At 60.8% G+C, this 50,179-nt stretch carries 47 protein-coding genes and 1 tRNA gene; 26 read left to right on the top strand and 22 right to left on the bottom strand.

Annotation, left to right across the window (positions count from 1 at the left end; all coding sequences use genetic code 11):
- From A6U87_RS16445 to A6U87_RS16425, 5 genes are all read right to left on the bottom strand, one after another.
- On the bottom strand, window positions 1–495 hold a 495-nt coding region (locus tag A6U87_RS16445), incomplete at its 3' end, for an electron transfer flavoprotein subunit beta/FixA family protein (protein WP_065692369.1).
- Window positions 496–655: 160 nt separating this feature from the next.
- Window positions 656–1,456, bottom strand: coding sequence for a rhomboid family intramembrane serine protease (locus A6U87_RS16440; RefSeq protein ID WP_065692368.1), 801 nt, complete (start codon window positions 1,454–1,456; stop codon window positions 656–658).
- Window positions 1,457–1,489: 33 nt separating this feature from the next.
- Entirely contained in the window at window positions 1,490–2,068 is a 579-nt protein-coding gene (locus A6U87_RS16435; RefSeq protein WP_065692367.1) for a cob(I)yrinic acid a,c-diamide adenosyltransferase, read from the bottom strand.
- Window positions 2,069–2,086: 18 nt separating this feature from the next.
- Complete coding sequence (locus tag A6U87_RS16430) at window positions 2,087–2,290, bottom strand: twin transmembrane helix small protein (RefSeq protein ID WP_065692366.1); 204 nt, start codon at window positions 2,288–2,290, stop codon at window positions 2,087–2,089.
- Window positions 2,291–2,307: 17 nt separating this feature from the next.
- Entirely contained in the window at window positions 2,308–3,141 is an 834-nt protein-coding gene (locus A6U87_RS16425; RefSeq protein ID WP_065692365.1) for an SDR family oxidoreductase, read from the bottom strand.
- A 77-nt stretch (window positions 3,142–3,218) separates the two neighbouring features.
- On the opposite strand from A6U87_RS16425, the gene A6U87_RS16420 reads away from it, so the two are divergent.
- The gene (locus A6U87_RS16420; protein ID WP_065692373.1) at window positions 3,219–4,133 is read left to right on the top strand and encodes a YihY/virulence factor BrkB family protein; all 915 of its coding nucleotides are present in this window, start codon (window positions 3,219–3,221) and stop codon (window positions 4,131–4,133) included.
- Here A6U87_RS16420 and gluQRS read toward each other — a convergent pair.
- Window positions 4,098–4,979, bottom strand: a complete 882-nt coding sequence (gluQRS, locus tag A6U87_RS16415) for a tRNA glutamyl-Q(34) synthetase GluQRS (RefSeq protein WP_065692364.1) — start codon at window positions 4,977–4,979, stop codon at window positions 4,098–4,100. The two genes, A6U87_RS16420 and gluQRS, sit on opposite strands and share 36 nt — an antisense overlap.
- Between gluQRS and A6U87_RS16410 the strand changes: the two genes are divergently transcribed.
- Together A6U87_RS16410 and A6U87_RS16405 are read left to right on the top strand one after the other, a co-directional pair.
- On the top strand, window positions 4,978–5,664 hold the full coding sequence (locus A6U87_RS16410; RefSeq protein WP_065692363.1) for a DNA-3-methyladenine glycosylase: 687 nt from the start codon (window positions 4,978–4,980) through the stop codon (window positions 5,662–5,664). The genes gluQRS and A6U87_RS16410 overlap by 2 nt on opposite strands.
- Before the next feature lie 111 nt (window positions 5,665–5,775).
- Window positions 5,776–6,333 carry an HNH endonuclease gene (locus tag A6U87_RS16405; protein WP_065692362.1) on the top strand — a complete coding sequence of 186 codons (558 nt, stop codon included), beginning with the start codon at window positions 5,776–5,778 and terminating at the stop codon, window positions 6,331–6,333.
- A gap of 23 nt (window positions 6,334–6,356) precedes the next feature.
- Here A6U87_RS16405 and A6U87_RS16400 read toward each other — a convergent pair whose 3' ends face one another.
- From A6U87_RS16400 to A6U87_RS16390, 3 genes are all read right to left on the bottom strand, one after another.
- Window positions 6,357–6,869: a disulfide bond formation protein B gene (locus tag A6U87_RS16400; RefSeq protein ID WP_065692361.1), complete on the bottom strand. Its 513-nt coding sequence runs from the start codon at window positions 6,867–6,869 to the stop codon at window positions 6,357–6,359.
- 24 nt (window positions 6,870–6,893) lie between these two features.
- On the bottom strand, window positions 6,894–7,490 hold the full coding sequence (locus A6U87_RS16395; RefSeq protein ID WP_065692360.1) for a YqaA family protein: 597 nt from the start codon (window positions 7,488–7,490) through the stop codon (window positions 6,894–6,896).
- A gap of 129 nt (window positions 7,491–7,619) precedes the next feature.
- Window positions 7,620–9,368: a cation:proton antiporter gene (locus tag A6U87_RS16390; RefSeq protein ID WP_065692359.1), complete on the bottom strand. Its 1,749-nt coding sequence runs from the start codon at window positions 9,366–9,368 to the stop codon at window positions 7,620–7,622.
- A 222-nt stretch (window positions 9,369–9,590) separates the two neighbouring features.
- Here A6U87_RS16390 and A6U87_RS16385 point away from each other — a divergent pair, with 222 nt between their 5' ends.
- Together A6U87_RS16385 and A6U87_RS16380 are read left to right on the top strand one after the other, a co-directional pair.
- On the top strand, window positions 9,591–10,685 hold the full coding sequence (locus A6U87_RS16385) for an acyltransferase (RefSeq protein ID WP_083199490.1): 1,095 nt from the start codon (window positions 9,591–9,593) through the stop codon (window positions 10,683–10,685).
- Window positions 10,686–10,830: 145 nt separating this feature from the next.
- Entirely contained in the window at window positions 10,831–11,058 is a 228-nt protein-coding gene (locus tag A6U87_RS16380) for a hypothetical protein (RefSeq protein WP_065692358.1), read from the top strand.
- A gap of 74 nt (window positions 11,059–11,132) precedes the next feature.
- On the opposite strand, the gene A6U87_RS16375 is transcribed toward A6U87_RS16380, so the two are convergent.
- Both A6U87_RS16375 and A6U87_RS16370 read right to left on the bottom strand, forming a co-directional pair.
- Window positions 11,133–11,217 (bottom strand) — tRNA-Leu (locus A6U87_RS16375).
- Window positions 11,218–11,340: 123 nt separating this feature from the next.
- Window positions 11,341–12,639 (bottom strand): MFS transporter, encoded by a 1,299-nt coding sequence (locus tag A6U87_RS16370; RefSeq protein WP_065692357.1) that lies wholly within the window; start codon window positions 12,637–12,639, stop codon window positions 11,341–11,343.
- A gap of 120 nt (window positions 12,640–12,759) precedes the next feature.
- Here A6U87_RS16370 and A6U87_RS16365 point away from each other — a divergent pair, with 120 nt between their 5' ends.
- Window positions 12,760–13,341, top strand: coding sequence for a TetR/AcrR family transcriptional regulator (locus A6U87_RS16365; protein ID WP_065692356.1), 582 nt, complete (start codon window positions 12,760–12,762; stop codon window positions 13,339–13,341).
- A gap of 14 nt (window positions 13,342–13,355) precedes the next feature.
- Here A6U87_RS16365 and A6U87_RS16360 read toward each other — a convergent pair whose 3' ends face one another.
- Window positions 13,356–14,336: an aldo/keto reductase gene (locus A6U87_RS16360; RefSeq protein ID WP_065692355.1), complete on the bottom strand. Its 981-nt coding sequence runs from the start codon at window positions 14,334–14,336 to the stop codon at window positions 13,356–13,358.
- A gap of 190 nt (window positions 14,337–14,526) precedes the next feature.
- Between A6U87_RS16360 and A6U87_RS16355 the strand changes: the two genes are divergently transcribed.
- Window positions 14,527–16,182 (top strand): AMP-binding protein, encoded by a 1,656-nt coding sequence (locus tag A6U87_RS16355; RefSeq protein ID WP_065692354.1) that lies wholly within the window; start codon window positions 14,527–14,529, stop codon window positions 16,180–16,182.
- On the opposite strand, the gene A6U87_RS16350 is transcribed toward A6U87_RS16355, so the two are convergent.
- The 5 genes from A6U87_RS16350 to secA all read right to left on the bottom strand — a co-directional run bounded on the left by A6U87_RS16350 (window position 16,157) and on the right by secA (window position 23,610).
- Complete coding sequence (locus A6U87_RS16350) at window positions 16,157–17,434, bottom strand: GNAT family N-acetyltransferase (protein ID WP_065692353.1); 1,278 nt, start codon at window positions 17,432–17,434, stop codon at window positions 16,157–16,159. The two genes, A6U87_RS16355 and A6U87_RS16350, sit on opposite strands and share 26 nt — an antisense overlap.
- Before the next feature lie 4 nt (window positions 17,435–17,438).
- Window positions 17,439–18,851: a lipopolysaccharide biosynthesis protein gene (locus A6U87_RS16345; protein WP_065692371.1), complete on the bottom strand. Its 1,413-nt coding sequence runs from the start codon at window positions 18,849–18,851 to the stop codon at window positions 17,439–17,441.
- A gap of 113 nt (window positions 18,852–18,964) precedes the next feature.
- Complete coding sequence (locus A6U87_RS16340; protein WP_065692352.1) at window positions 18,965–20,077, bottom strand: D-alanine--D-alanine ligase family protein; 1,113 nt, start codon at window positions 20,075–20,077, stop codon at window positions 18,965–18,967.
- Window positions 20,078–20,109: 32 nt separating this feature from the next.
- Window positions 20,110–20,724 carry a C39 family peptidase gene (locus tag A6U87_RS16335; protein WP_275078409.1) on the bottom strand — a complete coding sequence of 205 codons (615 nt, stop codon included), beginning with the start codon at window positions 20,722–20,724 and terminating at the stop codon, window positions 20,110–20,112.
- Between the two features lie 171 nt (window positions 20,725–20,895).
- Complete coding sequence (gene secA, locus A6U87_RS16330) at window positions 20,896–23,610, bottom strand: preprotein translocase subunit SecA (protein WP_065692350.1); 2,715 nt, start codon at window positions 23,608–23,610, stop codon at window positions 20,896–20,898.
- 244 nt (window positions 23,611–23,854) lie between these two features.
- Here secA and A6U87_RS16325 point away from each other — a divergent pair, with 244 nt between their 5' ends.
- From A6U87_RS16325 to A6U87_RS16300, 6 genes are all read left to right on the top strand, one after another.
- Window positions 23,855–24,742 carry a peptidylprolyl isomerase gene (locus tag A6U87_RS16325; RefSeq protein WP_065692349.1) on the top strand — a complete coding sequence of 296 codons (888 nt, stop codon included), beginning with the start codon at window positions 23,855–23,857 and terminating at the stop codon, window positions 24,740–24,742.
- 102 nt (window positions 24,743–24,844) lie between these two features.
- Entirely contained in the window at window positions 24,845–26,086 is a 1,242-nt protein-coding gene (argJ, locus tag A6U87_RS16320) for a bifunctional glutamate N-acetyltransferase/amino-acid acetyltransferase ArgJ (protein ID WP_065692348.1), read from the top strand.
- A gap of 7 nt (window positions 26,087–26,093) precedes the next feature.
- Window positions 26,094–26,876 carry an N-acetyltransferase gene (locus A6U87_RS16315; RefSeq protein WP_113521257.1) on the top strand — a complete coding sequence of 261 codons (783 nt, stop codon included), beginning with the start codon at window positions 26,094–26,096 and terminating at the stop codon, window positions 26,874–26,876.
- Window positions 26,873–27,286 (top strand): 8-oxo-dGTP diphosphatase MutT, encoded by a 414-nt coding sequence (mutT, locus tag A6U87_RS16310; protein ID WP_065692346.1) that lies wholly within the window; start codon window positions 26,873–26,875, stop codon window positions 27,284–27,286. Before A6U87_RS16315 ends, mutT begins: the two co-directional genes overlap by 4 nt.
- A gap of 123 nt (window positions 27,287–27,409) precedes the next feature.
- The gene (locus A6U87_RS16305; protein WP_065692345.1) at window positions 27,410–27,727 is read left to right on the top strand and encodes a hypothetical protein; all 318 of its coding nucleotides are present in this window, start codon (window positions 27,410–27,412) and stop codon (window positions 27,725–27,727) included.
- 62 nt (window positions 27,728–27,789) lie between these two features.
- The gene (locus A6U87_RS16300; RefSeq protein WP_065692344.1) at window positions 27,790–27,960 is read left to right on the top strand and encodes a Flp family type IVb pilin; all 171 of its coding nucleotides are present in this window, start codon (window positions 27,790–27,792) and stop codon (window positions 27,958–27,960) included.
- Window positions 27,961–27,975: 15 nt separating this feature from the next.
- Here A6U87_RS16300 and A6U87_RS16295 read toward each other — a convergent pair whose 3' ends face one another.
- On the bottom strand, window positions 27,976–28,860 hold the full coding sequence (locus A6U87_RS16295; RefSeq protein WP_065692343.1) for a methyltransferase domain-containing protein: 885 nt from the start codon (window positions 28,858–28,860) through the stop codon (window positions 27,976–27,978).
- 77 nt (window positions 28,861–28,937) lie between these two features.
- Between A6U87_RS16295 and A6U87_RS16290 the strand changes: the two genes are divergently transcribed.
- Genes A6U87_RS16290 through A6U87_RS16275 form a run of 4 tightly spaced genes read left to right on the top strand, consistent with a single transcriptional unit; the run spans window position 28,938 to window position 31,292 of the window.
- Entirely contained in the window at window positions 28,938–29,711 is a 774-nt protein-coding gene (locus tag A6U87_RS16290) for a ComF family protein (RefSeq protein ID WP_065692342.1), read from the top strand.
- 31 nt (window positions 29,712–29,742) lie between these two features.
- Window positions 29,743–30,000 (top strand): glutaredoxin 3, encoded by a 258-nt coding sequence (gene grxC / locus A6U87_RS16285; protein ID WP_065692341.1) that lies wholly within the window; start codon window positions 29,743–29,745, stop codon window positions 29,998–30,000.
- A gap of 9 nt (window positions 30,001–30,009) precedes the next feature.
- Window positions 30,010–30,867 carry a carbon-nitrogen hydrolase family protein gene (locus A6U87_RS16280; RefSeq protein WP_065692340.1) on the top strand — a complete coding sequence of 286 codons (858 nt, stop codon included), beginning with the start codon at window positions 30,010–30,012 and terminating at the stop codon, window positions 30,865–30,867.
- Window positions 30,864–31,292: a DUF1178 family protein gene (locus tag A6U87_RS16275; protein WP_065692339.1), complete on the top strand. Its 429-nt coding sequence runs from the start codon at window positions 30,864–30,866 to the stop codon at window positions 31,290–31,292. Before A6U87_RS16280 ends, A6U87_RS16275 begins: the two co-directional genes overlap by 4 nt.
- Window positions 31,293–31,322: 30 nt before the next feature.
- Here the strand turns inward: A6U87_RS16275 and ubiG are convergent, their stop codons facing one another.
- Window positions 31,323–32,069 carry a bifunctional 2-polyprenyl-6-hydroxyphenol methylase/3-demethylubiquinol 3-O-methyltransferase UbiG gene (gene ubiG / locus A6U87_RS16270; protein ID WP_065692338.1) on the bottom strand — a complete coding sequence of 249 codons (747 nt, stop codon included), beginning with the start codon at window positions 32,067–32,069 and terminating at the stop codon, window positions 31,323–31,325.
- A 194-nt stretch (window positions 32,070–32,263) separates the two neighbouring features.
- Here ubiG and A6U87_RS16265 point away from each other — a divergent pair, with 194 nt between their 5' ends.
- Complete coding sequence (locus A6U87_RS16265) at window positions 32,264–33,340, top strand: FecR domain-containing protein (RefSeq protein WP_244499516.1); 1,077 nt, start codon at window positions 32,264–32,266, stop codon at window positions 33,338–33,340.
- On the opposite strand, the gene A6U87_RS16260 is transcribed toward A6U87_RS16265, so the two are convergent.
- Both A6U87_RS16260 and A6U87_RS16255 read right to left on the bottom strand, forming a co-directional pair.
- The gene (locus tag A6U87_RS16260) at window positions 33,319–35,523 is read right to left on the bottom strand and encodes a CHASE2 domain-containing protein (protein WP_065692336.1); all 2,205 of its coding nucleotides are present in this window, start codon (window positions 35,521–35,523) and stop codon (window positions 33,319–33,321) included. The genes A6U87_RS16265 and A6U87_RS16260 overlap by 22 nt on opposite strands.
- 141 nt (window positions 35,524–35,664) lie before the next feature.
- A complete protein-coding gene (locus A6U87_RS16255) occupies window positions 35,665–35,904 on the bottom strand; it encodes a hypothetical protein (RefSeq protein ID WP_198928717.1) in 240 nt (79 codons plus the stop codon).
- 322 nt (window positions 35,905–36,226) lie between these two features.
- Here A6U87_RS16255 and A6U87_RS16250 point away from each other — a divergent pair, with 322 nt between their 5' ends.
- The 8 genes from A6U87_RS16250 (at window position 36,227) to clpB (ending at window position 47,858) form a co-directional block, all read left to right on the top strand.
- Complete coding sequence (locus A6U87_RS16250) at window positions 36,227–36,571, top strand: hypothetical protein (RefSeq protein WP_065692334.1); 345 nt, start codon at window positions 36,227–36,229, stop codon at window positions 36,569–36,571.
- A gap of 312 nt (window positions 36,572–36,883) precedes the next feature.
- Window positions 36,884–38,158, top strand: a complete 1,275-nt coding sequence (locus A6U87_RS16245) for an aspartate kinase (protein ID WP_065692333.1) — start codon at window positions 36,884–36,886, stop codon at window positions 38,156–38,158.
- A 91-nt stretch (window positions 38,159–38,249) separates the two neighbouring features.
- Window positions 38,250–40,517: a phosphoenolpyruvate--protein phosphotransferase gene (ptsP, locus tag A6U87_RS16240; RefSeq protein ID WP_065692332.1), complete on the top strand. Its 2,268-nt coding sequence runs from the start codon at window positions 38,250–38,252 to the stop codon at window positions 40,515–40,517.
- A 28-nt stretch (window positions 40,518–40,545) separates the two neighbouring features.
- Window positions 40,546–41,625 carry a peptide chain release factor 1 gene (gene prfA, locus A6U87_RS16235; RefSeq protein WP_065692331.1) on the top strand — a complete coding sequence of 360 codons (1,080 nt, stop codon included), beginning with the start codon at window positions 40,546–40,548 and terminating at the stop codon, window positions 41,623–41,625.
- Window positions 41,622–42,506, top strand: coding sequence for a peptide chain release factor N(5)-glutamine methyltransferase (gene prmC, locus A6U87_RS16230; RefSeq protein WP_065692330.1), 885 nt, complete (start codon window positions 41,622–41,624; stop codon window positions 42,504–42,506). The genes prfA and prmC overlap by 4 nt, the downstream gene beginning before the upstream one ends.
- 337 nt (window positions 42,507–42,843) lie before the next feature.
- Window positions 42,844–43,614: a DUF4167 domain-containing protein gene (locus tag A6U87_RS16225; protein ID WP_065692329.1), complete on the top strand. Its 771-nt coding sequence runs from the start codon at window positions 42,844–42,846 to the stop codon at window positions 43,612–43,614.
- Window positions 43,615–43,814: 200 nt separating this feature from the next.
- Window positions 43,815–45,002: a M23 family metallopeptidase gene (locus A6U87_RS30590; protein WP_083199488.1), complete on the top strand. Its 1,188-nt coding sequence runs from the start codon at window positions 43,815–43,817 to the stop codon at window positions 45,000–45,002.
- 258 nt (window positions 45,003–45,260) lie between these two features.
- Window positions 45,261–47,858 (top strand): ATP-dependent chaperone ClpB, encoded by a 2,598-nt coding sequence (gene clpB / locus A6U87_RS16215; RefSeq protein ID WP_065692328.1) that lies wholly within the window; start codon window positions 45,261–45,263, stop codon window positions 47,856–47,858.
- A 53-nt stretch (window positions 47,859–47,911) separates the two neighbouring features.
- Here clpB and A6U87_RS16210 read toward each other — a convergent pair whose 3' ends face one another.
- Window positions 47,912–49,855, bottom strand: a complete 1,944-nt coding sequence (locus A6U87_RS16210) for a M23 family metallopeptidase (protein ID WP_065692327.1) — start codon at window positions 49,853–49,855, stop codon at window positions 47,912–47,914.
- Between the last annotated feature and the right edge of the window lie 324 nt (window positions 49,856–50,179).

The following is a 50,179-nucleotide window of genomic DNA, read 5'->3' as shown; positions in this document are numbered from 1 at the left end:
CGTCTGCAAGCCGCCATCGACTTCGCGGGTCACCTGAGCCTTGCCATCCCCGATTTCGATCTTCGAGGCGAAGGTCGCCTGGGCGGAGCCGAGAAGGGCTGCTAGCATCTGGCCGGTCTGGTTCGAGTCGTCATCGATCGCCTGCTTGCCGACGATCACAAGACCCGGCTGCTCGGCGTCAGCGACACCCTTGAGGATCTTGGCAACCGCCAGCGGTTCGACGGCATCGTCGGTCTCGACGAGGATCGCACGGTCGGCGCCCATGGCGAGTGCTGTGCGCAGCGTCTCCTCGGCCTTGGCAGGACCGATCGACACCACCACAACTTCCTCGGCCTTGCCGGCTTCCTTCAGCCGCAGCGCCTCTTCCACCGAGATCTCGTCGAACGGGTTCATCGACATCTTGACGTTCGCAAGCTCAACGCCTGTGCCATCGGCCTTCACGCGGATCTTCACGTTGTAATCAACCACCCGCTTCACGGGGACGAGGATTTTCATGGGGGTCCTTCCTTCAACTCTTTCGCCAAGAAAATGCGCGCTTCGGCGCCGCTCCGATTGTCGAATGGCGACATGGATACGCGTTTTTCCTCCAAACACAACGCTTCCATGACGCAGACAGGCAGATTGCATCCGTAAATATATTACGTTTACGTACGCGTCAATTAAGCGGTTGTCGCTTGTCCCATGGCAGCCGCGGCCGAGGTGGCTGGCCGGCTACGGCGACCATAATGGGATTGCCTGTCGGCCGGTCCCTGACTGCCCGTGGCGTCACCACCTCGCGGTCGAACAGCGGGACGCCACTGCGGCGCATGACTAGGATCAGAACGCCGCCGGCAAGGATGCCGCCGACATGCGCACCCCAGGACACGCCGCCATCGGGTTCGAGCACGAGCATGGTGAACTGCTGGCCGATCCACAGCAGCAGCGGCACGAAAGCCGGCAGCGGCAAGGGGATGCGCATGAAAACCAGCACCCAGACCCTCACTCTCGGATGCAGCACCAGATATGCCGTCACCACGCCTGAAATGGCGCCAGAGGCGCCGATCAACGGCGCTTGCGAGCTTGTGCCTGCAAGCCCGTGGCACAAGGCGCCGGCAACCGCGCATAGGAGATAGAAGATGAGGAAACGAACATGCCCCATCGCATCCTCGACATTGTCGCCGAAGACCCAGAGGAAGAGCATGTTCGAGGCGAGATGCCAGAAGCCGGCATGAAAGAAGGCATAGGTGATGTAGGTCAGCGGTTCCGGGACCAGCTCCAGCTGCGGCGGCAGGACAGCATGGTCAAAGGCGACGGCCGGGATGTAGCCGAGGCCGAGGAAGGTCGCCTGCGACACCTGTTCGCTGGCGATGACCCCGGTGAATAGCCAGGCTGCGACATTGACGGCGATCAGTCCCAGGGTCACCCACTGAAGCTTGATGTGCTTCAGCGTATTGGCATCATGCAGCGGTATGAACATGCAGACGGGTTCCCTCTGGTCCGGACGCCGAGCCTATCTGTTTTTTCCTGGCACCCAAAGCACATCCGCAAGGCCGCGGTCATTGGCGTGGCGGGCGGCGACGAACAGGAAATCCGACAGCCGGTTGACGTATTTCAGCGCCGCCTCGCTGACGATCTCGCCCTTGGTGCGACCCAGCGTCACCATCAGCCGTTCCGCCCGGCGCGTAATCGTGCGGGCGAGATGGAGATGAGCGGCAGCCGAATGGCCGCCCGGCAGCACGAAGGACTTCAGCGGCTGAAGATCGGCATTCAACTGGTCGATATCGGTTTCGATGCGCGCCACCTGCGTTTCGACGATGCGGAGCGGTTCATATTCGGGCTTCTCGCCGGTGCCGGGGGTCGCGAGATCGGCGCCGAGATCGAACAGGTCATTCTGGATCGACATCAGCATCGTGTCGAGGATGGGCATCCCCTGCATGTGCAGCCGCGCCACGCCGATGGCCGAATTCGCTTCGTCGATCGTGCCGTAGGCTTCGACGCGCAGGTCATCCTTCTGGCGGCGCGGACCTGAAACGAGGGCAGTCGTGCCGTCGTCGCCTGTTTTGGTGTAGATCTTGTTGAGTTTGACCATACTTCCCCCTTCTTTGTCTCAGGTCGGGCGGCCGCCGCCCGTCAGCCAGAGCGTCAGCATGATGAGGATAACCGCGATTGCCTGTAACAGCACGCGAAGCTGCATCAGCTTGTTCGACGTATTCGCATCCCCGCCTTTCATCATGTTGAAAAGACCACGGACCAGCACGATGGCGACAAGGCCCATGACAATGATCGCGAGAACGTAGGTGACGGTAGACATGTCGTTGGCTTTCCTGATCAGTCCACCCAGCGCATCAGGCGGTAGAAGAGATCGGCAGGCAGCAGCCTCTTCAATACCAGACCCTGCTTTGCCGGCGTGGTTACGGGGTAATGTGGTTTCGGATTGTGTGAGTTCAATGCGTGCTTGAGGACGGCATAGACGGCCTCGGGGCCGAGCTTGTGGCGATTGGGACCAGCCGATCCATCCAGGCGTGCAAGCTGCCGGCGATAGTCCGAGGCATGCACGGAATTTCTGACATCGATATTCTCGTTGATCTTTGCCAACGCGTTGGCCGTGAAGCGCGAGGTAATCGGGCCGGGTTCGATCAGGCTGACGTGGATGCCGCTGCCCTGGAGCTCCATCCGTAGCGTGACGCTCAGGCCCTCGAGGGCAAACTTCGATGCCGTGTAGGCGCCGCGATAACGATAGGGCACGACGCCGAGGATGGACGAGCACTGGACAATGCGACCCAGCCCGCGCTTGCGCATCAAGGGAATGATCTGGCGGGTCAATTCGTGCCAGCCGAAGACGTTTGTTTCGAACTGGGCACGCAGGACGTCGGTCCTCAGATCCTCGACCGCGCCGGGTTGACCGTAGGCGCCGTTGTTGAAGAGCGCGTCGATACGGCCGCCGCTTGCCGCCGTTACATCCCGCACGAAGTCCGAGATCGAATCGGTGTTGCTATAGTCCATCCGGAAGGCCTCGATGCCGTCGGCTTCAAGAGGCGCCAGATCGTCGAACTTGCGCACCGTCGCGAAGACGCGCCAGCCATCTGCCTTCAATGCACGCGCGCAATAGGCACCGATCCCGGAAGAGCATCCGGTAACGATGATAGTGCGCTGATCCGCCATCGAATGATTCCTGTACAAACTGGGACTCGTTTCCCATATTCGCACGGGCGACACAATGAGGAATGCCTGGAGTGGTAATACCGAAAATATTTCGCATCTTCTATGATGTAGCCTACGATGCGATCTGCCACTTCATCGAGGATGACGGGTTCGCCATGGCAAGCCATGTCGCCCTGTCGAGCTTGCTTGCCGTCTTTCCTTTTCTCATCTTCGGTACCGCACTTGCGAGCTTCCTCGGTGCCGATCAATTTTCCTCCACCGCGATCCATCTTGTCTTCGATACGTGGCCTGAAGCGATCGCCAAGCCACTGGCCGATCAGGTGCTGCAGGTCTTGACGATCCCACGCGGCGGACTGCTGACGGTTTCTGTTCTGGCGGCGGCTTACTTCGCATCGAACGGCGTGGAAGCGCTTAGGATATCGCTCAATCGCGCCTATCGCGTCCAGGAGACGCGGCCATGGTACTTCACCCGCTTGGCCAGCCTCGGCTACGTGCTCATTGCCGTGATCATTTTTGCGGCCATCAGTATCCTGCTTGTCGCCGTGCCGCTGGCGCTCGACTATGCCCGCCGGTTGTTCCCGGTTTTTGCTGAAACGCTGGATACGCTGTTCAACTGGCGAATCTATACGACCCTAATTGTGTTGACGGTCGGTCTCTTCGTTGCCCATCTTTGGTTGCCAGCTGGCCGGCGGCGGGTCTTCGATGTAGTGCCTGGCGTGCTGCTGACACTTGTTCTCTGGTTCCTCGGTGCATTGATCTTCGCGTATTATCTGGCGACCTTTGCGAACTATACGGCGACCTATGCGGGCCTGGCGTCGGTGATGATCGTGCTGATCTTTCTCTACATGGTCGGTGTCATCTTCATCATCGGCGCCGAGACGAATGCTGCGCTGATGAAGTTTCGCGTGCGTGCGATCTTCTCTCACAATTTCCTCAGCGGTAACGGACAGAAGGTATCAAAGACCGATGAGGTGGCGAATATCCGCCACTGACTGACCTCTGTTGCGCAGTTCGGCAAGGCCAGTGTCTCCGTCGCTCTTCGAGAGCTTTCGACCTGCGCTGTCGGCCACCAGCCGATGGTGGTGATAGACTGGAGCCGGCAGGTCCATGAGGGTTTGCAGCAGGCGGTGCACTGCCGTTGCCTGGAACAGGTCGAGCCCGCGCACCACATGCGTCACGTCCTGCAGCGCATCGTCGATCACCACAGAGAGGTGATAGCTCGACGGAGCGTCCGATCGCGACAGCACGACATCACCCCATGCCGACGGTTCCGCAACGATCTCGCCGCGGTCGCCATCGCCTGTTTCCGTCCAGGAGAGCGGGGTGTCGACCTGAGAAAGGGCTTTTGCCATATCCAGGCGCCAGGCATGCTTGATGCCGGAGGCAATCATCTCTCGGCGCTCGCCTTCGGAACGATCGCGGTCATCGACAGGGTAGAGCGGAGACCCGTCCGGATCGCGCGGCCAGGGTCCGCTTTCCCTCTCGAAGGCGGCGACACGGGCCTTGACCTCGCCGCGCGTCAGAAAGGACGGGTAGGCAAGTCCCCGATCGATCAATTTTGAAAGAGCAGCCTGATACTCCGCGAAATGCTCCGACTGCCGTCGCGGCGGTTTTTCCCAATCGACACCGAGCCATTCGAGATCGGTGTAGATGCCCGCTTCGAATTCGGGTGTGCAGCGCGCCAGATCTATGTCTTCGATGCGTAACAGGAAGCGCCCCCCGGAGGCGTCGGCCATGTCGCGATTGAGAAAGGCGGAGAGGGCATGGCCAAGATGCAGCGGGCCGTTGGGGCTCGGCGCGAAACGAAACACGGGTTTTTGACGGGGAATCGCGATCATGCTTTCTTCTGCCACGGATTCGGAACGATCGCGAGGAAACGTGCAGATCATTCGCAATGAGGAAGATGTGCGTGCCGGGCTCGAGGAACTCCTTCGGCTTGACCCGCGTCTTGTGCCGATCGCTGCCGAAGCCGGTCCGCTTCCGCTGCGGTTGCGTGAGCCGGGGTTCGAGGGGCTCGCGCATATCATCGTCTCGCAAATGGTGTCGCGCGCCAGCGCCGAGGCGATCTGGCGGCGTATGCGGCCTAGCACCGAGATCTTGACCGCGGAGAGCTACGTTGCGCTTCACCCGGAGGCATGGCGGGAGTTTGGCCTGTCGCGGGCGAAGGCCGAAACATTGTCGCGGATTGCGGCGGCGGCTGCATCAGGCTCCCTCGACCTGCCTGCTTTGTCTGGGATGCCGCCCAGCCAGGCGCTTTCGGAATTGACTGCGCTGAAGGGTGTCGGCCCCTGGACCGCAGAGGTCTATCTGATGTTCTGCGGGGGACACGCCGACGTTTTCCCATCGGGCGATGTCGCTCTGCAGAACGCGGTTGCTGCGGCATTCGGTCTCGCCGAACGGCCGACGGCCAGAGCACTTGCGGAATTGGCGGAGACCTGGACGCCTTGGCGCTCGGTCGCGGCCCGGCTTTTCTGGGCTTATTATGCCGTAAAACTCGGCCGTGGTCTGCTGCCGGTCGCCTGATCGGCAACAGTTTCCGGCTGAGCGCCGGGGGGCGAATTTATTAGACTTCACAATGCCGTCACAAGCGGCCTAATATAAGGGGGCAGATGCCGAATCGATCAGGAGAGTCCCTTGACGATTGCAGTCTCCCCCCAGGCCCTGCCAGCACTCGTTCTGAATGCTGACTATAGGCCGCTGAGTTATTATCCCTTGTCGCTCTGGTCCTGGCAGGACGCGATCAAGGCGGTTTTTCTTGACCGTGTAAACATCATCGCAGAGTACGAACATTCGGTCTCGTCGCCGAGCTTTTCGATGCGCCTTCCAAGCGTCGTATGCCTGAAAACCTATGTTCAGCCTTCGCGCAATCCTGCGTTCACGCGTTTCAACGTGTTCCTGCGGGACAGGTTCGAGTGTCAGTATTGCGGTGAGCATAACGACCTCACCTTCGACCACGTCATCCCGCGCGCTCATGGCGGCGAGACGACCTGGGAGAATGTCGTGGCGGCCTGTTCGCCCTGCAATCTCAGGAAGGGCAGCAAGCTACCGAAGCAGGCAGGCATGTTCCCACACCAGAAGCCGTATCAGCCGACCGTGCAGGACCTGCATAACAATGGCAGGCTCTTCCCGCCCAACTATCTGCACGATAGCTGGCTCGACTATCTCTACTGGGATAGCGAACTGCAGCCCTGATCAATCCCCGATGCTCGTGGTGATCAAGCCGACTTGCGGACGCCGATAAAGGCGAATGCTGCAAGCACGATGCTTGCGATCACGTTCCAGCCGGCAAAGGACAGGCCGAGAACGCGCAGCGCCGCATCCGTGCAGGATGGGCCCTTGATGCTGTTGAGCTCGCCCAGCAGATCGCCCGCGTTCTGGGTCATGCTGCCTGCCGTGGTCGAGCACGTTGCCGGTCCTACCCAGAATTGCCACTCCACGCCCGCGTGATAGACGCCCATGCCGGCGCCGACGACCATCAGGATACCGGCTGCCAGCAGGAACGCACGCGCGATCCAGTTCGGCAGGCCGACTGCGGAGGCTACGGCGCCGAGGAGGGCGACTGGGATCCCGTAATAGTAGGGCTGGCGCTGCAGCAGGCAGAGCGCGCAGGGAATGTAGCCGCCGATGTACTGGAAGCCGAGTGCCGTGCCGACGACCACCGCCATGGCAAGCGCCATCAGGAGCGAATAGACGAAGGCCGGGCGACCGAGGGAGAAGGAAGCAGTCATGGGGAGGCTCCGCGCGCGAATGGCTCAGTGGGCAAGGAATTTGTAGGCAATGCCGAGCGCGATCGCGACGGCGGCGACAACGCCGGCAACCTGGCCGAGGCGTTTTTCGATGAAATGGCGGATCGGTTCGCCATAACGACGCAGCAGCCATGCCAGGAAGAGGAAGCGGGCGCCACGGGCGACGATTGCCGAGATGACGAAGAAACCGAGATTCATGTGAATGACGCCGGCAAGGATCGTCACGACCTTGATCGGCGGCAGATGCGCCAGCCCCGAGGTCACCAACAGCAGCAGCAGGATTTCCCACTCGTCGTGGATATACATGCGCAATTGCTCGAAGGCATCGAGCTTGCCGTAGAATTCGAGAACCGGTCGGGCAATGGCGTCATAGGCGTAGTAGCCGAGCGCCCAGCCGGCGATACCGCCGAGAACGGAGGCGACGGTGGCCACAAGCGCGTAGCGATAGGCGCGCTCCGGTTTTGCAAGTGCCATCGGCAGGAAAAGAACGTCGGCCGGAACCAGAAAGATGGAACTTTCGACGAAGGCGATAACGGCGAGCCAGACTTCGGCCGATTTACGGGCGGCGAGCGACATGGTCCAGTCGTACAGTCTGCGAAGCATTCCGATCCTTTCCGATTGATGCATGAGCTTTATGGGGCGCGCATCCGCCTGTAAATGCTTGCTGTGTCGTTCATGCGGCGGGTCAGCGAAAAATTCTTCGTGATCAGGTGGCGATCCGGCAGCGGCGCGTCACGACGCGATGCCGGATGGCTGGCTGTGTCTTTGGCGCATGACGTTCATCTCGGTTCGCTCGCGGGCCATTTCGCTGACCGCCTGGCGCAGGATCGGATGCTTTGCCGTGAACATGTTGAAGTCGCGGCGTTCCAGAACGAAAAACTGGCAGAAGTCGACGGCAACCACGTCCGCCGTGCGACGCCCGCCGGTCAGCAATGCCATTTCCCCGAAGAAGGCGCCCGGCTCCAGCCTGATCGGCTCTCCTGCAACTTGCACTTCCACGGCGCCCGAAGACAGGAAGTACATCCCGTCGCCGCGGTCGCCCTTGCGCATCACGCGCTCGCCCGGCAGAGCCGATTTCGGCCGGAAGAGCAGCAGCAATTCTTCCTGCGAATTCTCGTCCACCATGGCAAACAGCGGGAAGGTCTCGGTCAGTTCCTGAATTTCCAATTGATGCTGGCGTTCGCGCGCCTCGGTTATTGCGCGAATCTTGTCGAGTTCGCGGTTTAGAACTTCGAGGCGGCGATGACCGTAGCGAGCGTAGAAACCCGCCCAGCGGTGATGAATATAGTCATGCAGCGCTTCGGCGCCGGTGCACACGAGCGGATTGAGCGTGATCGAAATGATCGCCGCGGCTAGAATGACGTCCTGGCCGTCGTGCGGCAGCAACCCGAGGGAGACGCCGAGGCCAGCGAGGATGAAAGAGAACTCGCCAATCTGCGCAAGGCCGCCTGCGACCGTCAGGCCCATGCCGATGGGATATCGAAGCAGGGCCACCACGACGAACGAGATGATGGCCTTGCCAAAAATGATCAGGAGAAGGGCTGCGACGACAGCCATCGGCTGGCGCACCAGAATCGATGGATCGAACAGCATGCCGACCGAGACGAAGAACAACACCGAGAAGGCATTCTGCAGCGGCAGGGAGTCAGCGGCGGCCCTGTGGCTCAGATTGGATTCGCTCATGACGACGCCGGCAAAGAAGGCGCCGAGTGCGAAGGAGACGCCGAAGATCTGTGCGGAGCCGAAGGCGATGCCGAGCGCAATCGCCAGGACGGTCAAGGTGAAGAGCTCGCGTGATCCTGTTCTTGCGACCGACGTCAGCAGCCAGGGGACAACCTTCGGTCCCAGGAAGATCGCCATGACGGCGAATGCGCCGACCTTGAGGAAGGTCAGCGCGACCGTCAGCGCCAGCGGCATGCCGGTGCCGTGCGCGGCGCCTTCGGCCGCGTGACCGCCAAGGACTTCCGCAAGTGCCGGCAAGAGCACCAGGGCAAGCACCATCACCAGGTCCTCGACAATCAGCCAGCCGACGGCGACGCGGCCGCTTGCCGAGTCCAGCAGGTTGTGTTCCTCGAGTGCCTTGAGCAGCACGACGGTGCTCGCAACCGAAAGGCAGAGGCCGAAAACGATGCCAGCGCCCAGGCTCCAGCCCCACAATTCCGCGAGACCGATGCCGAAGATCGTCGCAACAACAATCTGAGCGATCGCTCCAGGAACGGCAACGCCGCGGACCGCAAGCAAATCGGCGGTCGAAAAATGCAGCCCGACGCCAAACATCAGCAGGATGACGCCCATCTCCGCCAACTGGCTGGCCAGGCCCGCATCCGCGACAAAGCCGGGAGTCATTGGTCCCATGGCGATGCCAGCTATGAGATAGCCCACCAGTGGCGGCAGCCTCACCCGATCCGCGATGTAGCCGAACACTGCCGCGCAGACAAAGCTGACGGCCACGGTGGCGATAAGCGTAACTTCCTGATGCACGTCCGCCCTTTCCCTCTTGGCGGTTTCACTTTGACCGAAGCGAGAGCGAAATTGAACCGCTGATTTTGCAATCAGCAGACGTTTAGATGTGTCAATTAAGTACACCTAATAGAGGGGTTGAGAATATAGATCCCTTGAGGCTCAATTCATGAGGCTCACTCACGATCTGCAAAGGTCGCGTGCGGACCGGGGATGCAAGATGGGCTTCTTCCGGAGAACACGATGCCAGACACTCTGAACGAGACAGTCGTACAGCCGAAAGGCAATTTTCTGCCTGCATTGTGGTCCAGCTTGTGGTCCAAGGGCAATCCGGGGGAATCGGGGGAACACAGGATCGCCATTCTCGACGGCTGGAGGGCGCTCAGCATCCTGCTTGTGCTTGCCGGTCATTTGCTCCCCTTGGGACCGAAGTCCTGGAACGGCAACGCGTCGGCCGCTTCCGCCGGCATGGTTCTATTTTTCACACTTTCGGGTTTTCTTATCACGAGGTTCTTGCTGGCGCGGGCGGATGTGCCCGACTTCCTGCTCAGGCGCACATTCCGCATCCTGCCCCTGGCGTGGCTTACGATCACGGTGCTGACGCTGGTCGGTGGGGCGGATCTGACGACTTTCCTCGCCAACTTTCTGTTTGTTGCCAATCTTCCACCCCAGCATCTGCTGGACGGCGGCGGGCACTTGTGGAGCCTCTGCGTCGAGATGCAGTTCTACGTGGCGGTCGCTTTACTTGTCGCCTTGCTTGGCCGGCGCGGGCTCTATCTGCTGCCGTTGGTATGCCTGGCTGTGACGACGCTGCGCGTTTTGACGGGTACGCATCTTGATATCGTGACATGGTTCAGAGTTGACGAAATTCTGGCGGGCGCAACGCTTGCGCTTGCCTACCCCCGGCTGAGCGAGATGAGTTGGCCGAGGAGACTGCCCAGCGTAACGCCAATCATCCTGCTGGCGCTGCTTTTTGCGTCGTCCCATCCAGCAATGGGGGCGCTGAATTATTTCAGGCCCTATGTCTCTGCCGCAGTTGTTGGCACATCCTTCTTCGCGTTTCCGACATGCATGTACCATCTCTTTACGTCACGGGCGGCGGTCTACGTGGCACAGACTTCCTATGCCGTCTACGTGATTCATGGGGTCCTGGGTTCGACATGGCTTGGCACCGGCGACACGCTGGTGCGCTATCTAAAGCGTCCACTATTGATTCTGATCACCTTCCTTGCCGCTCACATCTCCACATTCTATTTCGAGCATCCGATGATCGACTTCGGGAAGAGAATCGGTCGGAGGAGACTGGAGCGGCGGCAAGCACGGCTGGTTGCGCAATAGGCCCAGCCAGCGGCCGCGCGGCGACATGTCTTAGTTAATAGCGACGCTCCGCCATAGGGCGTATGGTCGCTTCATCGGTCGGCATTCAGTGGCGATGACCGCTTGGGAGTTGCGTGCTTCTGCCTTAGAGAGCGGAGCGGTGACCATGACCAGAATATCTCACCATATTTTCTTTACAGACGACGTCCACGTCGTGTTCGAGGCGCTTTCGGAATGGTGTTTCCTACACAAGAAGGCGCCGAACAGCCTCGAAGGCTGCCAGGCAGCCTCGACGCTCTTTGATCTCTTCCAGGATGGCTACGGGACAAAGGATGCCCTTCTGGCTGCGATTGAGCGCATCCGCGCTTCGGCAAAGCCGAACATGTCTCAATAGAGCGAGACGAGACCACCTCTGTTCGCAGGCAGCAATGTTCTTATCAGCCGGTGATATCAAGCGTCGGAGGTGGGTGGTGCCCCATGCCGGAGTCGAACCAGCACTTCTTTCGAAACTCGATTTTGAGTCGAGCGCGTCTACCAATTCCGCCAATGGGGCAACGGATACCGACGAGGCGGGTGTCTAGCATGCGTTCGCCCGGGCACGCAAGACCACGGGCGACGTTATCGGGCTGATTTAACGGGGCTTCCGACCGAAAGAATGCGGCCGGAAGAGTACCGTTCAGTGGGCGGCGGCTGGTGCCGTTGTCGCCAGGCCCGGTTTCTTCAGCGTTATCGCCAGGATTGAAGCCAGCAGGCAGAATGCGCCGGCGATGAAGAAGGCAGGCAGGTAGCTCTGCAATTCCGTGCGCGACAGGCCGGCACCATAGGCGGCGGTGGCCGCACCTAGCTGATGGCCGGTGAAGATCCAGCCAAAGACGATGCCCGCGCGTTCGCGTCCGAAGCGGTCGGCAGCGATCTTGACGGTGGGCGGCACGGTCGCAATCCAGTCCAGCCCATAGAAGACCGCGAAGATAGACAGGCCATAGAAGCTGAAGTCGCTGAAGGGCAGGAAGAGCAGCGAAAGACCGCGCAGGCCGTAGTACCAGAAGAGTAGCCAGCGATTGTCGAAACGGTCGGAAAGCCAGCCGGAACCGATCGTGCCGAAGAAATCGAAGATGCCCATGACGGCGAGCACGCTGGCTGCCGCCACGGGCAGGATACCGAAATCGCCGCAGAGTGTCACGAAGTGGGTCTGGATGAGGCCGTTGGTGCTCAGCCCGCAAATGAAAAAGGTGGCGAACAGGATCCAGAAGGTGGAGGTCTTCGAGACGTCCTTGAGCACGGTGATCGGCGTGGCCAGCATCGCCAACAAGCCGGATTGCGCCGGAGGCGGCGGGGAAACCTGTTCCTCACCGAAGGACGGCAGGTTGAGATCGGACGGGCGATCGCGCATGAAGGCCAGGACGACAAGGGCCGCAAACAGGATCATGCCGCAGACGAAGAATACCGTGGTGCGCCAGCCATAGGTTTCTGTCAGCTGCGCCATCAATGGCAGGAATACGAGCTGGCCGGTGGCGGAGCTGGCAGACAGCATGCCGACAACCAGACCCCGGTGCTTGGTGAACCAGCGTGCCGAGACGGTTGCGGCCAGCACCATTGCCGTCAAGCCGGTGCCGAGCCCGACTACGACGCCCCAAAGCAGCAGCAACTGCCAGATCTCGGTCATAAACAGGGAACCGACGAAGCCGCTGGAAATCAGGATCATGGCAAAAACGATGACCTTGCGGACGCCGAAATAGTTCATGAAGGCGGCCGAGAAGGGGCCCATCAGGCCGAAGAGCACCAGGCGGACGGCCAATGCCGAGGAAATCTGCGAGGTTTCCCAGCCGAATTCATCCTGCAGCGGCTTGATAAGAACGCCAGGCGCCCCCATCGCACCTGCCGTGACCAGCATGGTGACGAAGGTCGCAGCGACGACAACCCATCCGTAATGAATGTTGCGCCGCGCGAGCGAGGAGGCAAGGGCAGTGGAGACCATTGTGCTGTTCCGTCTTGGGTTGCCGGGGAGGTCAATATTTACATGATGAGCATCATCATTGTTGATTATTGATGATGGACGTCATATAAATTGTCAAGAAGCTATTTTGCGGAGAACCAGATGCGGGTGAGCCGAGAGAAATTTGCCGAAAACCGCGAGAAGATCCTGGCTGTTGCCGGCGTGCTTTTTCGCGAAAGGGGTTTCGAGGGCACCGGTGTCGCCGAGATCATGAAGGCGGCGGGGCTGACGCATGGCGGCTTCTATGGGCATTTCGAATCGAAGGAAGACTTGGCGCTCGAGGTGAGCCGCAAACTGATTGAGAGGGTCAAGATTCGGTGGGGTGAACTCATTGCAGCAGCCCCGGACCGACCGCTTGAGGCGCTGCTCGATCATTATCTCTCACGCTGTAGCGTCGATGATCCGGGCGGCAGCTGCGTTTTCGCCTCGCTGGTCCAGGAGGTCAGCCGCAGCCATGGAGCGGTGCGCGAGACCTTCAATGACGGCCTTTCCGACCTTGTCGAAATTCTGTCCGATATCGTGCCGGGATCGACATCGGAAGAACGTCGCGACAAAGGATTCACGACGCTGTCTTCGATGATGGGCGCCGTCATTCTGGCGCGTGCGGTTGAAAGCCGCGAACTCTCCGACAGCTTCCTGTTCACGGCAAAGGCTGCCCTCTCGCCGCGGCGAAGTAGACGATAACGGACGTCCTGACCTTATTTGAAGCCTTCGACGCGATGTGGGACGTAAGGCTCCTCAAGCGCGGCCACATCCTCCGGGCTGAGCTTCAGCGCCAAGGCGGCAACGGCATCGGTCAAATGACCCGGCTTAGAGGCGCCGATGATCGGCGCGGTGACCACATTTTTCTGTAGGACCCAGGCTGCCGCGACCTGGGCGCGCGGCAGGCCGTACTTGGCAGCGAGACGCCCGACGACTTCAATGATCGCGCGATCGGCGTCGTGAGCCTGCTTGTACAGCGTCTTGCCGAATTCGTCGCTTTCGCTGCGTTCCGTCTTTTCATCCCAGTCACGCGTCAGGCGACCGCGCGCGAGCGGGCTCCAGGGGATGACGGCGATCTTCTGGTCGGCGCAGAAGGGCAGCATTTCGCGCTCCTCTTCGCGGTAGAGCAGGTTCAGGTGGTCCTGCATGCTCACGAATTCTGTCCAGCCATTTGCCCTTGATGTGTAGAGCATCTTGGCAAACTGCCAAGCGTACATCGAGGAGGCGCCGATGTAGCGTGCCTTGCCGGCTTTCACGACGTCATGAAGCGCTTCGAGCGTTTCTTCGATCGGCGTCGTGTAGTCAAAGCGGTGGATCTGGTAGAGGTCGACATAGTCCGTTCCCAGCCGGCGCAGGCTGTTGTCGATCTCGTCGAATATGGCCTTTCGGGAAAGCCCTGCGCCATTCGGTCCCGGTCGCATGCGGTTGAAGACCTTCGTGGCGAGCACGATGTCCTCACGCCTCGAGAAATCCCTGATCGCGCGGCCGACGATTTCCTCCGACGAGCCGTCGGAATAGGTGTTCGCCGTGTCGAGGAAGTTGATGCCGAGTTCGATGGCCTGGCGGATCAGCAGCCGACTGTCTTCCTCTGCAAGTGTCCAGCTGTGGGTGCCGCGGTTCGGATCGCCGAAGGTCATGCAGCCGAGGCAGATCTTCGACACTTCCATGCCGGTGTTTCCAAATTTGACGTAATCCATGAAATCGCTCCTACCGAAACCGCAAGCTCCCAAGCTGGCCAATGGTATCTAGGGCGACTGACAGGGAAATGGCAGGCGATAAGCCGAGGTTTTCGCGTCTGCGAGAACAGCAGGCGCCCTCTCCCCGGTGTCGGCTTGCGCAAACGGCATCCAGGGTGTTAGCTGGTGCAGCATTTGTTGGATCATGTCGATGAAACTGCCACCGCGGGATCGCTATGAGGACCTCTATCGCGATTTCGCGTGGTCCATCCCGGACGATTTCAATATTGGCCGCGCCGTCAGCGACGAGTGGGCGGCTCGCGCGCCAGACCGTGTCTGCCTTGAGCATTTCAGCCCCGATGGCCACCATCTGTCGATGACGTATCGCGAGTTGGCGGCGCGGTCGTCGTCGCTGGCCAATGCGCTTGTGTCGTTGGGTTTACGGCGAGGCGACCGTATCGCGTTGCTCCTTCCGCAGTCATTCGAGACGGTGATCGGGCATGTCGCCATCTACAAGATGGGCGCGATCGCGCTGCCGCTGGCTCTGCTGTTCGGGGTTGAGGCGCTCGAATATCGGCTGAAGACGGCGGGTGCAGCCGGGATCATCACAAACGCCTTTGGCCTGGAACGACTTAGCGAGATCCGTGCTCGGCTTCCGGATCTGAAGTCGGTGATCACGGTCGATGGAGAGACAGGGAGAACATTGTCGTTTTCCTCGCTGGTGGACGAGCATCCCCAGGAATTCGAAACCGTTCACACAGGGCCGGACGATCCGGCGTTGATGATCTTCACGTCGGGCACCACCGGCGCGCCGAAAGGGGCGCTGCATGGACACAGGGTTCTGGCAGGGCACATTCCAGGAATGCAATTCGCCCATGAAGGCTTTCCGCAGGCCGGCGACAAGGTCTGGACGCCGTCTGACTGGGCATGGGCGGGCGGCTTGCTGAACGCGCTGCTGCCCAGCCTCCTGCTCGGCGTCCCGGTCGTCTCCTCGCCAGCGCAGAAATTCGATGCCGATATGGCATATCGGATCATGGCCGAGATGAAGGTTCGAAACGGCTTTATCCCGCCAACGGCGCTGCGGCTCTTGAAGTCGGTTCCAGATCCAAGGGCGAAATACGATCTTGTGCTTCGCACGATCGGTTCCGCGGGCGAATCTCTCGGCGCCGAAACCTACGAATGGGTGAAGAAGACACTCGACATCCGTGTCAACGAATTCTACGGCCAGACGGAGTGCAACTTCGTCCTGTCATCAAGCGCCGCGCATGACGTGAGCAGAGCCGGCGCGATCGGAAAGGCTGTTCCCGGGCACCGCGTTGCAATCGTCAATGAACTCGGCGAGGAGTTGCCGGTGGGCGAAGCAGGACAGATCGCGGTCAAACGACCGGATCCCGTGATGTTCCTGGGATACTGGGGGGACGCCGCGGCAACCGAACGCAAGTTTGCCAATGACTGGCTACTGACCGGCGACCTCGGACGACAGGACGCCGAGGGTTTCGTCACCTTTCTCGGGCGCGACGACGACGTCATCACGTCATCGGGATATCGGATCGGTCCTGCCGAGATCGAGGATTGCCTGACGGGACACCCGGCGGTGCAGCTCGCGGCGGCGATCGGCAAGCCGGATCCGCTTCGCACCGAAATCGTCAAAGCCTATATCGTGCTCGTGCCGGGCTTTAAAGCCAGCCAGACGCTCGCCGGCGAGATCAGCGCGTGGGTGAAGACGCGGCTTTCGATGCATGAATATCCACGCGAAGTCGAATTCGTCGATGAGCTGCCGCTGACGACGACGGGCAAGGTTATCCGACGTCTTCTGAGGCAAAGAGCTGCGGCCGAAGCGCTTATCCCCGACCCGCAAGCGACATGATTTTCTGACGCAGCATCTTTGCCACGTTGCGGGTGCTCGTATACATGTGCAGCTGGGTGGCGACTTGCCGGACGTCGCGGTCGCCGTTCTGATCGAGGCCGATGATCAGCGTCCCCATTTCTTCCCGCTCCTGCCAGAAACGGCTCATGATCGGGTGGTTGGGAACCGCGCAGGAATCGGATCGGACGATGTTGGCATCGTCGAGGTGCCATTCCGTCAATTCCGCCATCAGCAGCTTGCCCGGAGAATACCGGCCATAGGCCTCGTCATAGGCGGTTTTCCAGGTGTACGCCTCGCCGCCCATCATCAGCACGACGGTTGCGGCAATCGCCTTGCCGTTCAGGTCGATGCTGTGAATGCGCACGGCGTCGGCGGCGGCAAGATTGGAAATCGCCTCGCGGGCGAAGGCCGTGTGGTAGCGGTCGGTGACCAGGGCGCTGCGTCGCTTGCCCTTCCAGCCGCCGGCCTCAAGCGCCAGAAACTCCTCGAAGCGACGGTGGACCTCGCGCGCCTGGCGGGCGACGCTGTAGACGACGGTTCCCTGTTCTTCCAGCAGGCGCCACTGGCGGCGCATCTCGCGCATGTGTGAGGCGGAAACGGCTTTGCCCAGGTAGACCGTGGCGTCTTCATCGCTTTGAAGCATCGGGCGCTGATAGGGGTTGGCGATCGTGATCGGCAGGTTGCGGCTGATGGCAACCGCCCGGATCATCCGTGCGAAAACGCTGTCCAGTCTCAGGTCCGGGATGACCAGGATTTTGGGTAGGCGGAGATCGCCGCTGATCAATCCGTCGAGCAGGTTGTCGAGCGTTTCGGCCGCGTCCTCCGCATCGATCAACGGCGTTCCCAGTGGCGCGAAGCTGTTCGACCAAACACGGATGATCGACGGACCAACGGCAAAGCCTGGCTTTTCCACCGAGAACGGCATCAAGAAGCGCATGCGACTGCGTCTGCCGTTCTGGTCGCGCATCAGCGCGAAGTTCACCTGCCGGTCATCGAGGCGCGGCATTGCTGGCGCAAGGAAGCGGCCGGTGAAAAAGACGTTCGGCTCCAGCGCGCGGTTGGAGAGAAAGTCGAGCTCGTCCTGGAGTTCGTATCCAAGCTTGCCGGAGTAGAGGCACAGCTCTCGTCCCGGCCGGCCGACATTGACGCGCGCATCAGCCTGCGGTGCGTCGAACTCCAACGCCGCGAGTTCGTGGACCATCCGGTTCGCCATCGCATCGGTCGTCTCGGTAGCAGGAGGAGTACGCACCATTCTATCAGGCTTTCATGTTTTTGCAGGCCGCGTCCGCGTCAGCGAATGCGAACAGAGTAATGCCGAGCGCACGGCGCACGGCGATATGAAGAAGTATGGCTTCCACGCCCATGGCGGAGGCGGTCGCGATAGCCGCGCCCTCGATGCCAAACCTTGGAATCAGGAGCACGTTCAGAAGGACGTTTGCCGTCAGCGCCCCGGCGTAGAGGATGACGCACATGTTCTGCTTGCCCGCCATCATCAGAAGAGTCTCGGCCGGGCCGACGAGCGCCTTGGCAAGGATGCCGGCGAGCAGGATCGCCATAAGAATATAGCCGGCTGTAAATGCGCCGCCGAACAGCGAAAGCAGCAGATGACCGGCGGCAAGCACGCAGAGCCCGACGCCGAGCGCCGGCCAGAAGGTCCATTTCGCAGCGTCGATTGCGGCCGCCGCGAGTTCGGGGCGCGTGCCTTCCGCGATGATGCTGGAGAAGCGCGGCCCGGATGCCGCCTTGACCGAAAAGTTGATGAAATGAACCAGCGCCATCGTCTTTGCCGCGGCGAAGTAGATCGCGACGTCGTGCGGCTCCAGGAAGATGCCGACGACCACGACATCAGAATTGGTCAACAGGAAGCCGACGCCCTCGATCAGGAAGATCGGAAAGGCGACGCTAAGCCAGGCGATGAAATCGATCTTGCGCGGGCCTTCATGGTAGTGACGCCGAAGCCGAAACAGGGTGGCGACGTACTGCCCAACGGCGGTCACGTAGGTTGCGACCAAGGCGGCCTGCATGGCTGTAACGGCGGTATGTTCTGCACCGAGGCCGATGGCGACCAGCATGAACAGGATAATCAGGATTGGTCGGATGATATAGACGGGGCTCAATGCCATGACGGGCCAGTGATTGGCGCGCGACGTGCCTTCCAGGATATCGCCGAGAGCGATCATCGGCATTGCAAGAAGCCCGAGGAAGATCGGGATGACGTAGTAGCTTTGGATGCTGCTGCCGAAAAGATAGAGCGCGACCATGCCGGTGCCGAGCACGACCGTGCCGGAGAGCAGTCCGAATATGCGCGCGGTTCCCGTCAATCCGCGAATTTCCTCGAAGGCGCCGGCCGCCTTGTATTGCGGCAGGAAGCGGATGATCGTCGTATGAAACCCCAGGCAGGAGAGGTCGCCGAACAGAATGATTAGAACCCAGACAAAGACGAAGATGCCGTATTCATACTCGCCCATCAGACGGGCAAGAACGATCTGCGAGAGAAAGGCAAGGGCAGCGCTGATAATGCGGATCGAGAATGCGGTGAGCGCCATGCGCTGGGCGGTGGCTTTTTCATCCCGCTGGGTCAGGAGGCTGGCCAAGGCGCGCAACAGCCGGCCGCCCGTGGGCTTCAACCCCGCAGGCAGCATCTTTTCCGCTGTCTCTATGACCGCCATCATGAACACGCAAAACTCTCTGGCAAATCGTGCTTAACTCTTGCCAGATCAGGGTTAAGAAACGGTGTGCCAAGGAGCGCCGGTCGATCGCAGCAGCGGCATGTTTCGCGAGCCTATCGGTTGGCGCGCGCCAGTGCGTGTTCGATCAAGCGGTCAATGACTTCGGCGTAGCTGACGCCACTCGCCGCCATCGCCTTGGAATACATGCTGATGTCGGTGAAGCCGGGGATCGTGTTGATTTCATTGACAACGAACGACATGTCCTCGGTGAGGAAGAAGTCAACGCGGGCCATGCCGTCGCAGCCGAGCGCCTTGAAGGCGAGGTTGGCTGTCTCGCGGATCTTATCCTCCACATCCTTGGGGAGCTGGGCCGGCACCCTCAATGACGCGCCGTCCTCATCGATATACTTTGCGTCATAGCTGTAGAAGCCATGATGGGCGGACGGCGCGATCTCGCCCGGCAGGGAGACAAACAGTTCACCGCTGGCACGTTCCAGCACGCTGCACTCGACCTCGCGTCCGCGAATAAACTCCTCGGCCAGCAGCTTGCGATCATACTTGAAGCCCTCTGCCAGAGCGGCGGTGAACTCCTCCTCGTTCGTCACCTTGCTGACGCCGACGGAGGAACCCTGGCGAGCGGGCTTGACGAAGAGCGGCAGGCCCAGCTTCGCGACAGCCTCCTCGAACGACGGGCTGTCAGGCTCCTCGATGCAGACGGATGTTGCGACTGGCATGCCCGCTTCTCGAAGCAGGCGCTTGGCAATGTCCTTGTCGATGGCGGTGGCCGATCCCAGTATGCCGCAGCCGGCGAGAGGGACGCGGGCGACCTCGGCCAGTCCCTGAACAGAACCATCCTCGCCATGCATTCCGTGCAGCACGGGAAAGAGAACGTCGATCGCCGATAACTCGGATGCTGCCCCGGTATCGGGAATGGCAAACAGACGCCCTCGTCCACCCGGGAGCAGGCTCAGCTGTGGCAGGCCGGGCGCGTTTCCTGCAGCCGACAGATCCATGTTCGCCGGTACCATCCGCCACTGTCCGTCCTTGGTCACGAAAATCGGGACCACATCGTATCTATCAGAATCAAGAGCGCGCACGACGTTGGTGGCGGACAGGATCGAGACGTCGTGCTCGGGAGAGCGACCGCCGAACAGAACTGCCACCCGCAGGCGTTTTTCGTTGCCTTGGTTTTTACCCTTGCTTTCGCCAGGCGTCGTGGCTGCCATCAATAGTCCCCTTGGATAATCTCGAACAGAAATCAGAGCGTCACGGCGATACCGCGATTGGCGAAGAAGCGGTCGAAGGTTGACGCGGGAAGCGTCACATTTGCCTTGCTATCCTGGTCATGCCCCGACGGATTATGGAATCGGATGGCGTCAGCCGTTGCGGCCGTTACCAGCACGAGATGGCCACCCTTCGACGGCGGCTGCCGATCGGGCCAACGGATCTGACTGTTCACCGACGCGATGAACACGGCCCGCTCTTCAAGGAGCGGCGCAATTCCCGCGGTCGGGATGTTGGTGATCGTCTTTGCCTTCAGGCCGAATGTTTCGGCGACGAAGGTCACGAATAGCGCATAGATCAAGCCCTTGATCGACTGATCCTCGTCGTTGGCGACATATCCGCCGAAGGCGGTGCAGGCTCGGGCGAGATCGACGGTTCGATGTGTCTCACCGCGCGCGGCCAGGATCATCTTCAGACATGCCATGCCGCAGATGTTGACCGCCCAGCGAGCGTATTCCTCAACGCTTTCGGCTCCGGACGCGCGCCATAGCGGATCGCGCAGGAGCGCCGACGATCCCTCACTCAGCACCGGGAGCGTCATCGCGGGTGTTTCCCACTGGCTGAAATACGGGAAGGTTGCGGCGGCAATAGTCACGAAGTTCCTCGGGATGAATCAGACGAGCCGGCAAGCTCCGCAAACAAAACGACGGATTTGCGGCCAGTTCATCGGTGAGCCTAGATGCCCGAGCCCATCAACGGAAAAAGCCCCGCGGCATCTCTGTCGCGGAGCTTTCGGTATCTCAGTGAAGTTTAGCCGGCGTCAGGCTTGCTCGAAAGCGCCGTGGCAGTGCTTGTACTTCTTGCCCGAACCGCAGGGGCAGGCTTCGTTGCGGCCAACGCGGCCCCAGCTTGCCGGATCGGTCGGGTTGCGGTTCTCAGGTGCGACGATGACTTCCGAGGCCTGGTAGACCGAGGCGAAATCGTCTTCGCCGGTATCAGGATCGAAGTGATGCGCTTGCATGAGCGGCGGTTCCGGCTCGGCCGGCGCCTGCTGCACAAGTTCGACGCGCATCAGCTGGGCGGTGACCGCCTGGCGCAGGTTGTTGAGCAGCGAGGTGAAGAGCTCGAATGCCTCGGACTTGTATTCCTGCAGCGGATCGCGCTGGGCGTAGCCGCGGAAACCGATGACGGAGCGCAGATGATCGAGGTTGACGATGTGCTCGCGCCAGAGGGCGTCCAGCGTCTGCATGAGGATCGAACGCTCGACATAGCGCATGATGTCGTCGCCAAAACGCTCGGCCTTTTCGGTAAAGGCGGCGTTGGACGCTTCCGTCAGGCGTTCGCGAATATCGTCTTCGCCGATGCCTTCTTCCTTGACCCAATCCTCAACCGGAAGGTCGAGGTTGAGCAGGGCCGTCGTCTGCTCCTTCAAGCCGGCAGCATCCCACTGTTCGGCGTAAGCGCGCTCCGGAATATGCTTGTCGACGAGGTCTTCGATGACCTCACGACGCATGTCGGAAACGGTTTCCGAGATATTGGCAGCTTCCATCAGCTCGAGACGCTGCTCGAAGATCACCTTGCGCTGATCGTTCAGAACGTCGTCGTACTTCAGGAGATTCTTGCGGATGTCGAAGTTGCGGGCTTCGACCTTCTTCTGCGCGCGCTCCAGAGCCTTGTTGATCCAGGGATGGACGATCGCCTCGCCTTCCTTGAGACCGAGCTTGGTCAGCATCGAATCCATGCGGTCGGAGCCGAAGATGCGCATCAGGTCGTCCTGAAGCGACAGGTAGAACTTCGAGCGGCCCGGGTCGCCCTGACGGCCGGAACGGCCGCGCAGCTGGTTGTCGATGCGGCGGCTTTCGTGGCGTTCGGTGGCGATAACGTAGAGGCCACCGGCGGCCAGCGCCTTTTCCTTGAGCTGCTTGATCTCTTCGCGGATCGCCTCGATCTTGGCGTCGCGCTCCGGACCTTCCTCGACTTCGCCAAGCTCGCGCTCGACACGCATGTCGAGGTTGCCGCCGAGCTGGATGTCGGTTCCGCGGCCCGCCATGTTGGTGGCGATGGTGACGGCGCCGGGCACGCCGGCCTGGGCAACGATATAGGCTTCCTGCTCGTGGTAGCGGGCGTTCAGAACCTGGAAGTTGTTGAAGCCCTGCTTGCGCATCAGGTCGGCGAGCAGTTCGGACTTTTCGATCGAGGTCGTACCGACCAGAACCGGCTGGCCGCGCTTCTGCGCATCCGCGATCTCGGCGATGATCGCCTTGTACTTCTCTTCGAAGGTCCGGTAGACCTCGTCGTCCTCGTCGATACGCTGGATCGGCAGGTTGGTCGGTACTTCGACGACGTCGAGACCGTAGATGTTGCCGAATTCTTCCGCTTCCGTCTGCGCGGTACCGGTCATGCCGCCGAGCTTGCCGTACATGCGGAAGTAGTTCTGGAAGGTGATCTGCGCCAGCGTCTGGTTCTCAGGCTGGATCTTCACATGTTCCTTGGCTTCCAGCGCCTGGTGCTGGCCTTCCGAATAACGGCGGCCCGGCATCATGCGGCCGGTGAACTCGTCGATGATGACGATCTCGTCGTTGCGGACGATGTAGTCCTTGTCGCGCTGGAAGAGCTTGTGGGCCTTCAGCGCGTTGTTGACGTGGTGGACGATCGCGACGTTTTCGATGTCGTAGAGCGCATTGCCCTTGAGCAGGCCGGCCTGGCGCAGCAGGTTTTCCAGCTTCTCGGTACCTTCTTCGGAGAAGTTGGCGGAGCGCTGCTTTTCATCGATTTCATAGTCGTCCGCCGACAGGAGCGGAATGAAGGCGTCGATGGTGTTGTAGAGGTCGGAGCGATCGTCCAGCGGGCCGGAGATGATCAGCGGCGTGCGGGCTTCGTCGACCAGGATCGAGTCAACTTCGTCGACGATAGCGAAGTTGTGGCCGCGCTGAACCATCTGGTTCTTTTCGTACTTCATGTTATCGCGCAGATAATCGAAGCCGAGCTCGTTGTTGGTCGCGTAGGTGATGTCGCAGGCATAAGCGGCGGCGCGTTCTTCATCGGAGAGACCGTGAATGATGACGCCGGTGGTCAGGCCGAGGAAGCTGTAGACCCGCCCCATCGTGCCCGCATCTCGCTGTGCCAGGTAGTCGTTGACGGTGACGACGTGCACGCCCTTGCCGGACAGTGCATTGAGATAGACCGGCAGTGTGGCCACCAGCGTCTTACCTTCACCGGTCTTCATTTCCGCAATCGCGTTCGAATGCAGGATCATGCCGCCGACGAGCTGTACGTCAAAAGGTCGCATGCCGAGGACGCGGCGCGATGCTTCGCGAACGACGGCGAAGGCCGGAACCAGAATGTCGTCCAGCGTCTTGCCTTCCGCGAGCAGCTTGCGGAACTCCACGGTCTGCGCGGCGAGCTGTTCGTCCGACAATGCGCGGGTTTTTTCCTCAATCGCATTGATTGCGGCGACGTTCGGCTGGAAGGACCGCACGCGGCGATCATTGGCAGAGCCAAATATTTTGCGGGCTATACCGCCAAAGCTGACCATATGACTGGTCCTTTCTCAAATACTTCCCCGGCTTTTCTTATCCGTGGCCCGGCCGAAATTCAGGCGCACGTCTCGAAACGCCAGGAAACTGTTCTGGACGCGAGGTTGCGTGACAGATAAGAGGGGGGTCGAATGATGTCAACGGATTTGGCTGATATAGAAAGGCCACATTCCAGTGTTGATGGCTGTTTCAGGCTGGATTCACGAAGTTGAAGCCGGTGGTTTAACTGTGAAGGGTTATTTGATGTTGAACTACAACAAAATCGCCGTCATGGCATTCGCGACATTCGTTGCGTTCCAGGCGCCGGTCCGTGCGGAAGACAAGCCGGATGCGGTGGTTGCCAAGGTTGGTGATGTCGAAATCCATCAGTCGGAGCTGGATCTGGCCGTTGCCAATCTCGATCCGCAGCTTGCACAGCTGCCCGACGACCAGAAGAAGGTCGCCGCGCTCTCGGCTGCAATCGACGTGAAGCTGCTTGCCAAGGATGCCGCTGCCGAGCAGCTCGACCAGACGCCTGAGTTCAAGAAGCGCATGCAGTACCTCGCCGATCGCGAGCTGCACAACGCCTACTTCAAGAAGCATGTCGTCGACACCGTCACCGACGACGAAGTCAAGGCGCGCTACGAGAAGGAAGTCGCAGCCCTTCCGAAGCAGGAAGAAGTGCATGCACGCCACATCCTGGTGAAGACCGAGGCTGAAGCCCAGGACGTCATCAAGCAGCTCGACGCCGGCAAGAATTTTGCTGAACTGGCCAAGGAAAAGTCCACCGACCCGAACAAGGCTGACGGCGGCGATCTCGGCTATTTCACCAAGGGCCGCATGGTCAAGGAATTCGAAGACGCTGCTTTCGCGCTCGACAAGGGCACCTACTCCAAGACCCCTGTGAAGACCGATTTCGGCTACCACGTCATTCTGGTCGAGGACAAGCGCGACGCCGCTCCGCCGGCATACGACCAGGTCAAGGATCAGGTTCGTCAGCTCGTCATGCGCGACAAGTATCTTGCGCTTCTCGCTGCCGCCAAGGAAAAGTCGAAGGTCGACATCAGCGACGATACGCTCCGCAAGGGCTACGAGGATGCCAACAAGCAGCCGCAGCCGGGCGATGCGCCCGCTGAGCAGCCGCAGCAGTAACATCCATCAAGAGCCCGGTTTTTCCGGGCTCTTCCTTATCGTTTGTCGCAATTCCCGGCGTTATCGACGTTTGCCTGGAATTGCCTATCATCAGGTCTTGTCATGTCCGGTTCCGTCTCTCCGCTCGCTCCCAAATCCTTCGCCTCGATGCCCGCAGTGCGCGGTGTGCGCATGGCGACCGCGTCCGCCGGGATCAAGTACAAGAACCGAACCGACGTTCTGATGATGGTGTTCGACAAGCCGGCCGCCGTCGCCGGTGTCTTCACCCGCTCGAAGTGCCCTTCCGCGCCGGTCGATTTTTGCCGTGCCAACCTGTCTAACGGCGTCGCGCGCGCCGTCGTCGTCAACTCCGGCAATGCCAACGCCTTTACCGGCGTGAAGGGTCGCGAGGCGACGGCGCTGACGGCGAAGTCGGCTGCTGCGGCCGTCGGTTGCGGTGAGAACGAGGTTTATCTTGCGTCCACCGGCGTCATCGGCGAGCCACTCGACGCGACCAAGTTTGCCGGCGTTCTGGACACACTGTACGCCGATGCGACCGGCGACTTCTGGTTCGAGGCCGCCAAGGCGATCATGACCACGGACACCTATCCGAAGGTCGCCACCCGCAGCGCCGATATCGGCGGCGTCAAGGTCACCATCAACGGGATCGCCAAGGGTGCCGGCATGATCGCGCCCGACATGGCGACGATGCTGTCCTTCGTCGTCACCGATGCCGATATCGCCCCGGCCGCCCTTCAGTCCCTGCTGTCCGCAGGTGTCGATCCGACGTTCAACTCGATGACGGTGGACAGTGATACCTCCACATCCGATACGCTGATGCTGTTTGCGACAGGTGCAGCCGCCGCAGACGGCCAGACGCGCGTGGACAATGCGGCCGATCCGCGCCTTGCCTCGTTCCGCGCAGCGCTGAACGATCTGCTCAAGGATCTCGCCCTGCAGGTCGTGCGTGACGGCGAGGGCGCCACCAAGATGCTCGAGATCACGGTAACTGGCGCTGAGAGCGATGCCGCTGCCAAGAAAATCGCGCTGTCGATCGCCAATTCGCCGCTGGTGAAGACCGCGGCTGCCGGCGAGGACGCCAATTGGGGTCGCATCGTCATGGCCGTCGGCAAGTCCGGCGAAATGGCCGATCGCGATCGCCTTGCCATCTGGTTTGGCGACGTTCGGGTTGCCGTCAATGGCGAGCGCGACGCAGGCTATTCCGAACAGGCCGCCTCGGACGTGATGAAAAAGCAGGACATTCCCGTCAAGGTCGACATCGGTCTCGGCAATGGCCAGGCAACGGTCTGGACGTGCGACCTCACAAAGGAGTATGTCGCCATCAACGGTGACTACCGGAGCTAATTGTTCATTGACTGAAGCATTACCCAAGAAGGCAAATCTGCCACTCGTGCGCAGGCTCGAAGCTGTCGGCTTCCGGGCCTGGCCCGCGTCGTCCGTACAGTATGACGGAAGCTGGCAGGTCCGCCTGACGGCGGGGCATCCCTCCAACCGCCTGAATTCGATCGTGCCGCTCGATCCATCGGATCATCGCGACGTCGAAATTCGCCTGGCCAAGGCAAGTCGCAAGTTCGAAGCCTATGGCCGGCCGGCAGTGCTGCGCCAGACGCCGCTCGCGTCGCCGGTGCTGATCGATCTGGTCAAGGCGGAGGGCTGGACGTCCTTCGACGAGACGATCGTGATGACTTGCGACCTGTCGCATGCAGACTTGCCCGATACGCTGGATCACCTTCCAACGCACGATATCGGCCGCTTCGTGGACGCCAATCTGGCAACGGATCAGGTCTCGGCCAAGCTGAAGCCGGCGCTCGCGGAGATCATCAACGCGATCAAGCCCCCATCGGGCCTGTTCATGATCGAAGATCCGCAGACCGGGCCATTGGCGACGGTGCTGTGTGTTCAGGACAACGATCTGGCCGGCATCATGTCGCTGTCGGTCGCGAAGGAACGTCGCCGCGAAGGGCTTGGTCTTGAAATTCTGACCTCGGCGTTGCGCTGGGCGAGGATGCGGACGGCGCGTTCCGCCTGGCTTCAGGTCAAGGCGACCAATGCCCCGGCGCTGTCGCTTTACGAACGCCTCGGTTTTCAGGAAGCCTATCGTTACTCTTACTGGCGACAGGATCACACCTCGTGAGCGACGTGAGCCGGAGCATCCTTCTTGTTGCAGCCTGCGCGCTGATCGATTCCGATGGCCGGATCCTTCTCGCGCAGCGACCGGAAGGCAAGTCGTTGGCGGGTCTATGGGAGTTTCCCGGCGGCAAGGTCGAGCCGGGCGAGACGCCTGAAGAATCTCTGGTGCGCGAACTGCATGAAGAGCTCGGGATCACGACCAAGGTCGCCTGCCTTGCTCCTTTGAGTTTTGCCAGCCATACCTATGAAAAATTTCACCTTCTGATGCCGCTCTATGTCTGCCGGCGATATGAAGGAATTCCGCACGGAAAAGAAGGCCAGGCTCTGAAGTGGGTGAAGCCGCAGGCGCTGCGCGATTATCCCATGCCGCCTGCCGATGAGCCGCTGATCCCGGTTTTGCAGGACCTACTTTAGTAACTTCTCATTATTATCCGCTCTGCGTCGATTTTGCATGTGGATATTAATCGATCGTTTAACACCTTCTGCCAAAGATCGGCCTCAATCAAGCAACTGGCGTGTGTGTAGAAGGCTTGACGCATGGACGACGATTTCTGGAAAGCAGTTAGGGAAAAGGAACAGGCTTCGGCTGCCTCGGGCAAGACGGGGGCGCTGAATATTGCGTTGCTGTTTGGAACGGCTGTCGTTGCGCTGACGCTGATCCTGACGCCGATGCTTGCGGACAAGTCGAGATCCAGCGTGTTTGCCAGTGCACCCTCCGAAATCGACTCGATCACCACCGGATCGATTCCGAAGACGGAAAACGGCAAGCGCTATACGATACGCCGCAGCGTCCTTCAGGAAACGCCTGGGTCGGTCTGTGTCGTTCAGGGATATGGCAGCGGAGTCGGTTGCTGATTGCAACGGCGCCTAGCTGTGCGAGTAAGACGACACTTGGGGCATGGCGCAAAGGATTGACTATGCGGCTTCTGAAGGCATTCCTTACCGATATCAATGGCGCGACCGCGATTGAATACGGGCTACTCGCTGCGCTGATTTCAACAGCAATCGTTGCAGCCGTCGGCGCGGTTGGCGGTAACCTCGGCAACCTGTTCAACGGCGTTGCGAACCAGATAACGCCGCCTAACTGACGAAAAGGCGACAGCTCACTGTTTGAGCTTGTGTTCCTCGACCTTGAGTGCGTCGGCGAGCCTTACCTTTGCCGATCCCGGGCGAAGCGGTTTCTGCTGGCTCTCGTGTGGCGCCCATCCCGAGACGTAGATCATCGAGAACGTCGCACGAATGCGTCCGTCCGGATCCGAATAGCGCTCGGCGTAGATTTCAGCAGCTCTTAGAAAGAATGCACGGGTCAGCGGCTTGCGGCTGCGTTCGGCCAGCGGGTTGGTCATGCCCATGGCCCTGAGGTCGCGCATCAGCGGGAAGATCGAGTCGTAACGCACGGTATACGTCTCGGCGTCGATCACGGGCAGGGCAAAGCCTGCGCGCTGCATCAGGCCTCCAACGTCACGCACATCGGCAAACGGAATGACACGGGGACTGGCGCCGCCGGTCATCTCGACTTCCGCGGCAAGCAACACCTCGCGAAGCTCCTGCAGGGTGCCCGATCCGGGTATGGCGGCCAGGAACAGGCCATCCGGCTTCAAGGCGCGGCGGATCTGGATGAAAACGCCGGGCGTATCGTTGGTGAGATGCAGACTCAACGGCGCCAGAATGAGATTGGCCGATTGTGGCTCGAGCGGAATATCCTCGAGCGGCGCTTCGATGAAGGTGTCGTCCGCCGTGACGTAACCTTTCTCGCTTTCGACCCGTGTCAGGTGGGCGATTTTGCCCGTCGCCTTCGCCGCACGTGCTGCAGCGCCTGTTGCACCATGCAGTTCCACCGCTTGCTCGAACGTCCGCTCGACGACCGCGAGGCGTTCGCCAAGCTCTTCGGCCGCGATGTCCAGCAGGAATGCCGCCTTCGTATCGTTGTTGCGTAGCGCGCGATGCCTGTTTGCGGCGATCCTGGCCGTGTCGAAAATGATATCCATGAGCGAAGTCCTTAATCCCCCGAAGTTGGGGCGGCAAGGCGATTTTCCTCCGACGCGAAACAGGTTAGACTTTCGCCATGGGGTTGAACGGGTGGGGTCGACGATGGGAGCTGGGAAGCGCGCTGCTACGCTCGCTGTCCTTTGTCGTCGATCTCGTTTATCCGCCCGGATGCGCCGTCTGCGGCGTCGCCACCGGCCGGCATCGCGGCCTTTGTCCGAAATGCTGGTCTGTCTTGCGCTTCATCGAACGGCCATATTGCGAGGTTCTCGGCGTTCCGTTCGCGCATGATCTGGGACCCGGACTGTTGAGTGCTGCCGCGATCGCCAATCCACCGCCTTTTGACCGGCTTCGGTCAGCGGCGTTTCACGATGAACCGGCGCGCAATCTGGTCCACGGACTCAAGTACCGAGATCGTACCGATCTGGCGCCGATGATGGCAGGCTGGATGTTGCGAGCGTCCGACGGGACGGTCGAGCGCTGCGATGCCATCCTGCCCGTGCCGCTGCATCGCGGCCGGATGCTGTCGCGCAAATTCAACCAGGCGGCCGAGCTCGGGCGCCATCTCGCGCAACAATCGGGCAAGCCGTTCCTGCCGGCGACATTGCTGCGTATCCGTCGCACCCGCCAGCAGGTCGGCCTGGGTGCCAAGGCCCGGGAAGACAACGTTCGCGGTGCGTTTGCGGTCGCATCCGGCCATGAGAACGATGTCTTCGGCAAGCGGCTCGTGCTGGTGGACGACGTCTACACGACAGGCGCCACCGTCGCTGCCGCCACCAGGGCTTTGCGCAAGGCTGGCGCCGCCGACATTACTGTTTTGACCTTTGCAAGGGCCATCGCAGAAACTATATGACGGAAAGATAACCGGTATTTTTGGAGTTCCTATGGTACCCGTCACGATCTATACGCGCCAAGGCTGCGGCTATTGTGTCCGCGCCAAGTCCCTGCTCTCGGAAAAGGGCGTGGATTTCGTGGAGCACGATGCGACGTATGCGCCCGAGATCCGTCAGGAAATGATCAACAAGTCGAACGGCCGCTCGACGTTTCCGCAGATATTCATCGGTCAGGACCATGTCGGTGGTTGTGACGATCTCCACGCACTCGATCGTGCCGGCAAGCTCGATCCCATGCTTGCTGCCTGAGGAAGACCCATGTCGTTCAAGGCTGCCGCCATCCAAATGTGCTCCGGCGTCGATCCGCAAAAGAATGCTGCGGCCATGGCGAGCCTCGTTCGCGAGGCTGCCGGTCAAGGCGCGATCTACGTTCAGACGCCGGAGATGACCGGTATGCTGCAGCGTGACCGTGCGGCTGCAAAGGCTCTGCTGCGGGGCGAGGGTGACGATCTGATCGTGCGCACGGGTTCGGAGCTTGCCAAGGATCTCGGCATCTACATGCATGTCGGCTCGACGGCCATTGCGCTTGACGACGGCAAGCTTGCCAATCGCGGCTATCTCTTCGGTCCCGACGGCAAGATTCTCAACCGCTACGACAAGATCCACATGTTCGATGTCGACCTGGACAACGGCGAGAGCTGGCGGGAAAGCGCGGCCTATCGACCGGGATCGGAAGCCCGGGTCCTGTCGCTGCCGTTTGCCGAGATGGGCTTTGCGATCTGCTACGACGTCCGGTTTCCCGCATTGTTCCGCGCGCAGGCGGTTGCCGGCGCACAGGTCATGACGGTGCCTGCTGCCTTCACCAAACAGACGGGGGAGGCGCATTGGGAAATCCTGCTTCGGGCCCGCGCGATCGAGAACGGCGTGTTCGTCATCGCGGCAGCGCAGGCCGGCGTCCACGAAGACGGGCGCGAAACCTTCGGCCATTCCATGATCGTCGATCCCTGGGGCAAGGTGCTGGCCTCTTGCGGACCGACCGGGGAAGCGGTGATTGTTGCGGATATCGATCCAACGGCCGTCAAAGCCGCGCACGACAAGATTCCGAACCTCAAGAACGCTCGGGAGTTTTCTATCGAGAGGGTTGCGGGGGAAGTCGCAGGAGGCGTTGCCGCTTGATCCGTTATTCGCTTCGTTGTGAGAATGCCCACGAGTTCGAAGGCTGGTTTTCCGAAAGCGCAGATTTCGATCGCCAGATCGCATCCGGTTTTCTCACCTGTCCGGTCTGCAATTCCGCTTCTGTTTCCAAGATTTTGATGGCGCCGTCCGTTTCCACGGCACGCAAGAAGGATGAGATGCAGACGGTCGCGATGGACGCCATGCGGCGCGCGGCCTTCGACAAGCTCAAGGAAGCGGTGGCAACGATCAAGGCCAATTCCGAGGATGTCGGCACGCGGTTCCCCGAGGAAGCGCGCAAGATTCACTACGGCGAAGCCGACGCTCGCGGCATTATCGGCCAGACGACGCTCGACGAGGCGCAGGAACTGCTGGAAGAGGGCATCGAGATCGCTGCGCTTCCGGTTCTGCCGGAAGACGTGAACTAGCCAACCGCGAAGCTATCGCGCGTGCTTTCCTCAAGCCTCGCGCTTTGCCAGCATCATGTAGTTCACATCCATATCTTTGGACAGATTCCAGCGATCCGATAGCGGATTGAAGAAGACGCCTGTGCGATCGATGATCCGCAGGCCGTTTTCGGTGACCGGCTTCTCGATCTCTTCGGGGCGAACCAGCTTTTCATACTGGTGGGTGCCACGCGGCAGCCAGCGGAGGATGTTTTCCGCGGCAAAGATTGCCAGCGCTGCCGCCTTCATGGTGCGGTTGATGGTGGCAACGAACATCAGACCGCCCGGGCGGACCATCCTCGAGCAGGTCGTGAGGAAGAAGTCGACATCCGCGACATGCTCGACCACCTCCATGTTCAAGACGATATCGAACGTCTCGCCGGCGTCGGCGAGTTGTTCGGCCGTGACAGCGCGATAGTCCACCGGGACGCCTGATGCCTTCGCATGGGTCGATGCGATGCCGATATTCTTTTCGGACGGATCGGCGCCCACGACCGTTGCGCCCATGCGAGCAACGGGCTCTGACAGCAGTCCGCCGCCGCAGCCGATATCAAGAACCCGAAGCCCCTCCAGAGGGCGCGCGCTGCGCACGTCGCGGCCGAAATTTTCGGCGACCTTGTCGCGAATGTAACCGAGCCGCACGGGATTGAATTTGTGCAGTGGCTTGAACTTGCCCGTCGGGCTCCACCACTCCGCCGCCATGGCTGAAAAGCGGTCCACTTCGCTCTGGTCGATCGTGGTTTTTGCCGCTTCCGTCATCGTCATGCTCCTTGGTTCGTCCCGATTGAAGTCGGACGAACTGGTGGCGAAGTCAAGGGCCGGCACCGCCGATAGATATCTCCGCCGCCTCCGAACTCCACCAAGAGGATAAGGCGACCTTTAGTATTAATTTATGCTAATATTTTTATGTTTTGGGGGTAAAGGACATGCCTCGTCTTGGTGCCGCGTCGGCCATGATGGTCAGCCTTGTGATGTGTAGCCCTGTCTCGGCTTTCTCGGCCGAGGCTGTCGGCGAGGCGACGGCGATCAGGACAGAGGTGACCGGCGAGAATGGGCCACTCGTCGTAAAGGCGCCCGTTCACAAGGACGAACGGATTCGAACCTCGATCAGCGGGCTTGGACAGTTCGTGTTTCGCGATGGGACCAAGCTCGCTGTCGGCGAGGGATCCTCGGTCGTCATCGACAACTACGTTTACGACGATGCGAATTCGGTGAAGAAGCTGACGATCAAGGCCGCCAAGGGAACATTTCGCTGGATCAGCGGCAATTCCAAGTCCTCAGCCTACTCGATCGTGACGCCGGCCGGAACAATCGGCGTCAGAGGAACGGCCTTCGACTTTTATGTCGGCCCGAACGGAACGACCGCAATGGTGCTTCTGAACGGTTCGGCCCAGTTCTGCGGCGCCGGCGGCTGCAAGCAGTTGAAGCAGCAGTGCGATTGCGTGATTGCGACCCGTGGCGGCGGTGTATCCGATCCGCGCGCGGTCGACAGGCGCACACTGGCCGCTCTCGGCAGTCAACGAGCCTTGCCGTTTCTTTCCGGCGACCAGCAGCTTACCGGGCCGCTGGGTGGAATTCGCACCAGTTGCGGCCTGGCAAGTGTAAGGCAGGAGCGCCGCGACCCGGTTCGGGAGAAGGCACCGGCTCCGACTCCTCCGAAGCCCAAGCCGCCTAAACCTCCACCGCCGCCTCCGCCGCCGGAGAAGCCTGACAAGCCGCACCATCATCATCACCACCATGATAGGGATGATCACCATCATTGGGGTCATCATGATCGTGACCACTATGGCGACGGCCGCCCTGGCAAGCGGGGAGACCGCGACGGTCCGAGGCGCGGACCTGACCGCGGCGGACCTAACCACGGTGGACCGAACCACGGCGGACCCGACAAGGGCGGACCCGACCGAGGTGGACCTGATCGCGGCGGGGACCGTGATGGCAACCATGATCGCGGTCGTTCCGGAGATGGGCGCCCCGCCGGCTCCCAAGACGATCAGACTGCAAGTGATCAGACTGGTGCGGAGCCCTGATCACTGGTGAGACCCATTTGCGGTTTCACCCTGCTTTCGGTTGGTGCTTCCCGAAAGTGATCGGCCCTGCGTACGATGCGGCGATAGAACTCCGGCAGTGCTGCGGTGAATGCCTGTGCTCGCTGCCTTACTCTGGCCAGCGGTTTGCGGCTATCGATCGTGCGATCGCGAAGCGCTTCGATCAGGTCTATATGGGCCTCACGGAGCGCCAGGAACTCGGGCGATTGCCCTACGGTGCGGTCGCCGACAGCCGCGTAAAGTCTTGCCCTGCTGCTCTTTCCCTTCAAGCCTAGAGCGCCCGCATCGAGCAGTGCGAAGTCGGGTAGCGCTGCGGCCATGGTTTCCGAGACGAGAATGTCGAAGCCGACTTCCTTGCAGCAGCTTTCGATTCGAGCCGCCACGTTGACGGCGTCGCCGACCGCGGAATAGTTGAAGCGGCTTTGGGCGCCCATGTTGCCGACGCAGGCGAGCCCTGTGTGGATGCCGATGCCGATGCCGACCTGATAGTCGCGGCCAAAGCCGAAGGCGTCGGCGGCATTGAGCTTCGCTAATGTCTCACGCATGCCGAGCGCCGCCCGCATTGCCTTGGCCGTGTGGTCCGCGACATCGACCGGTGCGTTCCAGAAAGCCATGATCGAATCGCCGATGAACTTGTCGAGCGTGCCTTCGTTCGCGACGACGTGGCTGCTCAGCGCATCCAGCAGCGTGTTGAGAAACCGCACGACTTCCGCCGGCTGCAGATTTTCGCTGAGTGCGGTAAAGCCGCGCACGTCCACGAACATAACAGTTAGTTCCCGGTCGTCCCCGCCCAGACGCAGTGCGTCGCGGTTGTGCTCGATGCGGTAGAGGAGCGAAGGCGAGAGATATTGGCCGAAGGCGCGCCGAACCTCGCGCCGCTCGCGGTCGATCACCAGAAAGCGAAAAGAGGTGGCCGCGAAATGGGTGATGGTGCAGGCAACGATCGGGGCAAGCGGATCGAACAACAATCCCCAATGTGAAAAGGCCAGCCAGGAAACGGCGAGCGCCAGGACGGTGACGACGAGACCACAGGTCAGCGCCGCTGCCGGGCTGACGAAGGTTGTCAGGATGACGATGCTCGTGCCGACGACGGCGATCGACAGGATTTCCATGCCGTCCGCCCAATCCGGTCGTGACAGGAAACGCCCCGAAAGGATCTGCTCGACGGTCTGCGCGTGCATCGAGACGCCAGGAACATTCTGGCCGAGCGCTGTGGTGCGGATGTCCTGAAGCCCTGCGGATGATGTGCCGACGAAAACGATATTGCCCTGGATCGCGGCCGCGACCTCCGGCGAAACGCCATCGGCCGCCAGCACCTTTCCGGCAGAGATATACCGCTCGGCGACGTCGGGGCTCGTGTAGATCCAGAGTTCGCCGGTTGCCGTCACCGGTACGACAAAATCACCGACCTTCACCGAGGTCAGTGTGTCGGCGACATCGGGAGCGCCCGCAACCACATAGGTCGAGGCCCCCTGCGCCACCCGCAGCGCCTCCATGGCCAGATTGGGGTAGAAATGCGTGCCGTCGGTCAGGAACAGTGGTACCCGGCGGACGACCGTCGAAGAGTTGCCGGGGTTGAGGCTGATATGCCCGAGCCCCGCGGCATTGATCTGCAATTGCGGTCGTATCGGAGTTGCCGCGTCGAGGCGCGGCGGGGCATTGATCACGCTTTCGCCCGTGAAGGCGAAGCCCGCCTTGACCGGCGGGTGATAGTCGCCGTCGTTGGACAGGCCAAAACCGAGAACCACCGGCCGGTTGGCGATCGCATCGGCAAAAAGCTCGTCGTTATCGGGCAGTTGCCTGAGAAGCGAGGGATCGACTCCCGCCACATCGCGCATGATGGAGCGTGGCGACAGGCGATCGGACTCGGCGAAGAGTACATCGAAGGCGATGGCCGCCGCCCCCATGTCCGAAAGCCGTTGCACGAGCAGCGCCAAACGGTCGCGCGGCCATGGCCACTGCCCGAATTCCTTCAGGGAAGCTTCGTCGATGTCGATAACGCGCACCGGAACGTTCTCGAACGCCCGCGGGGAAATTCGCTGGTATTCGTCGAACGTGATGTCGCGGATCTGGCGCAGCAGCGGCGGGTCGCTTATCCGCAGAAAGGCAAAGGCGGCGACGATTATGAGGCCGATCACAATGCCGATTTGCTGCGCACGCGTCATCAAGCAAGGCCCTTGCACTGGAGCGTCGAGCGAGGCCGGCCGAACGGTGATGTAGATCCGGGTTTCGGGAGCCAAGCAAAGTCAGGCTGCCTGTTTCGGTGGCGCGATGCAACTGCGCCTTTCGACCGTGGCCGCGTCCGGCTAGCTGTCCGACTGAAGCGACTGCGGCGCGCCACCGGCGAAAGACGCGGCATGTGCTTCGAGAATTGCCGCAGCGATGACCTTGCGCAGTTCGTATACCAGGGATCGCGACCGCTGCCTGTCGAGGTCCTGCGCCGCCTTGGCGAGGTTCAGTCCCTCGTTGAGGACAATATGGTGCGCGCGATTCAGTGCCCAGCTTTCAATATCGAGTTGTATCATTCGGAATCTCCGCCAAATCATTTAGCATCAAAGATATTCGCGAATCACGGTGCGCCACGCTTTTACTGCGCAAGAAGAATCACACTTGGAAACGGTTGAAAACAGGATTTTTCTGTTTTGAGGCGGGCGGTACGATTTTGATCAAATGAGTATTGTTCTTTTCAATACTAAGACGGCTCAAGACGAACCTTGCAGAGCCAATTCTTTCAAAGCAGCGGCGCCGTCATGTGGCCGGGAAGCTCCCAAAAATGGTTTGGCAATTCGTTATTGCAAGCGCTCGAATTAATTCGCGATTCACGAGCGCACGTTAAGTCTACCGCACGCTCGATCGTGAGCTAGCTGGATGAAAAATATGAAAAATTCAAAACTGTTCGCAATGACTTCGGCCGCGTTTCTGCTGTTTGCCGGCGCTTCCTATGCCGAGGACCTGGTTTTCACTCTGAAGAACGGAACGAACTCCGTCCTCACCAACTTCTATACTTCCCCGGTGGGCGTCAATGAGTGGGAAGACGACGTGTTCGGCAAGCAGGTGCTGGATCCGGGCGAGTCGATCGAGATCACGATCGCCGACGGCCGTAGTGTCTGCAAGTACGACATGAAGTTCGAATTCGAGGAAAACTCCGATCTCGATACGACGACCGATACCCAGGATCTCTGCGAACTGGGCAGCTACACAATTCACGAATAGCCGCTGAGTGGCCTGCGGCGCTGCCGCGGGCCATACCGTCGCCGGTGGCGATGGACCATAGCCGAGCCGCTAGACCGTGCTCGCTTTTTCGCCTCGAGGCGGCAGATCTTTCGCACAGGTCCTCATTCTCTTCCGCGCACCTTGCCACCCCATGACAAACTCGTTAAGAGACGCCCCAACTTGGGCCTTTGGGCGCAGGCTTTAGAAGGGTTCCAGACTCCCAATTCCGGCTCTTCGGCCCGCGGCTTTCCAAGGCTTCGTCGTGCCGGGTCTGGCTTTGTCTCTCCCGGCGTCTTGCTGTGGTAGAGGCATATGGCACGCATCGTAATGAAATTCGGCGGAACGTCCGTCGCTGATCTGGATCGCATCAAGAATGTTGCGCGCCACGTCAAACGCGAGGTCGATGCCGGCCATGAAGTGGCAGTCGTCGTTTCCGCCATGTCGGGTAAGACTAACGAGCTGGTCGGCTGGGTGCAGAACACGCCGAAGGTCGTCGGCGCAAGCTCGCCCTTCTATGATGCCCGCGAATATGACGCCATCGTCGCCTCCGGCGAGCAGGTGACATCTGGCCTCTTGGCGATCGCACTGCAGGCCATGGACGTCAACGCCCGCTCCTGGCAGGGCTGGCAGATCCCGATCCGCACAGACAACGCGCACGGCGCGGCCCGTATTCTCGAGATCGACGGCTCGGAAATGATCCGGCGCATGGGCGAGGGGCAGGTAGCCGTTATCGCCGGCTTCCAGGGGCTCGGCCCCGACAATCGCATCGCGACGCTCGGCCGCGGCGGCTCGGACACCTCGGCGGTTGCGATTGCGGCTGCGGTCAAGGCCGATCGCTGCGATATCTATACCGACGTCGACGGCGTCTACACGACCGATCCGCGCATCGTACCGCAGGCGCGCCGACTGAAGAAGATCGCCTTTGAGGAAATGCTCGAAATGGCATCGCTCGGCGCAAAGGTTCTGCAGGTTCGTTCCGTCGAGCTTGCCATGGTGCATAAGGTTCGCACCTTCGTGCGCTCCTCTTTCGAAGATCCCGATGCTCCGGGCATGGGTGATTTCTTGAATCCGCCCGGAACGCTGATTTGTGACGAGGAAGAAATCGTGGAACAGGAAGTAGTCACCGGCATCGCTTATGCCAAGGATGAAGCTCAGATCTCGCTTCGCCGTCTTGCCGACCGGCCGGGCGTTTCCGCCGCGATCTTCGGCCCGCTGGCTGAAAGCCACATCAACGTCGACATGATCGTTCAGAACATCTCCGAAGATGGCTCCAAGACCGACATGACCTTCACCGTGCCTTCCGGCGACGTGGAGAAGGCCATCAAGGTTCTCGGCGAGAACAAGGAAAAGATCGGCTACGACGTCGTGCAGAACGAGTCGGGCCTCGTGAAGGTCTCGGTTATCGGCATCGGTATGCGTAGTCACGCCGGCGTCGCGGCGACTGCGTTCAAGGCGCTGGCCGACAAGGGCATCAATATCAAGGCCATCACGACCTCTGAAATCAAGATTTCCATCCTGATTGACGGTCCTTATGCGGAACTCGCTGTCAGGACTTTGCATTCCTGCTACGGTCTGGATAAGAATTGATTCCCAGCAGGCTTGCCGCGCGTACAAGTTGAGAAGTCACGCGGCCTGTTTGCCGAGTTGCTTTGCTATTGTTTTTGGAGCTTGAGACGCAATGAGAGACCTTTCCGGCGGTCCGCGCGTGCTGCTCAAGCGGCTGCGCGAGTTAATGGCGGAGCCGCTGGAGCCACAAGAGCGTCTCGACCGGATCGTGCGCCAGATCGCCGGCAACATGGTGGCGGAGGTCTGCTCCGTTTACGTGTTGCGTGCCGACGGCGTTCTTGAGCTCTATGCAACCGAAGGTCTGAACCGCGAAGCCGTCCACTTGGCCCAACTGAAGATGGGCCAGGGCCTCGTCGGCACGATCGCCGCGTCGGCGCAGCCGCTCAATCTTTCCGATGCGCAATCGCACCCTGCTTTCCGGTACCTCCCGGAAACGGGCGAAGAGATCTATCATTCCTTCCTCGGTGTTCCGATCCTGCGCACCGGCCGTTCGCTCGGCGTTCTCGTCGTGCAGAACAAGGCCAGCCGAAACTATCGCGATGAAGAGCTCGAGGCGCTCGAGACCACCGCGATGGTGCTGGCCGAGATGATCGCCACCGGCGAGCTCAAGAAAATCACCAAGCCTGGCCTTGAGCTCGATCTGACGCGTTCGGTGACGATCGATGGCGACACCTACAACGAAGGTATCGGCCTCGGCTATGTGGTGCTTCACGAGCCACGCATCGTTGTCACCAATCTGCTGAACGATGATGCGGAGAAGGAAATTCGACGCCTGTCCGAAGCGCTCGGCTCGCTGCGCATCTCGATCGACGATCTTCTGTCGCAGCGCGACATGTCGACGGAAGGTGAGCACCGCGAGGTTCTCGAGACCTACCGCATGTTTGCCCACGACCAAGGCTGGGTGCGCAAACTGGAAGAAGCGATCCGCAACGGCCTGACAGCTGAAGCGGCGGTGGAAAAAGTTCAGAGCGATACCAAGGCGCGCATGATCCGCATGACGGATCCCTATCTGCGCGAGCGGATGCACGATTTCGAGGATCTGGCGAACCGCTTGCTCCGGCAGCTGACGGGCTATACTGGCCGTACGGCCGAAGATGGCTTCCCGAATGACGCGATCATTCTGGCCCGTGCCATGGGGGCGGCCGAACTGCTCGATTATCCGCGTGCCAATGTGCGCGGCCTAGTGCTTGAGGAAGGCGCGGTGACCAGCCACGTCGTCATCGTTGCGCGTGCCATGGGCATTCCTGTCATCGGTCAGGCTGCGGGCATCGTGGCGCTTGCCGAAAACGGCGATGCCGTGATCATCGACGGCGATGGCGGCCACGTGCATCTGCGGCCGTTGCCTGAACATCAGCGCTCCTACGAGGAGAAGGTGCGCTTCCGCGCCCGCCGGCAGGAGCAGTTCCGGGCCTTGCGTTCGGTCGAGCCGCTGACCAAGGACGGGCAACGCGTATCGCTGATGATGAATGCCGGACTGCTCGTCGACTTGCCGCAGCTCTCGGAATCCGGTGCCGAAGGCATCGGGCTTTTCCGTACCGAGCTGCAGTTCATGATCGCCTCGACCATGCCGAAGGCGGATGAGCAGGAGATCTTCTACCGCAATGTCCTGAAGCAGGCGGCGGGCCGCGTCGTGACCTTCCGCACGCTCGATATCGGCGGCGACAAGGTCGTTCCTTACTTCCGCGGGCATGAAGAGGAAAACCCGGCGCTGGGCTGGCGGGCGATCCGTCTGTCGCTGGATCGGCCAGGCCTGCTGCGCACGCAGCTTCGCGCCATGCTGAAGGCTGCGGCCGGCGTGGAACTGAAACTGATGGTGCCGATGGTGACCGAGGTTTCCGAGATCGCGGCCGTACGGGACCTGCTGCAGAAGGAAGTGCTGCATCTGTCGCGCTTCGGCCACGGCCTGCCACGCAAGCTGCAATTTGGAGCGATGCTGGAGGTTCCAGCCCTGCTCTGGCAGCTCGACGAGCTGATGGCGGCGGTGGATTTCGTCTCGGTCGGTTCCAACGATCTCTTCCAGTTCTCGATGGCAGTCGACCGTGGCAATGCGCGGGTTTCGGATCGCTTCGACACGCTGGGCAAGCCTTTTCTCCGGATCCTGCGCGACATCGTGCGCGCCGGCGAACGCAACAACACGCCGGTGACGCTGTGTGGCGAACTGGCGGGCAAGCCGATTTCGGCCATGGCGCTGCTGGGTATCGGGTTCCGCTCGGTTTCGATGTCGCCGGCCTCCATCGGTCCGGTCAAGGCGATGCTGCTCGGCCTCGACGTCGGGGCGCTGGCGAAGGTCATGAACGAGGCGCTGGACGATACGAAGACCGCGACCTCGATACGCGATGTGCTTGCCCACTTCGCCGACGCTCACAATATTCCTCTTTAGTTCAAGACAAGCAGAATCGGAGTGAAGGGTGGCGAAGCTTCCCGTTGAAAAGATGCGCGAGCTGGAACGCCGCTTCGGCGAGATCGAGGCGCGCATGTCGGCCGGACCCTCGGCTGACGTCTACGTCAAGCTCGCGTCCGAATACTCCGAGCTGCAGCCGGTTGTGACGAAGATCCGCGCCTACGAGAAGGCGCTTGCGGAGCTTGCCGATCTGGAAACGCTGCTGGAAGACAAGTCGGTCGATCGCGAGATGCGTGATATGGCCGAGATGGAACTTCCCGACGTGAAAGAGCGTATCGAGGCGCTGGAGCAGGAAATCCAGATCCTGCTGCTGCCGAAGGACGCGGCCGACGAGAAGAGCGCGATCCTCGAAATTCGCGCCGGCACCGGCGGATCGGAAGCCGCGCTTTTTGCCGGCGATCTGTTCCGGATGTATGAGCGCTATGCGGCGGCCCATGGCTGGAAGGTCGAAGTTCTGTCGTCGAGCGAGGGCGAAGCCGGCGGCTTCAAGGAAATCATCGCCACGATCACCGGCCGCGGCGTGTTCGCCAAGCTGAAGTTCGAATCCGGCGTGCATCGCGTTCAGCGCGTGCCCGAGACGGAAGCCGGCGGGCGCATTCATACCTCGGCGGCCACCGTTGCTGTTTTGCCCGAGGCGGAGGAGATCGATATCGAGATCCGGCCCGAAGACATCCGCATCGATACGATGCGTTCCTCCGGTGCCGGTGGTCAGCACGTCAACACGACGGACTCGGCGGTGCGTATCACCCACTTGCCGACGGGGATCGTCGTCACCAGCTCCGAGAAGTCGCAGCACCAGAACCGCGCCAAGGCGATGCAGGTTCTGCGCTCGCGCCTCTATGATGCCGAGCGGCAGCGTGCCGACAGCGAGCGCTCCGCAGATCGCAAGAGCCAGGTTGGTTCCGGCGACCGCTCGGAGCGAATTCGGACCTACAATTTTCCGCAGGGACGCGTCACCGACCACCGCATCAACCTGACGCTCTACAAGCTTGATCGGATGATGGTGGGGGAAATCGACGAGATCGTCGATGCGCTGATGGCTGATTACCAGGCAAGCCAGCTGGCCCAACTCGGCGAGCAGCAATGAGCGCAGGCGGGAAACAGGTCGGTCCCACGGTTTCCCAGATGCTTGCCGAGGCTCGTCGCCGCTTTGCGGAGGGCGGCGTCTCCGATCCCGCCACCGATGCCCGCGTTCTGCTTGCCGGCCTTCTGGGTCTGTCGACGACCGAAATGCTGACGCACGGTGCCGAGCCGATCGCGGCCGATACCGCCGGTATCATCGAGGCGGCGATCGGACGCCGACTAGCGCATGAGCCGGTGCACCGTATTCTTGGCGAACGCGAGTTCTACGGCCTCCCACTATCGCTTTCGGCTGAAACGCTGGAGCCTCGACCCGATACGGAAATTCTCGTCGATACGATGCTTCCTTACCTGCGGAAGCTTGCAGCTACTGAGGGGAATATCCATATTCTCGACATGGGAACCGGCACGGGGGCGATATGCCTTGCCCTGTTGTACGAGTGTCCGCAGGCATCGGGTGTCGGCATCGATATATCAGACGATGCCTTGAGAACGGCCCGCGCAAACGCCCAACGAAATGGCCTCCAGGATCGCTTTGAAGCCATTCAATCCAGCTGGTTTGAGAATATAGATGGCGCATTTCACGTGATTGTCTCAAATCCGCCCTATATTGCGTCCAGTATCGTTCACGATCTCGCTCCCGAGGTGACGAAATTTGATCCAGTTGCCGCACTGGATGGGGGTGAAGATGGGCTTGACGCCTACAGAGCCATCGCCAAGGATGCGAAAGGTTTCATGCGGCCCAACGGTCTAATCGGACTTGAAATAGGCTACGATCAGCGTCGCCATGTTACGGCAGTATTCGAGGCTTGCGGCTTCAAGTTGCTGGAATGCGTGAAGGATTACGGCCACAATGATCGCGTGCTGGTATTTTCGCTGGCTGACTGAGCGACAAACAACATTGAGCAGGACATTAATTCTATTGCGAAGAAAAGGCTTGGATTTCCACGGGAAGCATTATAGGTTGCCTCCACGCGTTGGGCAGATAGCAAAGAACGACGATTCGTTCGATACTAGCTCGGCCTCGGGGGTCCGCTCTTTTAAACGAGAGTTTCAAAGGTTGAACGCAACCCAATGCGTGAATCAGTCAAACTGACTTGAGAACAAGCGGCAGGTTGGCGCGAAGGCGCGGTATGCTTGCGGCACGAGAGCCTGAGACGGATTGTCCGGTCATGGCGGTTGGTGCCATCACTCCACACAAACAGAGAATTCAGGTGAACGATCGATGAGGCCAGGACAGCAGAACAAGCGCGGTCGCGGGCGTGGCAATAATAACGGCGGCGGCGGCGGCGGAAGTAACAACAACAATAACAACTTCAACCGTAAAGGCGGCAATCCGCTGACGCGGACCTACGACAGCTCCGGCCCAGACGTTAAGATCCGTGGCACTGCCCAGCACATCGCCGAGAAATATGCGCAACTCGCTCGCGACGCGCAGAGCTCGGGTGACCGCGTCATCGCGGAGAACTACCTGCAGCACGCTGAACACTACAACCGCATCATTGCTGCCGCCCAGGCGCAGATGCAGGAACGCTTCCAGCGCGACGATCGCAACGAATTTGCCGAAGGCGTCGATGGCGACGAAACCGATGGCGTCGATAACGATGATGTCGTTGTCGTTCAGCCGCCGCGTCAGCAGCAGCACGAGCATCAGCAGCGCCGTAACGACGAGCAGCCGCGCCGCCGTGAACGCAATGAGGGTCAACCCGCACCGCGTCCGCAGGAAGAACAACCTGCACCGGTTGCTGCGGTTGCACCTCCGGCTGAGGTAATCGACGGCAGCGGCCCGCAGCCTGAGATCGAAGGCATTCCTGCCGAAGTCTCGATGGACGAGGAGAGCGCCGCCGGTCAGCCGCGTGAGCGCCAGCCGCGTCGTCGGGCCACAGCAAGCCGCCCACGCCGTCCCCGTCGTGGTGCGGAAGGTGAAGCGCCTGCCGAAGGCGAAGACGCAGGTTCCGATAAGGCACCGGCTCTCGCGGATGCCGATTCGGAGTAAAATCTGACATCTCCTGAATGGAGAGTTGGTCTGGATATTGATGAGAGGTCGCTCCCTGGAGCGGCCTCTTTTCTTTTGGCCGCCGCCTGCTTTGGGCGAACTTGTGCCGGGGAAGGATTGGCTGCATGCTGATGGTCGGGAATACCTGACGGATTGCCGCTCGGCCGCTGTCACGGGCCAAAGAAGTCGAGGTGGGTGACATGCGCCTTATGCCACTGCTTGCCGTCTCAACGCTCCTTTTTGTGCCTGGCGCGCTTGGGCAATCGCTGAAGTCCGATGAAATCGTCAGTTCCATCGTTGTTCGACCGGTCAGCACGCCCAATCCGGTTTTGGGAGCGGATGATCGCGTTCACCTTGCCTATGAGCTTTTCGTCGTCAATCCGAGCAAGCTGTTCGTGACGCTCGACAAGGTCGAGGCGGTCGATAACGGCGGACGCAGCCTCTGGGCAAGGGAAGGCGATGGTCTTGGAACGATCACACAAACATACGCCGGCACGGGTCGCACCCTTTCGCCGGGCGGTTCGGCGGTCGTGCTCATGGACGTCAGTTTTGCGGCTAGCGAGCAACTTCCACCCGATGTGACCGCGCGTGTGACGGCCACCCGACAGGCTGCGGGACCTGACGGGAAACCGGTGCCGATGGCGAAGGATAGCCCGTTCGAGAGTACCTATACGTTCGCTGCGGCAAACACCACGATCGGCGAATCGGCCGTCGTGCTGGAGCCACCGCTTGCTGGAAAAGGGTGGATCGCGGTCAACGGCTGCTGCGATAGCATCACCTCGCATCGCGGCGCGGTCCTGGCGATCAATGGTCAGTTGCGGGTTCCGGAACGCTTTGCCATCGATTGGGTCAAGCTGGACGATACAGGTCGGATCTTCACCGGCGATGGATCGAAGCTGGCGAGCTACGCCTACTATGGAACGCCAGTGCATGCCGCAGCGGACGGTGTCGTGGTCAATCTTTACGATGATGCCGACGAACAGGTGCCTGGCGCGGATGCCAAGGGCATCACCACGGAGAACGTCGGCGGCAACATGCTGGTCATCGATATCGGCGGCGGCGCGTTTGCATTTTACGCCCACATGCAGAGGGGTAGCCTCAAGGTGAAGCTCGGCGACCGGGTGAAAGTGGGGCAGGTGATTGGACTGCTGGGCAACACGGGCAATTCGACCGCGCCGCACCTGCATTTCCACGTCATGGACGGGCCATCGCCGCTTGATGCCAATGGCCTTCCTTATGTCTTCTCCCACTTCTCCAGCCCCGGCGTGCTCGCGCCTGGCGGAGATGATGCGGTCGAACAGGGAGAGCCCGCCAAAATCGAAAAGCGACTTGACGGCACGCATGTGAATGAATTGCCGTTGAACAACCAGGTGGTGGATTTCAACTAGCGGCGATCGCGCGGCTATTCTCCGCGAACTCTTCACTTCCTGTTCGGCCGAACCGCCACGCTTCCGGTCCAAACACGAGGCCAGCGTTTTTCCATTTTCGGCCTCTTTAAACTCCCGGGATTCTCCACCATATCCTGACCAAGTTCCTTGGCCGCAAATCGCAAATGCGGTCAAGAAAAAGGCTCGCCTCTTGAGGGAGCTCAATCTCAGTCATCGGTCTGTGCCTTATAAGGGCAGGGCGATTTAAGGAGGTACATTATGAATATTGAAAAATACTCCGAGCGGGTGCGCGGTTTCATCCAGTCGGCGCAGACCTATGCGCTGGCGCAAGGTCACCAGCAGTTCGCGCCTGAGCATGTTTTGAAAGTGCTGCTCGACGACGATGAAGGCATGGCCTCGTCGCTGATCGAACGCGCCGGCGGCGACGCCAAGGCGGCTCGTCTTGCCAATGATGCGGCACTTGCCAAGCTGCCGAAAGTCTCTGGCGGCAATGGCCAGATCTATCTCTCGGCTCCGCTTGCCAAGGTTCTCTCGACCGCTGAAGAAGCGGCGAAGAAATCAAACGACAGCTTCGTCACCGTCGAACGTCTTCTGCAGGCGCTCGCGATGGAGTCGTCGACCGCGATCACTTTGAAGAACGCCGGTGTCACCGCCGTTGCGCTCAACCAGGTTATCAACGAGATCCGCAAGGGCCGCACCGCCGACAGCGCCAATGCCGAACAGGGCTTTGACGCGCTGAAGAAGTTCGCCCGCGACCTGACGGCGGAAGCCCGCGATGGCCGGCTTGATCCTGTCATCGGCCGCGACGACGAAATCCGCCGTACCATCCAGGTGCTGTCGCGCCGCACGAAGAACAATCCGGTTCTGATCGGTGAACCCGGCGTCGGCAAGACCGCGATCGTCGAAGGCCTCGCGCTGCGCATCGTCAATGGCGACGTGCCTGAGTCTCTCAAGGACAAGAAGCTGATGGCGCTCGACATGGGCGCACTGATCGCCGGCGCGAAATATCGCGGCGAGTTCGAAGAGCGGCTGAAGAGCGTGCTCAACGAGGTCCAGTCCGAAAACGGCGAGATCATCCTGTTCATCGATGAGATGCATACGCTTGTCGGTGCCGGCAAGGGCGATGGCGCGATGGACGCGTCCAACCTCCTGAAGCCGGCTCTTGCCCGCGGCGAGCTGCATTGCGTCGGCGCGACCACGCTCGACGAATACCGCAAGCACGTCGAAAAGGACCCGGCGCTCGCCCGTCGTTTCCAGCCCGTCGTCGTCGAAGAGCCGACGGTCGAGGACACCATCTCGATCCTGCGCGGCCTGAAAGAGAAATACGAGCAGCACCACAAGGTCAGGATCTCGGATTCGGCCCTGGTGGCGGCCGCGACGCTGTCGAACCGCTACATCACCGACCGCTTTCTCCCCGACAAGGCGATCGATCTGATGGACGAGGCGGCTGCGCGCCTGCGCATGCAGGTCGATTCCAAGCCCGAAGAGCTCGATGAACTCGATCGCCGCATCATGCAGCTGAAGATCGAGCGCGAAGCGCTGAAGAAGGAAACCGACGTTGCTTCTGCCGACCGGCTTGTCCGGCTGGAGACCGAGCTCACCGGTCTGGAAGAGAGCGCCGATGCGCTGACGGCCCGCTGGCAGTCGGAAAAGCAGAAGCTCGGCCTTGCCGCCGACCTGAAGAAGCAGCTCGACGACGCCCGCAACGATCTGGCGATCGCCCAGCGCAAGGGCGAGTTCCAGCGCGCCGGCGAGCTGACCTACGGCGTCATTCCGGAACTCGAGAAGAAGCTGGCGGAAGCCGAAGCGCAGGACAGTGATCGCAGCGCCATGGTGCAGGAGGTCGTGACTCCTGATAACATCGCGCATGTCGTTAACCGCTGGACCGGCATTCCGGTCGAAAAGATGCTGGAAGGCGACCGCGAGAAGCTGCTGCGGATGGAAGACGAGCTGGCGAAATCGGTGATCGGCCAGGGCGATGCAGTTCAGGCCGTGTCGCGGGCGGTGCGCCGGGCGCGCGCTGGCCTACAGGATCCGAACCGGCCGCTCGGCTCGTTCATCTTCCTCGGCCCGACCGGCGTCGGCAAGACGGAGCTGACCAAGGCATTGGCTCGTTTCCTCTTCGACGACGAGACCGCGATGGTGCGCATGGATATGTCCGAGTACATGGAGAAGCACTCCGTGGCCCGGCTGATCGGCGCCCCTCCCGGCTATGTCGGCTATGAGGAAGGCGGTTCGCTGACGGAAGCTGTGCGTCGCCGGCCCTACCAAGTCGTGCTGTTCGACGAGATCGAAAAGGCGCATCCCGATGTCTTCAACGTGCTGCTGCAGGTGCTCGATGATGGCCGCCTGACCGATGGTCAGGGCCGCACCGTCGACTTCCGCAACACGATGATCATCATGACGTCGAACCTTGGCGCCGAATATCTGACGCAGTTGAAGGACGGCGACGACAGCGATCTGGTGCGCGAGCAGGTGATGGAGATGGTGCGCGGCCACTTCCGGCCGGAGTTCCTGAACCGCATCGACGAGATCATCCTCTTCCACCGCCTGAAGCGGGACGAGATGGGTGCGATCGTCGAGATCCAGCTGCAGCGTCTGGTGAAGCTCTTGGCCGAGCGCAAGATTACCATCGAGCTCGACGACGAGGCCACGCACTGGCTCGCCAACAAGGGCTACGATCCGGTCTATGGCGCGCGGCCGCTGAAGCGGGTGATCCAGAAGTACGTCCAGGATCCGTTGGCCGAAGATATTCTCGGCGGCAAGGTGCCGGATGGTTCGACGGTGAAGATCACCACTGGGACCGACAGGCTGCTGTTCCGGACGCGAAATGCTACCGTCAACGAAGCCGCATAGGTTTCGGCCCTGGAAAAGAAAATGGCGGCTTCGGCCGCCATTTTTGTTGAGTGCTACTTGCTAGCAACCTGTGCGGCCGGCTCGTTGCCGAGCAGGGCGTCGATGCGCTTGCGCTCGTCCTCGAACTTGGCAAGCGGCGCGCCGGTCAGCGACTTTCCGCCCGGCAGTCGTACCCGCAGCGGGTCGACCTTCGTGCCGTTGACGATCATCTCGTAGTGCAGGTGCGGGCCGGTCGATTCACCAGTGGTGCCGACCCAGCCGATCACCTGGCCCTGGCGGACCTTGGAACCGGGAACAACGCCCTTGGCGATGGCGCTCTGGTGATTGTAGGAGGATTCGTAGCCGTTGGCGTGGCGCACGATCGTCTGGTTGCCGTAGCCGCCGGAATCCCAGCCGGCCTTTTCCACCGTGCCGTTGCCGACGGCGATGATCGCGGTACCGCGCGGAGCCGCCCAGTCAACGCCGGTGTGCATGCGGGCAAAACCGAGGATCGGGTGGCGGCGCATGCCGAAGCCGGATTTGAAGATGCCGTTCGGCACAGGATTGCGCAGGAGGAACTGGCGAATGCTCTTGCCGTCCTGGTCGAAGTAGTCGACGGAGCCGTCATCCGGATCCTGGAAACGGTAGAAACGCGTCTGCGTATCGCCGAAGCGTGCATTGACGTAGAGCAGTTCGGAATCTTCGGTTGCCTGGCCGGTGGTGGCGTCGGACACCGAGAAGAAGGCCTCGAGGCTATCTGTCGGCCGAAGTTCCGCCTGGAAATCGACGCTGCTCGCCAGAAGCTTGATGATCAGCGCCGTCATGTCCTTGGTCATGCCATAGGAGAGCGCGGCGCGATAAATCCCGTCATAGACGCGGGGCAGGTTCTGGTTGGATGGCGCGGTCATCGCGCTGTCGTCGAAGGCGGTTGCAACAGCATCAAGCTGTGGCGGCTCGCGGCCGGCGACAAAACGGTCGTGGTCGTCAAGGGCGACGGTCACGAGATGCCGGGTGCCGCGATAGACGCTGGCGCGGATGATCTTTGCCTGTTCGCCCTTCTGCAGGATGCCGACGCGCAACACGTCTCCCTTGGACAGGCTGTCCGATCCGATCATCGGCGCCAGGTATCCGGCCAGACCCTTGGCCTGCGGCTCCGGATAGCCGGAATCCATCATCGCCTTGGCGATGGGGACGCTCTGGCGCACGGGAATGATATCGTCGGCAAACTCTTCGGTCTGCGGCGTGATCGATTCCGGCGCCGACACCGTCATGTTCTGTTCGAGAACGCGGGCCGTCAGGCCGGCCGTGAGATCGACGTCATTGTCGTCGTTGGAGAAGCGGCGCGGGTCGACATAGTAGAGAGCCGCAACCTGGGCGGCGCCGTCCGTCAGCACCGAGCCGTTGGAGCGGACGTTCTCTTCGATTTCGTCCAGCGTCATCCCCGGTGCGACCTTCAGGTCGGATCGGGTGGTGGGATAAGCCACCGTCTTCAGGCTGACTTCCGATTCAACGTCGGAGCCGTAGATCTGTCCCGTGCGCGCCGGCGCCGGCGCGTCCGGCTCGTCGGCGGAAAAGATCGTCAGCGGATTGAAGCTCGGATAATCCTCGGGCGCGACATGGTTGGCGGCCAGCGTCATCTTTACACGCGCGAAAGGCTGGCGGCGGACGACTTCCTTGTCTCCTTCGTGAACCACAGTCGAAACCTCCATGATCTTGCGATCGGAAGGCTTGGCGGCGATTGCGGGAGCGATGAGGCGGCTCCCGCGCGTCACATCGGTGTCGGTATGCGCTTCGGAATTGATGTTCGCATAGGCTTCAGCCGGGATTGCCAGCTGCTGGCGTCCGTCGAGTGCTGCAAAGAGCGCCACGCCCATCAGCACGCTTGAGGTAATGCCCGTGAGGAACGTGCCCGAAAGCCAACGCAAGGATACTTCGCGGCGGTCGGGCGCACGCCTGCCATCGGCGAGAAGCGGTGGCTCGTTGCCGAACGAGCGGATCATCATCTTCTCCGTCATCATGGCAGTGAGATCCGCGTCCTTTCGTTAGGCTTCGTCGGGGCCGTTTCCGGCTGGCCGAGAAGTGCATAGTTTAACAATGGAAGTCAAATGGGCGGCGCAGCACCAGCCCGGTCATCCACTCTTGAGACCATGCGATTGTGAAAATGTGAGGGCGGTGGACCTCGCCGGGTGCATTTGGCGCTCTAATTGGTGAGTTGGTGTCCTGTGCGGTGGCGTTTTTGGGTGGTTTGGTTGGCTGTCTGGAAATCTCTGTTAGAATTCAATGACATGGAAGAAAGCTTGTTTTTTTCGCAAAGTGCTGTTGACTTAGAAAGGGTGGGGGCC

It is taken from the genome of Rhizobium sp. AC44/96, from assembly GCF_001692185.1.
Taxonomy (GTDB): Bacteria; Pseudomonadota; Alphaproteobacteria; order Rhizobiales; family Rhizobiaceae; genus Rhizobium.
This window is presented reverse-complemented; position numbering and strand designations above follow the sequence as displayed.

What these genes read in the sequence shown, in the direction of transcription:
- A6U87_RS16440 (WP_065692368.1), bottom strand. Translation starts at nt 1,456, where the DNA reads ATGTTCATACCGCTGCATGATGCCAATACGCTGAAGCACATCAAGCTT.
- A6U87_RS16435 (WP_065692367.1), bottom strand. Translation starts at nt 2,068, where the DNA reads ATGGTCAAACTCAACAAGATCTACACCAAAACAGGCGACGACGGCACG.
- A6U87_RS16430 (WP_065692366.1), bottom strand. Translation starts at nt 2,290, where the DNA reads ATGTCTACCGTCACCTACGTTCTCGCGATCATTGTCATGGGCCTTGTC.
- A6U87_RS16425 (WP_065692365.1), bottom strand. Translation starts at nt 3,141, where the DNA reads ATGGCGGATCAGCGCACTATCATCGTTACCGGATGCTCTTCCGGGATC.
- A6U87_RS16410 (WP_065692363.1), top strand. Translation starts at nt 4,978, where the DNA reads ATGCTTTCTTCTGCCACGGATTCGGAACGATCGCGAGGAAACGTGCAG.
- gluQRS (WP_065692364.1), bottom strand. Translation starts at nt 4,979, where the DNA reads ATGATCGCGATTCCCCGTCAAAAACCCGTGTTTCGTTTCGCGCCGAGC.
- A6U87_RS16400 (WP_065692361.1), bottom strand. Translation starts at nt 6,869, where the DNA reads ATGACTGCTTCCTTCTCCCTCGGTCGCCCGGCCTTCGTCTATTCGCTC.
- A6U87_RS16395 (WP_065692360.1), bottom strand. Translation starts at nt 7,490, where the DNA reads ATGCTTCGCAGACTGTACGACTGGACCATGTCGCTCGCCGCCCGTAAA.
- A6U87_RS16385 (WP_083199490.1), top strand. Translation starts at nt 9,591, where the DNA reads ATGCCAGACACTCTGAACGAGACAGTCGTACAGCCGAAAGGCAATTTT.
- A6U87_RS16380 (WP_065692358.1), top strand. Translation starts at nt 10,831, where the DNA reads ATGACCAGAATATCTCACCATATTTTCTTTACAGACGACGTCCACGTC.
- A6U87_RS16370 (WP_065692357.1), bottom strand. Translation starts at nt 12,639, where the DNA reads ATGGTCTCCACTGCCCTTGCCTCCTCGCTCGCGCGGCGCAACATTCAT.
- A6U87_RS16365 (WP_065692356.1), top strand. Translation starts at nt 12,760, where the DNA reads ATGCGGGTGAGCCGAGAGAAATTTGCCGAAAACCGCGAGAAGATCCTG.
- A6U87_RS16360 (WP_065692355.1), bottom strand. Translation starts at nt 14,336, where the DNA reads ATGGATTACGTCAAATTTGGAAACACCGGCATGGAAGTGTCGAAGATC.
- A6U87_RS16355 (WP_065692354.1), top strand. Translation starts at nt 14,527, where the DNA reads ATGAAACTGCCACCGCGGGATCGCTATGAGGACCTCTATCGCGATTTC.
- A6U87_RS16350 (WP_065692353.1), bottom strand. Translation starts at nt 17,434, where the DNA reads ATGGTGCGTACTCCTCCTGCTACCGAGACGACCGATGCGATGGCGAAC.
- A6U87_RS16345 (WP_065692371.1), bottom strand. Translation starts at nt 18,851, where the DNA reads ATGGCGGTCATAGAGACAGCGGAAAAGATGCTGCCTGCGGGGTTGAAG.
- A6U87_RS16340 (WP_065692352.1), bottom strand. Translation starts at nt 20,077, where the DNA reads ATGGCAGCCACGACGCCTGGCGAAAGCAAGGGTAAAAACCAAGGCAAC.
- secA (WP_065692350.1), bottom strand. Translation starts at nt 23,610, where the DNA reads ATGGTCAGCTTTGGCGGTATAGCCCGCAAAATATTTGGCTCTGCCAAT.
- A6U87_RS16325 (WP_065692349.1), top strand. Translation starts at nt 23,855, where the DNA reads ATGTTGAACTACAACAAAATCGCCGTCATGGCATTCGCGACATTCGTT.
- argJ (WP_065692348.1), top strand. Translation starts at nt 24,845, where the DNA reads ATGTCCGGTTCCGTCTCTCCGCTCGCTCCCAAATCCTTCGCCTCGATG.
- A6U87_RS16305 (WP_065692345.1), top strand. Translation starts at nt 27,410, where the DNA reads ATGGACGACGATTTCTGGAAAGCAGTTAGGGAAAAGGAACAGGCTTCG.
- A6U87_RS16300 (WP_065692344.1), top strand. Translation starts at nt 27,790, where the DNA reads ATGCGGCTTCTGAAGGCATTCCTTACCGATATCAATGGCGCGACCGCG.
- A6U87_RS16295 (WP_065692343.1), bottom strand. Translation starts at nt 28,860, where the DNA reads ATGGATATCATTTTCGACACGGCCAGGATCGCCGCAAACAGGCATCGC.
- A6U87_RS16290 (WP_065692342.1), top strand. Translation starts at nt 28,938, where the DNA reads ATGGGGTTGAACGGGTGGGGTCGACGATGGGAGCTGGGAAGCGCGCTG.
- grxC (WP_065692341.1), top strand. Translation starts at nt 29,743, where the DNA reads ATGGTACCCGTCACGATCTATACGCGCCAAGGCTGCGGCTATTGTGTC.
- A6U87_RS16280 (WP_065692340.1), top strand. Translation starts at nt 30,010, where the DNA reads ATGTCGTTCAAGGCTGCCGCCATCCAAATGTGCTCCGGCGTCGATCCG.
- ubiG (WP_065692338.1), bottom strand. Translation starts at nt 32,069, where the DNA reads ATGACGGAAGCGGCAAAAACCACGATCGACCAGAGCGAAGTGGACCGC.
- A6U87_RS16265 (WP_244499516.1), top strand. Translation starts at nt 32,264, where the DNA reads ATGATGGTCAGCCTTGTGATGTGTAGCCCTGTCTCGGCTTTCTCGGCC.
- A6U87_RS16260 (WP_065692336.1), bottom strand. Translation starts at nt 35,523, where the DNA reads ATGACGCGTGCGCAGCAAATCGGCATTGTGATCGGCCTCATAATCGTC.
- A6U87_RS16255 (WP_198928717.1), bottom strand. Translation starts at nt 35,904, where the DNA reads ATGATTTGGCGGAGATTCCGAATGATACAACTCGATATTGAAAGCTGG.
- A6U87_RS16250 (WP_065692334.1), top strand. Translation starts at nt 36,227, where the DNA reads ATGAAAAATATGAAAAATTCAAAACTGTTCGCAATGACTTCGGCCGCG.
- A6U87_RS16245 (WP_065692333.1), top strand. Translation starts at nt 36,884, where the DNA reads ATGGCACGCATCGTAATGAAATTCGGCGGAACGTCCGTCGCTGATCTG.
- ptsP (WP_065692332.1), top strand. Translation starts at nt 38,250, where the DNA reads ATGAGAGACCTTTCCGGCGGTCCGCGCGTGCTGCTCAAGCGGCTGCGC.
- prmC (WP_065692330.1), top strand. Translation starts at nt 41,622, where the DNA reads ATGAGCGCAGGCGGGAAACAGGTCGGTCCCACGGTTTCCCAGATGCTT.
- A6U87_RS16225 (WP_065692329.1), top strand. Translation starts at nt 42,844, where the DNA reads ATGAGGCCAGGACAGCAGAACAAGCGCGGTCGCGGGCGTGGCAATAAT.
- A6U87_RS30590 (WP_083199488.1), top strand. Translation starts at nt 43,815, where the DNA reads ATGCGCCTTATGCCACTGCTTGCCGTCTCAACGCTCCTTTTTGTGCCT.
- clpB (WP_065692328.1), top strand. Translation starts at nt 45,261, where the DNA reads ATGAATATTGAAAAATACTCCGAGCGGGTGCGCGGTTTCATCCAGTCG.
- A6U87_RS16210 (WP_065692327.1), bottom strand. Translation starts at nt 49,855, where the DNA reads ATGATGACGGAGAAGATGATGATCCGCTCGTTCGGCAACGAGCCACCG.